Origin of the sequence: Flavobacterium sp. (assembly GCF_017744675.1) — a bacterium.
In the GTDB taxonomy this organism is placed as follows: Bacteria; Bacteroidota; Bacteroidia; order Flavobacteriales; family Flavobacteriaceae; genus Flavobacterium.
Map to the genome: position 1 here is coordinate 293,334 of NZ_JAGIAV010000005.1, position 57,671 is coordinate 351,004.

Consider the following 57,671-nt stretch of genomic DNA (forward strand, 5'->3'; position numbering starts at 1 on the left):
TAAACCAAAAATGGAAAGAATCTGATAGAAAACAATTGGCGATGAAGTGACATCAATATATTGATCGTAAGTAACAATATTTTCGACTGTATTTTTTAATATTGTTTTGCACGGTTCGTCAAATTTTAAAACGGTTTCTTTTAAGATTTTATCTCGCATAAAACTTTCCGGAGTATTTACTAAAAACTCATCGCAAGTTAAATTCTGTTTCGAATTGAAATAATTATCTGTGAATTTGATAAAAATGAATCGCGTACTTTTCTTTATGTCAAAATAATGTTCGTCGTCTGGTGAAATAACAAATAAGTCTCCAGCTTTATAAGGTAAAAGGTTATTATTCAAGTGATGAACGCCGCTTCCTTTCTTTATATAAATGATTTCATAATACGTATGAGTATGCGGAGGAAGATGAAATTTCTCTTCTTCAAATTCATCAAGCACAAGCGTTTTAAACTGATTTAATTTTGGCATAACTTAAATGTACAATTTTATGTCACAAATTTACAACTTTTTTTAAGGATAACGGCGTTAATTTTGCATCGTAGAAATCTATTCCTTTCTACACTAGATCAAAATGAAAAAAAGTCTTATTGCACTCTCTTTAGGAGGGTTAACTATTGGTATTACAGAATTTGTAATGATGGGATTACTTCCAGACATTGCCTCAGATATGAAAGTTTCAATTCCAGTTGCGGGTTATTTAATTTCGTCTTATGCACTTGGAGTTGTTATTGGAGCGCCTTTATTAGTAATCGCAGGAAGAAATTATGCACCTAAAAAAATGCTCTTAATTTTAGCTTTAATGCTAGCAGTTTTTAATGCATTGTCAATTATTGCTCCAAATTATAATGTTTTATTTGCTTCTCGATTTTTATCTGGATTACCGCATGGCGCATTCTTTGGAGTGGGAGCGGTAGTCGCAAGCCGTTTGGCTGATAAAGGAAAGGAAGCGCAGGCAATCTCGATAATGTTTGCTGGCTTAACTATTGCGAACTTGATTGGTGTGCCAATCGGAACTTATATAGGTCACCATTTTATTTGGCGCTATACTTTTGTACTAATTGCTATTGTTGGATTGTTGACTCTTTTGGCAATTTATTTATGGATGCCCAATCTTGAAAAAGGGGAAAGTGTCAATATGAAAACACAACTTCAATTCTTCAAAAAAAGAGAAGCTTGGTTAATTATCGGAATTACTGCAATTGGTTTTGGAGGTTTGTTTGCTTGGATCAGTTATATTGCCCCTTTATTAATTAATGTATCGAAGTTTTCGCCAGAAGATGTTTCTTCAATTTTAATCTTAGCAGGATTAGGAATGGTTGTCGGGAATTTTGTTGGAGGAAAATTAGCTGATAAATATTCGCCAGCACCAACCGTTCTTGCGTTACTATTTGTAATGGTACTTGATTTGCTGATGGTTTACTTTTTCTCTTTCAATCAATATATGTCATTGTTTTTAACATTTTTAACAGGGGCAATTTCTTTCTCAGTTATTGCCCCAATTCAAATGCTGATGATTAAAACAGCTAAAGATGCTGAGATGATTGCTTCAGCAGCGCTTCAAGGAAGTTTTAATATTGGGAATGCTTTGGGAGCGTTTCTAGGAGGATTGCCTTTAGCAGCAGGTTATAATTTTGCTTCGCCAAATCTTATAGGTATTACAATGGCCGTAACTGGAATGGTTATTACCTTCATATTGATGAGGTTACATCAAAAACAATTGGAGTTTCAGCGCATCTAATATATTAAAATTTAGCTTTTATAGGCCCTTAACGTTTGTTAAGGGCTTTTTTTATGCCTTAACACATCTAAACTTATAGTCAAAATTACCTTTTCTTTTCTGCAAAGGTTTCTATTTATAGGTAAAATCATTATAAATTTTGGCTTCCAAATTAAATTTCTGCTCTTTCTTTAGTTTTAATTTAACTTTTTAAGTGTAAAATAAACACCTAATAATTCCGTAATTATTATTCATGTAATCGATTGTTTTTTTTGTAAAAATCAAATCAAATCAACGATTAATAATAATATTTTTAATATTTTAAATCGAATTAAATTATACATGTTGCATAAAAAGGCGGTAAAATTTTTATTATGTAATTTTTTTTAGGATTTTTTTGGGAAATTTTATTTTTGGTTTAAAAAAAATATCTATGTTTGTGTAATCGATTACAACTTTTTTTTTCAATGTTCGAAATCGATTAAGTGAATAAAGTAAAATTAGAAAGGGATAAAGCCTTTTGTTGAGATATAAATAAAATATTGTTAAAATAAAATCGTGAATAATAACTAAAAAATGAATTGAAAGTAACCACAAAAAACCACCTAAACCCAAAAGAAAAAACTTTTAATAACTTAAACAATCAACCATGAACTTTAAAGAACTATTAAACAAAGGAGCAAATTTTTGCTTTAAACTTGTTTTCTTACTGTGCTTATTGATCGGTAGTCAAGTACATGCACAGGGCACAACGATAGAGGGAACCGTGAAGGATGCCGCGGGACTTTCTCTCCCTGGGGTAAACGTCTTAGAAAAAGGAACTAAGAACGGAACTTCTACCGATTTTGACGGGCATTACAAAATAAAGCTAACGAATCCGAAGGCGGTATTGACCTTTTCTTTTATTGGATTTCAAAGCATTAATGTTTCTACAGACGGAAAGACTAAAGTAAATGCAACATTGATTGAAGATGCTAATAACTTAAATGAAGTTGTTGTAATTGGATACGGAACTTCTAAAAAATCTGATTTGACAGGAGCTGTATCTACGATTTCGGGTGCTGATCTAAAAAAAGTACCAGTAGCCAATGTAGCTGAAGCTTTAACTGGTAGAATTGCCGGTGTGCAGGTAACTGCTGCTGAGGGATCTCCAGATGCAGATATTAGAATTAGAGTTCGTGGTGGTGGTTCTCTTACTCAAGATGCTTCACCTTTAATTATTGTGGATGGATTTCCTGTGAACAACATGAATGACATTTCTTCCTCTGATATTGATACCATGACCGTTTTAAAAGATGCGGCTTCAACTGCAATTTACGGATCACGTGGTGCAAATGGGGTTATTCTTATTACAACAAAAAAAGGAAAAGACGGAAAAATTGCTGTGAACTTCAATATGTTTTACGGTATGAAAACGATGGCTAATGAAATAGATGTTTTATCGCCTGAAGATTATACGAAGTGGCAATACGAATATGCTTTGCTTTCTCAAACAGGAACAAAGGTGCCTTCTGATCCAGATTCTTATACTAAGTATTTTGGAAATTGGCAAGATCATGATATGTACAAAGGATTGAAGGGAGATGATTGGCAAAAGCAAATTTTTGGACGTAGAGGTGAAGTTCAAAGCCGTGATTTAGGAATTAGAGGCGGAACAGATAAGCTTAATTATAATTTCAATTATGCTCATTATGATGAAAAAGCTATTATGATAGGTTCAAATTATAAAAGAAATAACCTGGCATTAGCTTTAAAAAGTAAATTAAACGATAAGATTGACATTGGTTTTACTATGCGTTATTCGGATACAGAGATCGATGGCGGTGGTGTAAATGAGCAAAATGAGAAATCTTCATCAGATTCTCGTATGCGTACTATTGTTGGGTATGCACCGCTTCCTGTGCCAGGTTTGACTTCAGACGACGTAACTGGAGATGGATCTGATATATTGATAAATCCTTTTAAATCTGTTTCAGATAACGATCGTCAGCAGTTTCGTAAAAACTTTAATATGCTAGGAAGTTTTGGATGGGAGATTGCAGACAATTTAAAATTGAATGTGGATTTAGGTTTGGATAATTTTAATACTCAAGATTATCGCTTTTACGGACTTACAACTTATTATGTAGCTAATGCGCCAGTAGGTGCTTTACAAAATATGCCTGCAATGATTATGTCTGATACTAAAGACAGACGTTTTAGAAATGCTAATACATTAAATTACGATTTCAAAAAAATAATGGGAGAAGATCATCATTTGACTGCTCTTGTTGGAGAAGAAAATATTACTTATGAGTCAAATACGGTAACTAATACGATTCACGGATATCCTAAGTTTTTTGATTTTGATCAGGCAAAAAAATTAACAACGCAAGGAACTCCTCAATCTGTTGACAACTACTACAGCCCAGATGATAAATTATTATCATTTTTTGGACGTGCAAATTATGACTACAAAAACCGTTACATCCTTTCGGCTACTTTTCGTGCAGATGGTTCTAGTAAATTTTTAGAGCAAAATCGTTGGGGATATTTCCCTGCTTTTGCAGCAGGATGGAAAATCTCCGAGGAGAACTTCTTAAAAAATAAATCTTGGCTAAGTCTTTTAAAAGTGAGAGCAAGTTATGGTGAGGCAGGAAATAATAATATACCTGTTGGTCAGCAAATTCAAATTTTTCAATCTACAGCAACATCATGGATTAATGGAGTTACTAGTGTTTGGGCACCTTCGAAAACGATGCCTAATCCTGATTTGAAATGGGAAACAACAGTAACTCAAAACTTTGGTTTGGATTTCGCATTTTTCAAAAACCGTTTGAGTGGGAATTTTGATATCTATAAAAATATTACGAGTGACTTATTAATTAATTTCCCAGTTGCAGGATCTGGATATGATTTCCAATATCGTAACATGGGAGAAACACAAAATAAAGGTTTTGAGGCTACAATAAATGTTGTTGCTATTGAAAAGGCTAAGTATGGGTTGAACTTTTCATTCAATATGGCAGTAAATAAAAACCGTATTAACTCATTAGGAGTAATGAATGATTTTGGAGCTTCTACCGGTTGGGCTTCTTCACAAATCGGAGATGATTATCTGATAGCTGTTGGTTCTTCATTAGGTACTATGTATGGGTATAAAAATGATGGAAGATATGAAGTTTCAGACTTTGATTATGTTGGAGGGAAATATGTTTTAAAAAGTGGTGTAGTTAATACATCTACTTCTTTAGTGGGAGACGGAAGCGCTCTTAAACCTGGAGATATGAAATTAAAAGATATTAACGGAGATGGCAAAGTAGATGTAAATGATAAAACAGTTATTGGAAATGTTAATCCTAAAAGTTCAGGTGGTTTTATAATCAACGGAAATGCTTACGGATTTGATTTAATGGCAGCTTTTAACTGGAGTATTGGTAATGAAGTGTATAATGCTGATAAAATTGAGTTTTCAACAGCAACAGCTTCAGGAAGATATAAAAACTTAAATTCTACAATGGCCGATGGAAAGAGATGGACAAACTTAGATCCTGCAACGGGTCAATTGGTAACAGATCCTACGGCGTTGGCAGATCTTAATGCTAATACAACAATGTGGTCTCCATATATGAGAAGCGCAATATTTACTGATTGGGCAGTTGAAGATGCATCGTTTTTAAGATTAAATACTTTAACATTAGGATATTCAATGCCTGAGATGTTTACCTCTAAACTTGGAGTTTCTAAATTGAGATTTTATTTGACGGCAAGCAATGTTTTTGTTTGGACAAACTATTCGGGTTCTGATCCGGAAGTTTCAACAAGAAGAAAAAACCCGCTTACTCCAGGGGTCGATTCAAGTCCTTATCCAAGAAGCAGGCAAATGATTTTTGGGATGAATCTTAATTTCTAATTTAAAAGACTACAAAATGAAACATAAAATAATAATAGCAGGATTGATTATTTCGGGTCTATTTAGTTCTTGCCAGCAATTTGAAGATGACTATTTAGATGCGCCTGCACAATCAACATTGGATGCTTCTATAATTTTCTCTACAGCGGGACTTGCAAAAGGAGCTATTGACGGAATAAAAGTGCCATTTGCTGAAACAAACTCTTACAGAGGAAGATTTTTACCTTACTACGGATTGAATACAGATGTAGAATGGTATAATACCTCTCAAACTGCAGGTGATAAAGCAGATTTATGTGTTTACGATGCTAAGCCTACTAATACAGAAATGAACACTACCAATAATGCTTATGCAATGATGTATTCAGGTATTGAGCGTGCAAATGTTTGTATTCAAGGGATACGTCAATATGGAAATCCGTTGCCAGGAACAGAAATGGGACAATTATTAGGAGAAGCTTTAACGTTACGAGCAATTTATTATGCTGACTTACTTAAATCTTGGGGAGATGTTCCAGCTCGTTTTGAGCCGATTACCAGTGCTACTTTATATTTGCCTAAATCAAGCAGAGATATTATTTACAAACAATTAATTGCAGACCTTGGGGAAGCTTCAACATTGGTGGCTTGGCCAAATGAAACGTCTTACACGAGTACAGTAGAGCACGTAAATAAAGCTTTCGTAAAAGCCTTTAGAGCACGTTTGGCTTTGGCTGCAAGCGGTTACCAGCAATATCCTGATGGTGTGCGAAGAAGCAATGATCCAGAACTTTCAGTTGCTAATATGTATGCACTGGCATTAAAAGAATCCCGTGAAGTAATTCAGAGCGGTTCTGCTCGTTTAGAATCTACTTTTGAGGGATTATGGCGAAAGTATAATGAAGAAAATACTGCTGCAGGAGGAGAGTCTCTTTGGGAACTTCCTTTTTCTGATGGACGCGGAAGAATGTTATTCACTTTTGCAGTAAAACATACCGCTGCTTCCGATCAGTTTCAAGCTAACGGAGCTAATCGCGGTGGCGTAGCAGGTCCGTTACCATTTGTTTTCTATGATTATGATCAAGCTGATACACGAAGAAATGTTACTTGTGTGCCTTATAAATATGGTGCTGCGGTTAATGGTATTGCTAAACAAGAATTAGGTTCTCTAGATACTTGGTATTTTGGTAAATATCGTTATGAGTGGATGAAACGTTATGTAACGTCTACAAATGATGATGGAGTTAATAAAATGTACATGCGTTACGCTGAGGTACTTTTAATTGCTGCTGAAACTGCAAACGAATTGGAAGGGCCTAGTGCAGCGGCGCCTTATTTAAAAGAAATCAGAAGAAGATCATTTGCTACAGCTGCTCAGGCTGTAAAAGTTGACGCTTATGTGGATGCATTAACTAGTAAAGAAGCAATGTTTAATGCTCTTGTCGAAGAAAATAAATTTGAGTTTACGGGTGAGATGGAGCGTAAACAAGCACTTATTCGTTGGAATTTGCTTAAAGCAAACTTAGATAAAGCAAAACAAAAAATGGCAGAATTATCTACGCGTAGTGGGCAATATGCCGACGTACCAGCAACTTTATATTATAAATATCAATCGGATAACGTTAGCTTAGATATCTATGGGCTTAATCGCGGAGAAACTGCAAATCCTGGGGCAGCATATTCATCTACTCCATGGACTTGGACAGGAACAGCCGCCGATGCTAAGATAGCCTCTCTTTATAAAGTGGGAGTTAACCCTGATAACAGACAATTTTGGCCAATATGGCAAGTGTTTATTGATGGAAGTAATGGGCAATTAAAAAATGATTACGGTTATTAAAATTTTTCAAAGAATTAATAATAAACAATAAATTATTATGATGAAAACAAAATATATGTTTAAAGGATTAATAACCATATTACTTCTTTCAATTGCAATTTCAAGCTGTGAAAGTTATAATGAAGCGTTATTAGACAATATAGGAAATACAAGAGAATTTTCGCCAATTGGACTTACAGCCAAGATTAGAAATTCAACTACGGTTGAATTGAATTGGACAGTAAAAACAGAAGAAAACCCAGATCATTATGTAGTAGAATTTAGTGCAGATGATCCTAGCTTCTCAACCATTTATAAAACTATAAATGTTTCGGCTTCTGAACTTCCTATTCAAGTAGCACTAGAAGGAGAAACGGTTTATTCTATAAGAGTAAAATCGGTAAGCGCTGCTGGTTTAGAAGATTCTAAATGGTCTGTAACTACTGCAACAACATTATCAGAACAAATAATGTTCCCGGTTCAAGATGCGGATATTGAAGCAACTAAAGTTACATTAAGATGGGTTCCAAATAGCGCAGTAACACAAATTACTGCTATGCCTGGAAATATCGTGCATACTGTTACAGCGGCTGAAAAAACAGCTGGTGTGGCTACTCTAACAGGCTTAACACCTGAAACTGCTTATACAGCAATTTTACTAAATGGGACTAAGAAAACAGGTAATGCAACATTTACGACAGGAATTGATATTGGAACAGGAATACTAGTTAAATTAGGAGATGATGTGCTTCAAAAAATTGCTAGCGCACCTTCTGGATCTGTTTTAGTTTTCATGCCTGGTGATTATACAGCTCAAACAGGAACAATAGCAGTAAATAAAACATTAACATTAAGAGGTTTGAGACCTGGTGATAAACCAAAACTTAAATTTAATTTCACACTTGCAAACAATCCTAGCAATGCAAGCGAAGTAGTTAATTTCTCTTTAATTGATATCGATTTAAGTGGAGCAGGAACAACTGGTGGTGCCATTACAATTGGTACAGCAGCCACTACACAATTGGGAGATGTTTTAATAAGCGGTAGTTATATTCATGATTTCCCATCTCAGTTAATGTACGGAAATGCATCAGCAAAATTAAAATCGTTCACTGTTGATAATAGTATTATTAAAAATGTAAATACTGCTTCCGGTGCTGATTTTATCGATTTCAGAACTGCTTATGTGGCAAGTGTTTCTTTAACAAAAAGTACATTCGACACTTGTTCTTCTCGTGATTTCATACGTTTAGATGCGGCTACAGGCTTGACAGGAACAGGTTTAACAAGTAATGTGGTAATTGATGCTTGCACAATATATGCTCCTACATTACCGGCAGCAAGTAGGATTTTGTATGTACGTTTTGCGACAAATGTATTAGCAGTTCGCAATACTTTATTTGCAGTTGGATCGGCGGTGTATACAAATAATACGGCAACAAGTGCTCCAACCTTCTCGAATAATAATAATTATAATTCGTCAGGCTTGCAGCTTACAGGAAGTAATAATAGACCAGATGCTTCTGCAACTACATTAGATCCTCAATTTACTAATGCATCAAGCGGTGATTTTACAATTAAAAATCAAACATTAATGGATAGAAAAGTTGGAGACCCTCGTTGGATTAAATAAAAAATCGTGGTTGATTAAATAGAGAAAAGCGGGATGTAATTTAGTTTGCAATCCCGCTTTTTAATTTTGATGCTCGCTTCCAATTTTAATTTAGTTGCAGCAGAAACTGAAAGTTAAAAAATCATTGAATGTAGGATCGTTTCAAAACTTTGGTTTTTAGTGCGATTCCATTAAAAAATAAAAGGATTGTAAAAGTTATTCTAATTCGATACAATCGAAAATAGTATTGTTTTGAAGTAGCTCAGCAACATTCAATTCGCTGTCTACTCTTAAAATATTATCACAATCTTCAAGGTCAAAATTCCATTGAGATTCTGGTAATAATTGATTTAGTAATGCAGAGGCCGATTCGAATTTGGTCTGATTATCAACGGAAGTTTTAAAAACATAAATCATAATTTGCATTTTTGAGGAAGCAAATTTCTGAAAAACACTCACATATTTGTTAGGATTCTATAATCAATAATTAGGACTTATCAATCATTTTTCGGTATCGAATAGGAGAAATCCCTTCTGTTTTTTTAAAAAATCGGCTAAAGTACGATTGATCTTCAAAGCCTACTTGTGTTGCAATCTCGCCTACCGATAGAGTAGTTTGAAACAATAAATATTTGGCTTCTAATAATATGTTTTCGTCAATCCATTTTACGGCAGATTTTCCCGTTACGGTTTTGACACATTTATTTAAATGGTTTGGAGTAACATTTAGTAAAGAAGAATAATAATTAACCTGATGTTGGGTTTTTATATGGTCATGAATCAATTCTTTGAACTTTGTCGTAATGGCTTCAGCCGCCGAAATGCTTTTAGAAGTTTTTACAGCATTCTTATTCATTTCATAAAACAGCGTGATCAAATAAGACTGCACAATATTCAAATCGGCAATAGTGGTTTCCGAATATTCCTTTTTCAATCGTTCCAAGATATTGGTAATTGGTGCAATATCTTCTGGTGCTAATTTAATTTTTGGATTTCCTGAAATTTTTAGAAAATCAAAATCATTCAGCAGTTCGCGGCTGCCGTATTTTCGAATCAAAATATCAGGATGAAATTGGCAGACATAACCTTTGTGGATATTGTTGACATTATCAAGCGAAAAAATCTGACCAGACGGAATCATTATCATTTCGTTATCGGTCGTAATAAATTCCTGATAGCCCAATTTCATAGTATGCTTTCCTGAAGAAATAAAAATTAAAGTGTGGCAGGAATGTTTAGAAGGAGGAACAGGATGCTGCATATGCATCATTTCTTCGATTTCGAGACAGAAAAAATGGTCCGAGTTTGACTTGAAAAGCAAATGGATAGGATTGTCTTCTCCTAAAAACTTTTCTCGAAAACCTTTTGGATTATAGGTTTTTATTTTCTCTGCCTGCTTCTTTTTCATTTTAATAATATAATCTAAAATCGAGCAGTTTGCATAGATTGTAATGTTTGGTATAAAGATCTTCGACTACTTCAATTAAATTGTCATTTTCTTGGTACAGACTAAAAAACGCTTTATCAATAGTGCTGCAGCTGGCAATTTTATTATATGTTGAGCCATAGCCAGAAATCGCTCTTGCTCCAGTTATGTCTAGGAAATACTGTGCTTCTTCTTCGTTTAAATCTAAAACTTTCAAATTGGCAAAATGAATAATTTTACCTTTCATTTTCCCTTCAAAAAGCTCGGCAATTTCTTCTATGCTGTAATAATAATCATGAAGGCATATATTATTTTGCTGTCCAGGCATTGCAAGATAAATGATTTCATAATCTTTAAAATTGTGATCTTCATAAAGCAGAATGTTCAAGCTTTCCTCTAAACCTTCAATGGTGTCGCAAGTTTTATGAATGCTAGAAATGCCCTGGTCAATTGCCAATTCTTCCAGACATTTTACCACATTGGTAGCGGTATGATCGTCTATATCGCGAACGCCTTCCAGGCAGAAAATAAATTTTTCATTATCCATGCAGTCTTTCTTTCTGGTTTTAATCTTTTGATGGTTTTAGCAAATGTATTTTTTATAAAATAAAATTCAGCATCAAAAGCAGACTTTAACGTGTTTTTTGGATTTTAAATTTAGGTTGGAGCCACGTAAATTTTTAAGCTTATTTTTGTATACCGAAAATAAATTATGCATGATACAAATTAATCAGACCGCATCTTTTGCAGTTGAAGATATATTATTCTGTTTTGCTCTAGAATCTGAAGCAGCAGAAGTTTTTAAAGGACACAATGTTTTATTTACCGGAATCGGAAAAGTAAATGCCGCTTACGAATTGACGAAAGAAATCCAAAAGAGAAGACCTTCTGTGATTATAAATCTTGGATCGGCGGGAAGCAGCTGTTTTCAAAAAGGCGAAGTAATTTGCTGTACCAAATTTGTACAACGAGATATGGATGTTCGAGGTTTAGGATTTGCTCAATTCGAAACGCCACTCTCTGGTTTGCCTCCAGTTTTAGAATATGGTTTGTTGATGGACAACTTACAAGAAGGAATCTGCGGAACGGGAGATAACTTCGAAATGGAACATTGTTCAGACATGTATAATGTGGTAGATATGGAAGCTTATGCTTTGGCCATGATTGCCATGAAAGAAAATATTCCATTTTTAAGTTTAAAATACATTTCAGACGGAGCCGATGACAATGCCGCCGAAGATTGGACGGTTCAAGTTCACAAAGCAGCAATTGCTTACGGTAAACTCTTAGGTTTGATAGAAGAGACTGAAGCCATTTCTTAATTGAAGTGGCTTTTTGTTATACTTTGCGGTCACGAGCGGGACGCTCGCGCTAGCAGGGGGAGACATTTGCACAGCTTTTAAGTTGAACTTATTATTTACCTTTTTGATTTTCGATCTATTAAATTTTGAAAATATACGGTATAATCAAGTACCACTTTTAGCTTACTATCTTTGTATAAATTAATATAAGTTAGACCTTTAATTTTAACTATTGAATCACCAACTTCTACTTCGTCCCAAAAACTATTTTCTAATGAAACACTGCTATTGTTTGTAAATCTTAGCATTGGAGTACAATGTTGAGATGAATCAATATATTTTTCGATTACAATACCAGAGTATGATTCTTCTTTTCTGTTTTCAAGTGCTCTTTTATAAAAAGCTTCATTTCCTGAAAGATAGTTAGCCAAAAAAATAACCGCAACCAATAGTATTGCTAAAACTAACAACTTTAAAATATTTTCTTTACTTTTTAACATCTTATTTTAAAAATTCTAAATATGTTCTAGTTATTGACCTATGTTAGCACAATCGTTTCGCTCGTGGGTACAAAGAAAATTAAATCTTATGAGTTATAAAGCAAAATTAACTTTAAAGACAAGGTAGGAACATAAATAAAAGAACCATTCTATTATGGCTTTTTTTATATGAAAATTACAATATAAGCATTATAGTCTAAAAACTGATAAGTATTTGATGAGTTATTTCGTAGAAATGGATGAGGTTGATTTAGTACCGCTTTAAAGAAACTTTTTAACTTTATAGAATTCATATTTTACTAACTAAAGACCTTTTTAAACCAAAATGATTTTAACTACTAGAAAGATGATAATGCTGTGTTGTGCTTTTCTTTTAATTGGAAAAACAATAGCACAAGAAATTCCATTAGTGACTAATATTGCAGCTAGAAGCAACATTACGTTAAACGGAAAATGGAGATATATTGTAGATCCTCTCGAAAACGGCTATTACAATTACCGCTTGGAGCCTTTTAAAAACAACGGATTTTTCGAAAATAAAAAATGGAACACCACAGAATTAAGCGAATATAATTTTGCAACCTCAGCAGTTATGGATATTCCGTCAGATTGGAATTCGAAAGATCAAAGATTGTTTTTTTACGAAGGAACAGTTTGGTTTCAGAAAGATTTTAATTATAAAAAAGATACTAAAACCAAAGGGATTCTGCATTTCGCAGCTGTTAATTATGATGCGAAAGTCTATGTAAACGGAAAAATGGCAGGAACACATGTTGGCGGTTACACACCTTTCAATTTTGATGTAACCGATTTATTAGTCGACGGAAATAATTTCGTAGTAGTAAAAGTCGACAATAAACGCCATAAAGACAATGTCCCAACAGTAAACATGGATTGGTGGAATTACGGCGGAATCACCAGAGACGTGACTTTAGCTCAAGTTCCGAGCACGTATATTGAAGATTATCTGGTTCAATTGGATAAAAAAGAAAAAGGTAAAATTTCGGGCTGGATAAAATTGAATAATGAAACGGGAAATCAGTCAGTTTCAGTTTCTATTCCGGAATTAAAAATCAAAAAAAGTGTTACGACTGATGCAAAAGGAATGGCGTATTTCGAAATAAGAGCCAATCCAGTTTTATGGACACCTGAAAAACCAAAATTATATGAGGTGACCATAAGCAAAGCAGATGAAAATATTGTAGATCAAATTGGTTTTAGAACTATTGAAACCAAAGGAAAAGAAATCCTTTTAAACGGAAAAAAAGTCTTTTTGCGTGGAATAAGTATTCATGAAGAAGCACCTTTCAGATCAGGAAGAGCATGGTCTGAGCAAGATGCAATTACTTTACTGACTTGGGCAAAAGAGTTGGGTTGTAATTATGTTCGTTTGGCACATTATCCCCACAACGAAAATATGGTAAGACAAGCCGAAAAAATGGGACTAATGATTTGGTCTGAAGTTCCCGTTTATTGGACGATTTCTTGGACAAATCCAGATACGTATGCCAATGCAGAGCATCAATTGCACGATATGATTTACAGAGATAAAAACCGATGCGGAATTGTAATTTGGTCTATTGCAAACGAAACGCCGCATGGTGATGATCGAGATCTTTTCTTAAGCAAATTGGCAAAATATGCTCGAACGCAAGACAACTCTCGTTTAATTAGTATGGCGATGGAAGTTACTTCAAGCTCCAATAATATTAATACACTTCATGACAATATGAATGAATATGTAGATATAGTGAGTTTCAATCAATATTTGGGTTGGTACAGAGGAACAAATGAATCTTGCAAAGACATGCAATGGGTAATTCCGTATAACAAACCCGTTATTATAAGTGAATTTGGAGGCGAAGCTTTGCAAGGTCTTCACGGCGATAAAAAAGAACGCTGGAACGAAGAATATCAGGAAGAATTATACATTCAAAACACACAGATGTTCAATCGAATTGAAGGTCTGGCCGGAGTTTCTCCTTGGATTTTAGTCGATTTTAGATCACCAAGAAGACAATTGCCAAACATTCAGGATTTCTTTAACCGAAAAGGATTAATTTCAGATCAAGGAATTAAAAAGAAAGCTTTTTATGTCATGAAAGATTGGTACGCGCAGAAAGAGAAAGAATATAAGTAAGTTTTAGATAAAGTGGAAAAACCTTCAGATTCAATTTGAACCTGAAGGTTTTTTTATCAAACTTATTCTAGACTATAGAATTGCTAGTTTGCAGGAGTTCATTGCTTTTCTCCAAATATCTTCGAATGATTATCATTGAAAATGCCAATATACCAAAAACAAGAGTAAGCCAAGGCGTGTATTGAACACCTTTTGTAGCAATAATCCATCCTCCAATTGTTGTTCCTAATGTAATTCCCATATTTCCGAATGAAGTAGCAAGGCTATTGGCAAACTCTAAAGAATTGGGAGCTGATGAAATCATATAAGTCGAAGCATTTAAAAAACTTGGCGAATATAAAAATCCCCATAATGCAATAACGAAAATTACAGCTATGGTATTGGTGCCTGAAAAATGCAAAAATATCGGAATGAGAATAGTGCCAGACAAAAACAATGCGGTCGTATTGGTTATATTTTTATTCAACATTTTTCCAGAAAAACGATTGGCGATAATTCCAACAATGCCAAATAAAAGCAGCATATAACTAACCATTGTATTGTCCATCCCTTTGGCTTTATTAAGATATTCGGCAAAATAACTATAAGTAGAAAACCATGCTGAGATCATGAAAAAATTCATAACCGTGCTTATAATAAATGTAGGTTGCTTCAATATTTTTAACTGACTGCCATAAGATTTTTTCTCTCTTACAGGCATATTCGGAAGGAAAAAATAAACAACAAACAAAGCAATAAGACTAACAATAGATTGAATAACAAATGAATATTCCCAAGACAATTTACTAGCGAGCCAAGTTGCAAACGGAACAGTAGAAACCATTGCAATGGCTACTCCACTAAAAACAATGCTCATTAGTTCGTTTTCATTCTTTTTATCTCCTTTTGAAACGGCTACAGATAAAGCCGTGGCAATATAAACAGGCTGTAAAAATGCAGGCAATATTCGTACTAGCATTAATAGCCAAAAAGGAGGAGAAAATGATGATATAATTCCGGTAAGAAGAAAAATGGAGATTGCTGTTATCATTATTTTTTTACGATCAAAACCCGAAACCAATAAAGTCATAAATGGCCCTGTCAATGCAATGACCAAAGCAAAGGCACTTAGAAGCATTCCAGCTCTGTCAATCGAAATATCGTAGTGTTCTGCTATTTGAGGTAAAATGCCAATAACACCAAACTCGGTAGTGATAACGGCTATAAATCCTAAACATCCTATATAAGCGTATTTTTTCATTTTGTAGAATTGTATGTTTTAAAAAAATCAACCATGTCTTGCATTACAACTTTAGCCTCTGGAATAAATCTGCCCATTTGAAAAAATCCATGCGTAGTTCCTTCGTATAAATTAAGCTTTACTGTTACTTCTTTTGCTTTCAGTTTTTCAGCATATTCAATTGCTTCATCTCTCAAAGGATCATATTCGGCAACGGCTATAAATGTTGGAGGCAATGTCTCTAAATCATCTGCTAGTAAAGGAATAGCATCAGGATTATTTTGATTTTTTATTGCTGGCAGATACCAATTCCAAGCCTGAATACCGCCTTCTAAATTTAATAACGGGCCATTCTGAAATTCATTCCAAGAAGCTGTTTCTAAAGAATTGTCTGTAACCGGGTAAATAAGTAATTGTGTTTTAATTTTTTTACGGAATTTTCTAGTAATTGTAGCTGCTAAAGCACCTCCAGCACTATCTCCAGCAATAGAAATGTTATCTGCATTGATATGAAGTGAAGAAGCATTCTCTATAATCCATTCCACAGCAAATTCACAATCGTTTAGTCCAGAAGGGAAAGGATGTTCGGGGGCAAGTCTATAATCTACTGAAATAATAGTGGCTTGTATAAGATTGGTGAATTGGCGCAATGGCGTATCATGAGAATCAAGACTTCCGGCATTGAACCAGCCTCCGTGAAAATAAATAATGACAGGAAGATTTTCGGCATCATTGGGGCGATAAATTCGTAACCGAATTGAATGTTCCTCTCTTGATATAGTTTGTTCTTCGATTTGAAAAACAGTTTCTTTTTCTCCTGCTAATGGAATAAATTTTTCGTAAAAAAGCCTTCCTGTTTCCCAAGAAGTAAGATTTGTTGGAACTTCAATGTCTTGAATAAAAGCTAATGTCTTATGCACTTGTTCTGATAAATTCATGTTATTTGTTTTAAAATAGGCAACAAACTTATAGTGTAATCATTAATTTTGCGTAGTACGCATCTAAATGTGTGGTACTAACAATTTTGTAAGTAATGGGAAAAAGAAAAGAAAATTCAACTAATATGTTGAACGAAAGTTATATTATGGAGAGCTGCAATCTAACTTATGCGGTATGTAAAATTGGAGGCAGATGGAAACTGCTTATTCTCTGCAAACTTGAAAACGGAAAGTTGAGGTTTAGTGAATTGCGTAATCAAATAAGCGGCATTACTGAACGTATGCTTACGCTCCAGCTTCGTGAGTTAGAAAAAGAAGCATTAGTCAAAAGAACCGTACACCCCGAAGTTCCTCCAAGAGTTGATTATGAGTTAACAGATATTGCGAAGGAATTAGTGCCAATCTGGTGCCAATTAAGCGAATGGGGTGCAAAGCATAAAGAAATAATTCTCGATAAATTGATTAAAGTAGAATCTTAGAGAAACCAAAAGCCTTCAAAGTCCTATTGATTTTGGAGGTTTTTTTGTGTTTTTTATGTAATTTTATTTGAAAAAATACGAAGACTTTAAATGGAAATAGAAATTATCATAAGATTGCTTTTGGCGGCATTTTGGGGAGCTTTAATTGGTGCCGAAAGAGAATATCGGGGAAAAGCTGCCGGGCTTCGCACCACCATAATGATTTCTGTTGGCGCTTGTTTCTTTACCTTAATGTCCGAATGGATTGGCGGACCAGGAAATCCAGACCGAATTGCTTCTAATATTGTCACAGGATTAGGTTTTCTTTGTGCGGGAGTAATCTTTAGATCAGACAGTCATGTAAGCGGTATTACTACTGCAGCCGCAATATGGTCTGTTGCGGCAGTTAGTATGGGAGTAGGAGCGGGGTATTACTTTGCTTCGGCTTGTGCGGCGCTTATGATTCTTTTAATTCTAACGATGCTAACCGTTCTTCAGGATAAAATTGACCTTATCAACGAACATAAAGTGTTGCGAATAACTTTTAAACGTTCCGATAATGGACACGAAAGGTGCAAGGAACTTTTTTCTGCTTATGGTGTAAAATCAAAACTGATGACACAACGCCGTAATCTAGATCATGTTGTTTTAGAATGGCAAATACACGGTTCTAAACATGCTATAGAATCTTTGTATGCGTCGCTTTTGGTAGAACCAATTTTTGAAGAGTTAGTGTTATAAAAATAAAAAATAATGAATTTTAATTTACAACCCATTTTAGAAAATGACCTTTGCATTCTATCTCCTTTAGAAGAAACAGATTTTGATGCCTTGTATCAAGTAGCTTCCGATCCTAAAATTTGGGAACAGCATCCAAACAAAGACCGATGGAAAAAAGAAGTTTTTGAAAAGTTTTTTGAAGGAGCCATAGAAAGCAAAGGTGCTTTTAAAATTATAAACAAAGAAACTGGAGAAGTTGTCGGAAGTACAAGATTTTATGATTACAATCCTGAAGATGATTGTGTTTTTATTGGTTATACTTTTTATGCTGTTTCATGTTGGGGAAAAGGTTTTAATTTAAGCGTAAAAAAGACAATGCTGGATTATCTTTTTGAATATGTTTCTAAAGTTAGATTTCATATTGGCGCAGAAAATATCCGTTCACAAATTGCAATTTCAAGAGTAGGAGCCCAGAAAATAGCCGAAGAAGAAGTGGCTTATTTTGGTGAAAAACCAAAATTGAATTTTGTGTATGAAATCGATAAAGCAGATTGGAAAAGACAAAAGCCTTAAACATCACGTTTAAGGCTTTTGTCTTTTTATGGATAACCATTTTATTTTACTACATAAGGAACCTGATCGGCTTCGCAAAGTCTAAAATAACCGAATGCATAATTATTAATATCACTCGTATTTACAATGTTTCCTCTAATGCTTCCTGGAGGAACAGAAAACGGATTCGAAACAGAAGCTTCCAGAATTAATTTCCAATAATTATAGAAATTTTTAGAAACTCCTCGATGCGTAATTGTTACCGTGTTTCCAGGTTTCATTTTATCTTCATGAGAGTATCTTGTACTGATTTCGTTTCCGTTAAGGAATTCATCATTTGTGATTCCATATTCTGGGTAAATCAAAAATGAACTTTGATAATCGGTTACATAATAATTGACCTCATCTGCTGGATCATTATAATAATAAGTCAGTTCAATGATATCTTTTCCGCTAAAATCAGGAACAATATTTTGCTCAATTTTAGTAATTGGAGTTACAGAAGTCAGTTTTTCAACTGCTGTGAAACTTTGTCCTTCGGCAGTAATAAACAATTTATAATCGGCATTTAGTACTGGAACAAAATTAGTGCATTTATAAACTCCAGCTTCAGTTTCGTTAAAAGTAAAAACATCCCCGCTGCCGTTTTCTATTCGTACTTGCGCGCCCGAAACTTTTGGTGTAGAATTGTTGTAATAAGGAGCTGTTTTACTAATTTTTATAGTTTGCTCTTTTCCATCAGTTCCTTTTTTCCAGATAATTTCAGCATCGATTACCAGTTTGGTTTCGCCAGTTGGCAAATCTAAATTAACGACTTCTTCGCATGAAGCGAAAGAAAAAACAAAAAGAAGACTTATTAATGCCAGTGCTCTGTTCATCATATATTTTTTCAATTTATTCATAGCATTAAAATTTAAAATTATAAGTAACTCCAGGTACAATTCCGAAAATCGAAAGTCTTCTGGTTTCATTTGCGCCTGTGTCTTCATTGGTTGTAAAACTCATAGAAGCAGCATTTTTTCTGTTGTAAACATTGTAAAGGCTAAATACCCAATAGCTCTGCCATCCTTTCTTTTTGTCTGGTTTTGGCGTGTACGTCGCAGCCAGATCAAGATGGTGGAAAAGTGGCAATCTGTTTTCATTTCTCAAAGAATAATTTGGAACATGAATGCCGCCCATTTCGTAATATCCATTAGCATACGTTACCGGCTGGCCAGATTGTAAAGTGAAATTTCCATTAAAAGACCATTTCGGATTCAGCTCGTAACTTCCTACAATGCTTAAATTGTGCAATTTGTCATATCCAGATAAATACCAGTTTCCATTTGCAATTCCCGGTTCTTCTGGAGTTCTTCCTGGTGTTTTCTGTTCAGCTCTTGATAAAGTATACGAAACCCATCCGGTGAAAACTCCTGTATTTTTTCTAAACAACAATTCCATTCCATACGATCTGGCTTTTCCGTTTAGAATCACCTGCTCAATATTGTTGTTAGCCAAAATATCAGCGCCGTCAATATAATCAATACGATTTTGAACATTTTTATAAAATAATTCGGTTTCTAAAGAGTAATCTCCATCTCTGAAATTTCTAAAATAACCCATAGCGTACTGATCCAAAAGCTGAGGTTTTGTAAACGGTCCGCTTGGAGTCCAGATGCTCATTGGCAATGGAGATTGCGTGTTGGATAAAATATGAATGTACTGTGCCATTCTGTTGTAACTCGCTTTTATAGAATTTTCGTCATTAAAAGCATAAGACAAGGCAGCTCTCGGCTCAAAATTATTGAACTTACTGATCGTCTTTCCTTTTCCGTAAGAGATACTCCCGTTTGGAGTTCCTTCTTCGTAAATATTGTACAACGGGTTATACACTACAGCCTGACCATTTTCATAAGTGCTGATCTTTTCGTCTCCTAAACGGTAAAACATACTATAACGTAGTCCGTAACGGAAAGTCAGTTTTTCTGTAATTTGATTTTCAAAATCAACAAAGGCAGAAGCTTCTAAAGCATATTTTTTATCCAGCTGCATGTAATTAAACTGCGAATTTGGAGAAGTTGGCTGTACAACTCCAGGATTGAAATTATAATACAAACCATCGATACCGTAATTGATTTTAAATTTCTCAGACTGCTGGAAATTCCAATTGTATTTCAACCCGTAACTCTGAATGTTGCTGTTCCATTTGAAGGTTTCAATCGGAATTTCTAGATTAAATCTGTAATCACTATAGAAGGTAGATAAATTGCTGTTTAAACGGTCAGAAAATTTGTGTTTCCAGCTTAAAATTCCCATTGTGCTTCCGTAAGTACTCGCAAAACGATCGTTAATATCAAATACATCATTCCCGAAATAACCAGAAAACGAAAGCGTGTTTTTGGCATTAAAACGATAATTCAATTTTGTATTTAAATCATAAAACATAGCCGAATTATTATTATCAGCCAGTTTCATAAATAAATGAGCATAAGAAGCACGACCAGAAAGAATAAAAGAGCCTTTTTCTTTTTGTAGCGGACCTTGAACTAAAAGTCGGCTTGAGATAATTCCGATTCCTCCATTTACTTTATATTCTTCAAAATCTCCCGTTTGTTGCGTAACATCTAGTACCGAAGAAACGCGACCTCCAAATTTTGACGGAATTCCTCCTTTATACAAATCCAAACCATTTACAATATCAGCATTGAAAATAGAAAAGAATCCAAACATATGCGAATCTGCATAAACGGGAGCGCCATCCAGAAGAATTAGATTCTGATCGGCTGCACCACCACGAACGTTAAAACCCGAAGAAGCTTCTCCAGCATTGGTAACTCCAGGAAGCGTCAAAATCGATTTTAAAGGATCTGGTTCGCCCATTGCAACTGGAATTTTCTTGATTTCCTGCATAGAAAGCTTGTTCACACTCATTTGTGTAGTTTTAATGTCAACCGCTTTATTGTTCATTACAATAACTTCTCCCAATTGCTGGCTATCAGCATCGACATTGAAATTGACTTTGGTGTCGTCTGATACAGAAACTCTTTTTTCTTCATTTTTAAATCCAACATAACTCACCTGAACGGTATAGCTTCCGTTTGGAACTTCAATACTGTATTTTCCGTTAGCATCTGTTATAGCGCTTGTTTCCAATTCTTTAATGTAGATATTAGCGCCAATAACCGGTTGTCTTTCGTCATCTAAAACATGCCCAGTCAGCTTACTTTTTTTTTTGATAGGCTTTTGAACTTGAGCTTTCTGTTTCACAAAAATATTGCTGCCTACGATGGAAAATTGCACAGACGAAGTTTGGTTCAATTCTGCGATAAGCTTGCTGATGTCGGTATTTTTGAAAGTGCTTTTTTGAGTAAAATACTTTTTATTAGTATCAATTTGGTCAGTAAAAGCAAATTTAAAATTGGTTTGACTTTCAATCTGTTTAAAGAATTCTTTTAAGGTTACATTTTGATCTACAGTTACGGTAACGCTTTGAGCAGACATACACAAACTGAATAAAAAAAAGCACGCTGAAATTATATGCTTCATGAATTTTTGTATTTTTGAATATTATTAAATGGATAACTTAATGTTATCCTGAACATTAGGAGGATGTGTAGTTTCGCGGCTTGCATCCTTTCTTGTTTTTCATTGAAAAGTGATCTCTTTTAAATCTTCATTTATTTCAAAGTTTAGGTTATACATTTCTGATAATAATTGTAAAATTGTCTTTAAATCTTCTTTTTTATTGATTCGGATCGTAATTTTCTGATCCTGATTTTCTTTCGGAAGACTCACTTTATATCCATACGTTTCTTCGATATAAAGGCTTACAGTAGAAAGTTTTTGGTTGTCAAAATCTATAAATGGGCTGAATTCTGTAACTGAAGCCGTTTGGTTTCCGTAGGTGAATTTTTCTCCAGGTTTCAGTATCCATTTTTGGGTCTTGCCTTTTACATTCATCTGAACGCTTCCTTCAAAAAGTTCTACTGTCACTTCTTCATTTTTAGATTCTTTTACTATAAAAGAAGTTCCTAAAACGGTAGTTGTAGTTTCATCACAGAAAACCTGAAAAGGATGCTGTTTGTCTTTTTTAACTTTAAAATACGCTTCACCACACATTTGGATTTTTCTGTTTAAAGCAAAATCGTTTCCGTAAATAATTTTAGAATTTGGAGCCAATTCTACTCTTGAACTGTCTGGCAAAAAGACAAATTTTATTACCGAGGTTGTATTTTCAATCGTATTCTCGGCAACAACAGCACTTTCAGCCAAAGTTCCATTGTTGAAATAAATTCCAGTTCCGATAAGCGCAAAAAGTAAAACCGAAGCAGCGGCGTAAAGATGCCAAGGCTTAAACCTTCTTTTCTTTTCTGCAAAAGTTTTAGCATGAAATTCTTCCCACGAATTTTCTTTTACATCATCTGAATGTGAATCGGGAGTTTCGTTCCATAATTTTTCAAACTCTTCATCAAAATTTTCCTTGTTCATAATTTTTTAGGTGTTAAAGCTTTTTGCAGTAAAATCCTTGTTTAGTAAAAACACCATAAACCATTTCTTTGATTTCTCTATTCGTTTCGATTCTAAGAATTCTTTCGCGATTTTTGAAATCGAAATTTATAATACAATCTGAAATAACGAACTGTAAAAGAGCCACAAGTAAACTTGCATCTTTTTTTGTTCGAACATTAGTTTTATAAGCTTCAATGTGCATTTTTTAGTCCTTGTTTTTTAGTATAACAAACGAGAACTAAAAAGTTCCTAATGGTTTTCGATTTTTTTTCGAATAAATTTACTGGCGAGATAAATATGATTGGCAATGGTCTTTTCAGAAAGATCCGTTATTTCTGCAATCTCCTTATAGCTAAGGTTTTCCAGTTTGTGTAAAGTGAATATTTTTTGTTGTTGCTCCGGAAGCTGATTTATGAAGTTTTGCAATTTTTCTTGTCGTTCTTCAAAAATTCCTGAATCTGATTCTTCCTGCGGCAGGTCAACTTGAGTAGGATCAAGCTGCACTATTTTGTTTTCTCTATTAACGTGATTGATGATGAGGTTCTTGCAAATAACAAATAGCTGTTTGTCTAACAAAACATCCTCGTTAAGCAGTTCTCTTTTATGGTATAATCTAATGAAAGTTTCTTGAACAAAATCTTCGGGAGTAAATACAGAAGAATTAAATCGTCGAGCAATATTTATTAGTTTATCATAGTAACTGAAGTAAACCTCCTTGAAAGCTGCCTCATTACCTTTTTTTAAACTTAAAATAAATTTTTTATTGTCCATAACGAAAATATCGTGACTAGCTTCCTAGTCTAAACTCATTGGTTTCAATATTATTGTATTCAGAAATTTGAGCAATCTGAAATCGGGAATGTAATAAGTTACAAAGAACCGTAATTAAATTTAAGATTGGACGCTTTTGCTAAAGAAATGTTACAAAAGAAGATTATTTTTATTAAAAACCCCATTGAACATTTTTGTTTAATGGGGTTCTTTTATTGATAATCACAAGTTCTAGCTTTTAAACAAAGAATAATTAATGCTTTTGCGATTGATATTTAATTTTATTTGAATCCTTCGGGAATCATTTCTCTTAAACCTTCACCAAATGGGATATACTCTTTGTTAGGATATTTTTTTATGTCTTCTAAAAATGGAATAATGTGTGAAGCAAAATACATTCCTGCCCATCCATTATCAGTTCCGCTATAACGACCTGGAGAAGTTTGATTGCCACCGTTTGGAGCAGCACCATTAAAGGTCATGTCATATTGTTCTGAAGGATCCCATAATAAATCATAAGTCGCAGCAACTCTCAGTGTTTTATCTGTGCCTAGCCAAGTGTCTTTTGCTGTAAGAGCAAATTTGAAATTTTTTACGCGAACAGCACCCAGGAACTGACTGGCAAAATAAAAGAAATCGGTTCGTTTTCCAGGACCCGTACCTAATAAAGAAGCACTAAGATCAATGCCATCAAATACAATTGAAGATCCATTGTTGTCTTTCCAGATATGAGTTGGAACTGGCGCGCCAATAATTGATGCAATAGTTGGCCACCAATCCATATGAGAAAACATATCAGTATTCAATGAACCAGCTTTAATATGACCTGGCCACCACGCAATAGCCGGAACGCGGAAACCGCCCTCATAGACAGAACCTTTCATACCTCTAAATGGGGTATATCCAGCATCTGGCCATGCATCTAACCATGCACCATTATCAGTTGTCCAGATTATCAAAGTGTTTTGGTCAATTTTTGCATCACGCACCGCTTGTATAATTTGTCCGCTATTATCATCAACTTCCATTAAGGCATCAAGATATTTTCCGCCTCCAGGAGATTTTCCTTTCCAGCGTGGAGAAGGATTATTTGGATTGTGTACTTTTTCGAAACAAACCGTTATAAAAAATGGATTTTTATCTCCCGAATGTTTTTTAATATAATCTACCGTGGCAGTTCTAATATCATCATCAGCTGTGGCTAAATCGTCAAAAGTGAATTTCTGTTTTTCAGCCTTAGCCGCTTGCCCTGCTTTGCCTTCAAAAACACCTAGATTAATCGTATTCCATACTTTCATGAACTCGGGATCATCAGACGGAAAGTTAGGATGTAATTCCTTGTTGTCATACGCATAAACTCCAGCGTAATAAGGTAACATATGAATCATTTCATCATAACCATGAGAGGTAGGATAATTGGCTTGTTTATCTCCTAAATGCCATTTTCCTGTAAACATTGTGCTATATCCAGCTTTTTTGAACATTTCGCTAATGGTAGGAGTTTCTGCACTTAGACCATTAGGATCGCCAGGTGCCAGTACAGAAGAAAGTGCCGTTCTGATCGGGATACGTCCCGTGATAAAAGAGGCACGGCCAGCTGTACAACTCGCTTGTCCATAATAATTTACGAATCGCATACCTTCTGCAGCCATACGATCTAGATTTGGAGTTGGAGCGCCTCGCATAACACCTCCGCCGTAACATCCAAGATCTCCCCAGCCAACATCATCTGTCATAATTACAATTACATTGGGGGCTTTTTTCTGCGCAATGAAAAATTGAGGCAGAAGCAACATTAATAGCAAACTAATTTTAGTAATCAATTTGTTAAAACCATCGGACTGAGAATTTCTGATTTTCATAATTGTAATTATTTATTAAAGATTAAAAATTGATTTTTTTTCACGAAAAAGTGATTTGATTTTTTGAACAGAAAAAATCAAATTCAGGAATTTTTTAATAATAAATAAAAAGAGAATGTTTGTAATAAAAATAGTAAAAATAATCTTTCCGTAGATTATAATTTAATGAAAATAAATGAGTTGTATTTTGTTTAATAATTGTTAGTCTATGATGGTAATTGAATAATATTTTTAAAAAGCAAAACCCTCAAACAAAAAAGTCTAAGGGTTTATTTTTACTGGAACGATGAGATGTTTTTTATGTGATATTTAAATTTAAAGATTTATCTCAAGCATCATCTGAATATCGACTCTATCATAAGCCGAAGAAAGACCTGTTATCTCTTTAAAACCTAGTTTTTTATATAATTTAATGGCTGGTTGCAGTTTGGTGTTGCTTTCCAGATAAATTTTAGAAGCGCCTTTTTCCGTTGCCCATTTTATTGCCGATTCTGCCAATAACAATCCAACGCCTTTTCCTTGTGCTTTCGGACTTACAGCCATTTTGGCTAATTCATAATCGTAATCTTTTCCGTCACTTTTTATTAAAGCACAAACGCCTAAAACCTCATCATTTAAAACCGCGGCAAAAATTTCTCCACCTTTGTTTATAATATAATCTTCAGCGTGATCGAGTGCTTTTACATCATTTGGTTCAACTACAAAATAATTCGAAATCCATTCTATGTTTAAATCCTTAAAGCTTTTTTGATACTTCGGATTATAGGTTGCTATTTCTACTTGATCTTTATTTTTCATAATTCTATTAAATACTGTTTTTTATTATTCTGCCCAATTTTTCCAAATCAGATTCTACGCGTTCGTTCCATTCCAAAGCATAATTCAGACGCATGCAGTTGTTGTACTGATTGTATTGCGAAAAAATTCTCCCAGGCGCAAAATTGACTTTCTGGTTTAGGGCAGTATTGAATAATTCTGTTGTGGATATTCTTTTGTCTAATTCTAACCATAACATAAAACCGCCTTTTGGCTGTGCGATTTTGGTATTGTCTGGAAAATAAGCCTCAACAGCGCGATTCATCTGAAGGTAATTGGCATAAAGTTTATTTCTGAAAGTCCGCAAATGATGATCGTAACGCCCGTGTTCTAAAAAATCGGTAATAACATCCGAATACAATGAAGAATTGCAGACCGTTTGCACCAATTTTTGACGGATTATTTTATCCTTAAATTTTCCTGGAGCAATCCATCCAACGCGATAACCTGGCGCAAGAGTTTTAGAAACCGATCCGAGCCATAAAACCAAACCAGCTTCATCATAAAACTTGCAAGGCTTTGGGCGTTCTGAACCAAAATATAGATTGCCATAAATATCGTCTTCAATCAACGGAACATTATATAACGTAATCAGTTTAACCAATTCCTTCTTATTCTCATCTGGCATTTGAAATCCCATTGGATTATTGAAATTGGTAATAAAGCAGCATGCTTTTATTTCTGGAAGTACTTTTTTCAAAGCTTCTAGATCTAAGCCGTACAAAGGATGAGTCGGAATTTCAACTGCTTTTAATCCCAATTCCTTAATGGCCTGAAGTATTCCGAAATAAGCAGGACTTTCTATTGCCACGCTGTCGCCTGGAGAGGTAACCGCCATAAGCGCATTGTAAATGGCATGCATAGCGCCAGAAGTAATGACAATATCATCTTCGGTAATTTTTCCTTCCATTACAATTGCCCATTTGGCAATAGCACGGCGAAGTTCTTCTGGCCCTTGAACTGGCTCGTAAGCTGTTCCTGCATCATCTCTGTTGCGAACTGCATTAATAATGCCTTTATTTAGTTTTGCAATAGGGAGAAAATTCTTTCCGGGTAATCCCAGTGCAAATTGTGTGACATCTGATTGATTGATGGTTCCGAAAACTTTATCGATAAGCTCTTCGGGCGTATTTCCTGTTTCGTGATTGTTGATGCTGGCAATTGTTGGGAGAGCCATTGTGCGCTGCGAACTTTTGCTTACATAATACCCTGTTTTGGGGCGTGATTCTATAAGCGAACGGCTTTCGAGTTCTAAATACGCTTGCTTGACGGTGTTTAGACTAACATTATACAGTTTTTGAGCGCTCCTGACAGAAGGCAATTTGTCGCCAAGCACCAAGGTTTCATTGTGAATCTGATCTTCAATGATTTTAGCTATTTTTAAATATAATGTCTCACGATTCTTCATTTGCTTTTTTTTAGCGTTTAAAAGTTCAGATAGTGAATAAAATGTTCCGTGCTTTGTTTTAGTTGTGCAACATTATTGAAATTGCCACTTCTTTTTTTGGTTAGAAAATTTTGAATGTATGCATTAAACTTTGCTTTGTCTGAATTGGTCAAACTTCCAGCATCATAAATTTTAAACCCGATTTCGTTGTTTTCATCCAGTATTAAACTGGCAAACGCATTTATTACATTGCTTTTTTCTGAGAGAAGAAAAGGCACTCCAAATAGCATTTTATCTTCGGCTTTTTCACGCATATTTTGAATAAAGATGTTTTGCAAAATCTCCATGTCAAATACATAAACTTCTCTAAATGTTGTTTTTTCCTGTGTTGCTACTTTAGATTCCATGACTTTTTTTAGCAAAATTATCGCTATTCAAGATTTGGGTACAGATACAGAAAAGTCTTTTTTTAAGGATACAGATTAAAATTACTGTTTTTATTCGAATCGGTAAAAACTGTCCATTGACTTTTTACAGTAGGAGGGATTAATTTAGACTTACAGTTGGATTTGAAGTTATTTTATCCATCCTGTTTTTCTTCTCCATTCAAGAGCTTCTTGTTTTCGTTTTTCGAAATCTTCGGGAGGCAATTGATTTTCTTGTATTATTCGTTTTCGAATAATTTCAGTTTGCTCTTCAAGAGAGTTAAGTCCAATAGATTGTCTTCTTTGATTTACCATTTGTAAGTCATCGAATAAATTGGGACTTAAATTTCCTTTTTCATCCCAATCAAATTGGGTTCCGTAAAGTTGTGGATTTCCTTCAAAGACGGCTATTCTATCTATTAAATAGGCAAGATTAATAGGATCTGCTTGATTTTCTTTGACTGCATTTTGCAATTGATCTGCACATCGTTTCATAAAATCTGGAGATCCAATAGAATGCTGTATGATTAGCCAAGCAGCTTCGCTCGCTTCTTTCCCAACTTTATCAATCGTAGGATAACCAATTGTATTTATAATTTCATTTAAAATTATTGCATTTTGCTGATGCAGTTTTTCCATTTCTTCATCATATCCTTCAGAAAGTTTTTTGCTTTCAATAAGCTTGTTTCTCAATTTGAGATCAGCGTTTTTCAACTCAACTATTCTTTCGGAAATGATTTTGTTATCCATTTGATATTGGTTAAAAGAATTAACTGTAAATGGTTTTTAATTTACAAAAGATAGTCTCTGGATGAAATTAATTATTATCCTTTTCCAAATCAGCAGCAGAAATCTGATCTAGGATATTGGTTTGATTGGGCGAAATATAATTTTTGTTTTCAATCGTGGCTTCTTTCTTAAAAAGAAGATCTAAGGCATTATATAGTTTTAATAAAACATCTCTGTCTGCTTTGTCGATTTCTAAAGCAGTATTAAAATTAAAAACATAATTGTTCGAATTACGTACTTCGACTTTTATTGTTTTTGATGTGATCTTAAATTTGACTATATCCATATATTCATAAATTACCTTTGCAAAATAACTATTTTAATGGCAGTTATCGCGGATATTTTTTGATTTTTTAATTACAAAGAATTTTTATTTTCTTCTTTTAATTTTAATAACACATCCATTGCCTTCTGAGCGTCATTTTCATCAACAAATATATGGTCGTGTAAATAAGCGGCAACTACATTACAGCTAATATTGGCATTCCCTAAAGCCTGAGAAAATGCAGCAGTCAAACCTACCGCAGCCAAAGAAGAATGAACTTCTAAAGTAATCCAAGAAGCAACATAAGAAAAGTTTAGATTAAGTTCTTCTGCAAAACGCTTTTCTAGCACTACAGTAATTCCTTCTTGTTCTTTAAACAGGAACAAAATTTTAGAAAAAGGAATCAAGTCTATAGAATCTACTTTTATAAAAACATATTTTCCGTCGTTAAGAATTGGATTAAGATTCTTTAAAATAGTGCTTAAATTTATTTCGCCTTCCATAAAAACTAGTGTTATTTTTATTTAAAAATAATAAAAAACCCTTAAACATTTCTGTTTAAGGGTTTTACTTTCTGAGTAGCGAGGACGGGAGTTGAACCCGTGACCTCAGGGTTATGAATCCTGCGCTCTAACCAACTGAGCTACCTCGCCTGGACTGCTATCATGAATTCCTGATTGCGGGTGCAAAGATATAAATAATATTAAAGCATACAAGCATAAAATGAAGAAAAAAAAATATTTTTAAAAATGCATTGTTTTTGGACATATATTCTTATATTTCGAAAAAAAATAAAGTAGCACATGGAGTCAAAAATACGTTACGAAATCGAGTTTCCGATCAATTCTTCGCCACAATTATTGTATCAATATATATCAACGCCGTCAGGTTTACAAGAATGGTTTGCTGACAATGTCAATTCAAGAGGTGAGTTTTTTACTTTCATTTGGAACGATTCGCAGGAAAAAGCGCGCTTGGCTTCAAAAAAATCGGGTGAAAAAGTAAAATTTAAATGGGTTGACGAAAGCAGTAAAGATACTGAGTACTTTTTTGAGCTTCATATTTTAGTAGATGAATTAACTAAAGATGTATCATTAATGGTAGTCGATTTTGCCGATAAAGAGGAATTAGGCGAAGCTAAACAATTGTGGGAGAATCAAATCTCAGATCTAAAACATCTTATAGGATCTGTTTAGCAAAAGTCTATTTTATAGCTTATATTTGCCCTGAACAAAATTCAGGGTTTTTTTATGATTAATTTTAACGGAAACATAGCGCAAGAAGATACTATATTAACTCAAAATCGCGCTTTTTTATACGGAGACGGTATCTTTGAAACAGTAAAAATTATCAACGGAAAAATCTTGTTTCTTGAGGATCATTATTTTAGACTAATGGCTTCTATGCGAGTAGTCAGAATGATGATTCCGATGAATTTTACAATGGAATATTTTGAAGAGCAGATTCTTAATTTGGTAAATGAACAAGGAATCTCAGCTTCGGCAAGAGCAAGAATTACTGTTTTTAGAAATGATGGCGGTTTATATCTTCCAAAAACTAACGATATTTCATTCCTAATCAACGCAACGCCGCTTGAAAATACTTCTTATAGCATAAATTCTAACGAATATGAAGTAGATCTCTATAAAGACTTCTATGTGACAAAACAATTATTATCGTCTCTTAAAACGACTAATAAGATGATTAATATTACGGGAAGCATTTATGCGCATGAAAATGATCTTGCCAACTGTATTTTGCTGAATGACAGCAAAAATGTAGTAGAAGCACTTCAAGGAAATGTTTTTATGGTAATGGGGAAAAAGCTTATTACACCTCCAGTTTCAGAAGGTGCACTAAACGGAATTATGCGTAAACAAATTTTAGCGCTGGCTAAAAAAATAGAAGGCATAGAAGTGCTAGAAGAAGTAATTTCGCCATTTGATCTTCAAAAAGCTGACGAATTATTTCTGACTAATGTAATCATGGGAATACAGCCGATAACTAAATATCGAAAAAAGGAGTTTACAACAAATCTGGCTCATTTATTAGTGCAGAAACTAAATGAATCCATAACTGAAAATTAATTCAGATATGGATTTTCTGGTGCGTTAGACCATATAAGATAATCACCGCCAAGCTCAATAATCTGCTCTTTCCAAAAATGAGTGGTAGATTTTCCGATAATTTTATTTTTATAACTATTATCGGCAATAATCCAAGAGTTTCCTTGCATCTCATTCTCGAGCTGATTTTCTTCCCAGCCGGTATAACCTAAGAAAAAGCGAATGTTGTTTTTACTAATCGATCCGTTGTTTATTAGGTCTTTGGTGGACTCAAAATCGCCTCCCCAATAAATTCCATTTGAAATTTCCACACTGTTTGGAATTAACTCAGGAATATTGTGAATAAAATAAAGGTTGTCTTGTTCTACAGGGCCTCCGTTATATATCTTAAAGTTAGCATCAATCTCAGGTATTAAGTCATTAATAGTATATTTTAATGGCTTGTTAATTATAAAACCAATTGATCCTTCCTTGTTATGGTCTGCTAATAAAATTACCGATCTGTTAAAAGATAAATCTCCAATTATTGAAGGCTCGGCAATAAGCAGGTGTCCTTTTTTTAATTTTTCTGAAATCATACGGTTACAATTTTTATTAAATTTAGTCATAAAAAAATTAAAATCCCAAATAAAATCGTTAAACCGCATAAAAAAACCTTCCATATGGAAGGTTTTAATTATATTATAAGTTTAGAGAACTTTCTTACTTAGTTCACTGCACCTTCTAATTCAGCACCTGCTTTGAATTTTACCACGTTTTTAGCAGCGATTTTAATAGTTTTTCCTGTTTGAGGGTTTCTACCGTCTCTAGCAGCTCTTGAAGAAACTGACCATGATCCAAAACCTACTAATGAAACTCTTCCACCTTTTTTCAAAGTAGTTCCTACATTACCTAAAAAAGACTCTAAAGCTAATTTCGCCGCAGCTTTTGTAATTCCTGCATCAGCAGCGATAGCATCGATTAATTCTGATTTGTTCATAATAATTAGTTATTAATTGTTGGTTAAAAAAAATTGTTAATACACAAATTTAGTAGGAAATCCGTTGCGTGCAAGTGTTTTCTTTATTTTTAGCAAAAATTGTTAATAACTTGCTTTTTTTGTTCATAAAGAATGTTGTTCATCGATAAAAAACAGGTACAAACCCCTGTTTTACTGACCTTAATACACTTTTGCAACCTCCGAAAAACTCACTCCATTTAATAATTCTGAAGCAAGCATTCTCTTTTTTCCTGGAAATTGTAGACTTAATAACTGAATAAAGCCGTCTTTTATTGCAATCTTGATCTCTTTTTTACTGCTTATTAGCTTTCCAATCTCATAAGAATGTGATTCTGAGACTAGTTTAGCTTCATAAATTTTGATGTTTAATTCTTCATTTTGGTCTTTTAAAAAGCACCAAGAAGCAGGATACGGACTTAGGCCTCGAATTAAGTTATTAATTTCTGCTCCAGATTTAGTCCAGTCAATTTTGCAGTTCTCTTTATTTAATTTGTAAGCCGTTTTAATATCGTCATTATCTTCTTGAATTGTTGTTGTAACCTTTCCGTTTTCAATAACCTTTAAAGTGTCAATTACAGTTGTGCTTCCTAAATGCATTAAACGATCATGCAATTGACCTGCAGTTTCTTCTGGCTCTATATTGATTTCCGAATTTAAAATCATAGCACCAGTATCAATTTTATCATCAATAAAAAAAGTAGTAACCCCAGTTTTAGTTTCTCCATTAATAATGGCCCAGTTAATAGGAGCGGCGCCACGATAATTTGGAAGCAAAGAAGCATGAAGATTGAAAGTTCCTAAACTTGGCATTTCCCAAACTACTTTTGGCAGCATTCTAAAAGCAACTACAATTTGCAAATTGGCGTTTAGCGCTTTTAATTCTGCTAAGAAACTCTCGTCTTTTAAATTGGTAGGCTGTAATAAAGTAAGATTGTTAGCAAGCGCATATTCTTTTACGGCCGAATATTTTATTTTTTGTCCGCGTCCCGCTGGTTTATCAGCTGCAGTGATTACGCCAACAACTTCGTAGTTATTTTTGATAATGGTATCCAAAATGCCAACGGCAAATTCTGGCGTTCCCATAAATATAATTCTCAATTTCTCCATTATGATTTTAAAGTGTATTTATTATTCGCTTGTATAATGATATGATTATTTTCGAGCAATTCCTGAAGAACCGATAAAATGTCTTTGGTGTCCATTTTGATTTGGTTTTCAATTTCTCTCGAAGTCAAAGAAGCGGTTCTGAGTAATGATAAAATCTTATCTGCAATCGAATCGGCTTCGGTTATTTTTCCTTTTAATGTAATGCAGTACGAACAGATGCCGCAGTTTTCTTTTGTTTCTTCGCCAAAATAATCTAAGACCAATCTGTTTTTGCAGGTCTTGTTGTCTTTTATATAATGTAAAACAGATAAAAGCTGATCTTTTTTAACTTCATTCTGTTTTTCTAAATATTTGGAAATTCTATTTATAGTGTGGTCATCTTCGCGAACTTCATTAAACAAAATAGTAGCATCGTTGTTTTTAGACTTGTATTCGATGATTTCTTTTTCTTTCAGTTTTTCCAAAAGTGCCACAATCTGTTCTTCAGAGCGATTGGATTTTTTTGCCAGTAAAGCTAAATTAAGATTAGACTTTACGTCGTAAATGCCAGGATAAGTTCTTAAAATGGCCAACAAAATTTCTTCGTCATTTGGATTCAGGCTCATGTAGCGAATCACTTCTTTAGATTCTATCAAAAATTGAACACTGATTTTTTCTGAGAATTCCTGAGACATTGTGATAATTCCCTGCTGATTCAAAAACTGTAAAGCATTGTATGTTTTAAGAGTAGGGAATTCGTATTTGTTGCAGAAATGATTCAGTTTAAATGAAAAAGATTCGTCAAGACCTTCGCCGTAAGCAATCTGAAAGTAATTGCAAAGTTTATTGTACATCGTTTTTAGAAACTTCTTGTCTGGCAAAATGTTTAAAAACTGCTGTTCTGTCTGAATTGAATCTGAATTATTATATAAAAGAACCGAAAAAGCTTTTGCGCCATTTCGTCCTGCACGTCCAGATTCCTGATAATAATTTTCTAAATTTTCTGGAAGCTGTGTGTGAATAACGGTTTTTACATTGTCTTTGTCAATTCCCATTCCGAAAGCATTTGTAGCCACAATTACTTGTGCCTGCTCGGACATCCACAACTGCATGTTTTTATCTTTTTCTTTAGACGAAAGTCCGCCGTGATAATATGTTGCCGTAAAGCCCAGCGACTGCAATTGCGAAGCCATATTCAAACACGCTTTGCGATTTCGTACATATATAATAGAAGGTTGCGGATTTTTTTTAAGAATCTGTTCGGTGCGGTATAATTTGTCTTCGACTTCAAAAACCATATAAGCGATATTTTTTCGCTCAAACGACTGCTGAAAATGTCTCGGATTTTTTAATTCTAATTGTGTTCTTATGTCTTCAATAACTCTCGGAGTTGCTGTTGCCGTTAGAGCTAAAAATGGAATTTTCGGAAAGAATTTTTTCAGTTCTGAGATTTTAAGATAAGCCGGTCTAAAATCGTGACCCCATTGCGAAACACAATGCGCTTCGTCGATAGCAATTAAATTAATAGGTAAATTTTTAATGCGCTCTAAAATCCAGTCTGATTGCAATCTTTCTGGTGAAAGGTATAAGAATTTGTAGTTTCCGTATTGGCAATTATCCAAAAGATCGATCATTTCTTCAGCGTGAATTCCGCCAGTAAGAGCAATCGCTTTGATGTCTCTTTTCTGCAAATTCATCACTTGATCTTTCATTAAGGCAATCAGTGGAGAAATTACTAGACAGATTCCTTCTTTCATCATCGCAGGAACCTGAAAACAAATTGATTTTCCGCCGCCCGTCGGAAGTACAGCAAAAGTATCCTGTCCTTCAAGAACAGAATCGATAATTTCTTTTTGCAACGGTCTAAAACTGTCGTGTTTCCAGTATTTTAGAAGAATATCCTGCGCTTCGAGCATTGCGTTTGTTTTAAAGTTAAAAATTTAGAAAAACAGTTTCTAGTTTTGCAACTTTAAACCATGCCGCTAAATTTTGTCTAAGATATAAAGAATTCTGTTTTCAACTGTATCTTTTGGAACCTCAATCAGTTCGTAACCGTATTTTTTATACGTTTCCACAAGATGATCTTGAATTTTTACTGCCTGATCAAAATTTTCATAACGCTCAGAATCACTTTGGTAAATTTCTTCCCAAGGCGGTAAAATAAAAGTTTTAGAATATTTGAAATCTTCGCAGGCTTTTGTAAAATGCTCTGGATATTCGTCGCCAATATAATCCATATAAGCTACAACATCAGGAATTCCTCTGTCGATAAAAACGACATTATCAGGTTCTTCAAGAGCGTTTTTGTATTGTTCAATACGTCCTTCCAACAACATTTCGCTAAACAAAAGCGGCTGTTCTAGAAACAGCTGTTCGATGCCTCGTTCTTGTGCTTTCATGGTAACCTGTCTCGAGATTTCAGGATAGCAGCAAAAGCCACGAGCTACCAATTCGTTAATAAGTGTTGATTTTCCAGTACCAGGTCCGCCAAGCAAGACAATAATTTCTTTTTGCACTATTCTAAAAATAAAGCGCAAATTTACCTAAACTTATTTATAATTAAAAAGAATATTTATCAGAAACGAAAGATTTGATATTTTGATAAATAAAAGTTGCTGATTGGGAAGAGGAAATGGTTTTATTTTAGGCAAAAGTGAAAAGTCCCATAGGGACGGCATATTTATAGAAAAATAGACGCAATAAATGTAAAAGCTCCATCGGAGCGACATAATTCAAATAGTTTATTGTCGCTCCGCTAGAGCTTTTGATTGGTGTGAAATTGAATTTTGCTATAGATATTTTGCTCCGCTGGAGCATTTTCTAAAATGGAAAAAATATTCTAAAATAAATTTATTTGAATTGCCGTTGGTTTTAACCAACGGGATTTTTGGAGATTTAGAATTTCGGCTTTAGCCTAAAAAAATATTACTCACAAAACAAATACTTCCCAGAATCCTTTCCTTTTTTATTGGAAGGAATAATCAAATGCGATTGGAATTTTTTGCCATCCAAGACATCATTCATAAAATCTAAAACATATTGCTGTCCTTGGTGGAAAAGATAGCCTGAGAATTCATGGCCGCCACCGCAAAAAGTAATTAATTCAGCATCTTTGTGCAGATCAATCATTTGGTTGTAAACGGCATAAGAACCAAAAAGAATCAGCCAGCCAGAAGCATTTGTTGGGCAAGAGCGGTGCGGACTTGCAGCGTACGGAACGGTATCATCATTATTTCCGTGCGCCATTAACATCGGAATTGCTTTTTCTTTTGTAATTAAATTAATGTCCTGAAGAGCTCCCGAACCCGCAATTAGGCCTTTGTATTTAAAGTTTTCTGGAAGATTGTTTTTGTATAAATTCATCAATTTATAATCCCAAAAAGTGGCATGATAGCTAATTTCTGCACCAGCGCTAATTCCAGAAATAAAGAATTTTGAAGTGTCAAGATTGTATTTTTCGGCATTTTCAACCATGAAGGCAGTTGCTTGCCACATGTCGCTAACGCCAATTTGAATCGCTTTTATTTTTTCGGTTAAAGTCCCCTTACAGCCAAAATCTTTTCCTTTCATATATAAACTGTACGAAATGCTCGCAACGGCGTAACCATTTTTTGCCATGAACAAACCGAAGTCTTTTTCGCTTGTACGCTCTCCGCCAGAAAAACCCCCGCCAAAAGCAAATAGAATCAATGGGGTTTTTTCGTTAGCTTTTTTCTTTGGCAGATATAAATCTAAATCGAGTTTTAAAGTGTCGTTTTGGAAATAGGTTAGAGTTTTAACTTCTTGTGCATTGCTATTGTAAAAAGTGAAAAATGTAAAAAGTAAGAAGATGATTTTTTTCATTGTGAATGTGTTTTAATCTCGCAAAGTCGCGAAGTCGCAGAGTTTTTCAGCCACGAATTCACGAATTTTTATTTTTTTGATTTGCCAAGTTAGCTAAAATTCGTGAAATTGAAATTTCAGAAAAAAGAATAGATAAAAATTCGTGAATTCGTGGCTGAAAAAATACTAGTTTTTTAGAGTCAAAAAATCTAAATTCTAAAATCTGAAATCTGAAATCAAAAACGTATATTTGCGTTTATTTTTAATTACGAATGGAGAACGATAAAGAAAAAGATACAGCCGAATTTTACGAAAGATTGAAATTGGAGCTTGATAACGCAAATACTTGGCCTGCAGAATACTTGTACAAATTTATTGTGCCTTCTCTAGCAGATAATGTAGAGCGTGTTGAAAAAGCTTTCGACAGAATGGGAGCGGTGATTAAAACAACAAAATCGAAAACAGGTAAATTTACCAGTGTTTCGGTTGATGTTACTATGCACAGCTCAGATGATGTGATCAGCAAATACAAAGAAGTTTCTACAATAGAAGGTATAGTTTCATTATAAACTTATGATCGAAAAATATAAAAGAGAAGCCGCTAGCGATGTTGTCTACAATTTAGAATACAATTCTGAAAGACAGCGTTTAATTATTCCAGAATACGGTCGTCATTTACAAAAATTGATTGATCAGGCCACTGCAATCGAAGATGATGAAACGCGCAACAAAGCTGCAAAATATATCATTCAGGTTATGGGAAGTCTGAATCCGCATTTGCGTGATGTGCCAGATTTTCAGCATAAGCTTTGGGATCAGCTTTTTATCATGTCTGATTTTAAACTGAATGTAGAATCGCCATATCCAATTCCGTCTCGCGATGTATTGCAGTTAAAACCAGAAACTTTGCAATATCCGCAGAACTTCCCAAAATACAGATTTTATGGCAATAACATCAAATACATGATTGAAGTTGCTAATAAATGGGAGGAAGGCGAAATGAAAAATGCGCTGATAATGGTAATTGCCAATCACATGAAAAAATCGTTTTTAAGCTGGAACAAAGACACAGTAAAAGATGATGTGATTTTTGAGCATTTATATGAATTATCAGGAGGCAAAATCAATTTACTGCACAGTACTGAAGAATTATTGAACACGACAGATTTAATGCGTACCAACAAACGCATGTCTAACAAAACAGCTTCTGGTGCACAGCCGAAAGTGCAGAATAACAAAAACAATAATAAAGGCGGTCAAAAAAAGAATTTTCAAAAAAACAATAATCAGAAATAAAAAAAGGTGCTAAGATGCTAAGGGACTAAGATGCTGAGTTTTTTACTTAGAATCTTAGGATCTCAGAATCTCAGAACCTCAGAACCTAAAAAAAATCTATGGGAATTTTTAAAATCGAAGGAGGAACTCCTTTAAAAGGAGAAATCACTCCACAAGGAGCAAAGAATGAGGCATTACAAATTTTATGTGCCGTGCTTCTAACAGGAGAGAAAGTGAAAATTAATAACATTCCTGATATTATAGACATCAATAAATTAATCACTTTGTTGGGGAATTTAGGGGTGAAAATTCAACGTAACGAACCAGGTTCGATTACTTTTCAAGCTGATGAAGTTAATGTTGGATATTTAGAAACTGAAGCTTTCAAAAAAGAAGGTGGAGCGCTTCGTGGTTCGATTATGATTGTTGGTCCGCTTTTGGCTCGTTTTGGAAAAGGATATATCCCAAAACCAGGAGGAGATAAAATCGGTCGCCGTAGATTAGATACACACTTTGAAGGTTTTATTAACCTTGGAGCAAAATTCAGATACAACAGAGAAGATCACTTTTACGGAGTAGAATCTCCAGCAGAAGGATTAACAGGAACAGATATGCTTCTTGACGAAGCTTCTGTAACAGGAACTGCAAACATTGTAATGGCTGCGGTTTTAGCAAAAGGAACAACTACAGTTTACAATGCCGCTTGCGAGCCTTATTTGCAACAGTTGTGTAAAATGTTGAACTCTATGGGGGCAAAAATCACTGGAGTTGGTTCGAACTTATTGACTATCGAAGGTGTTGAAAGCCTTGGTGGATGCGAGCATAGAATTTTACCAGATATGATTGAAATTGGTTCTTGGATTGGTCTTGCGGCTATGACAAAAAGCGAAATTACGATCAAAAATGTAAGCTGGGAGAATTTAGGTTTGATTCCGAATACTTTTAGAAAATTAGGTATTACGATTGAAAAACGTAACGATGATATTTATATTCCAGCTCATACAAATGGATATGAAGTGAAAACAGATATCGACGGTTCTATCTTAACTATTGCCGATGCGCCATGGCCAGGATTTACACCTGACTTATTAAGTATCGTTTTGGTTGTAGCAACTCAAGCAAAAGGAGATGTTTTAATTCACCAAAAAATGTTTGAAAGCCGTTTGTTCTTTGTGGATAAACTGATCGATATGGGGGCAAAAATTATGTTATGCGATCCGCACAGAGCTGTGGTTATGGGGCATAATTTCGAATCTCAATTGAAAGCAACTACAATGTCTTCTCCTGATATTCGTGCGGGAATCTCATTATTGATTGCTGCGCTTTCTGCAAAAGGAACTAGTACAATTCAAAATATTGAGCAGATCGATCGTGGATATGAGCGTATCGATGAGCGTTTAAGAGCAATTGGTGCTAAAATCGTAAGAGCATAAAGTTATTAGCCACGAATTCACGAATTAAACGAAAATTAATATCGTGTTTTATTACTCGAATTTTATTTAAAATTCGAGTAATTCAATTTTAAAATTGAATTTGTTTAATTCGTGAATTCGTGGCGAAAAAAAATAGTCATACATGACAAACGAACAAAAAGCTATAAAAGCTACATACTTTAGTATAGCCGGAAATACCTGCTTGGCCCTGATAAAAGGTTTAGCAGGTTTTTTTGGCAATTCATACGCCTTGATTGCAGATGCAATCGAATCAACGACAGATATATTTGCGTCGTTTTTGGTGCTGTTCGGAATTAAATATTCGAATAAGCCCGCAGATGAAAATCATCCTTACGGTCACGGTCGTGCAGAGCCACTTATCACGTTTTTGGTTGTTGGGTTTTTAATTACTTCTGCAACAATTATTGGGTACGAAAGCGTTGCTAATATTGGAACTCCGCATGATTTGCCTAAATCTTGGACGCTTTATGTGTTAGGAGCAATTATTATCTGGAAAGAATATTCTTTTCGCTTAGTAATGAAAAGAAGCAAACAAACTAATAGCACATCTCTTGCAGCCGATGCTTGGCACCATCGTAGTGATGCGATAACCTCTATTGCAGCTTTTATCGGAATTTCGATTGCACTGATTATGGGAAAAGGTTACGAATCTGCAGATGATTGGGCGGCTCTTTTTGCGGCGTTTTTTATTCTATACAACAGCTATAAAATTTTCAGACCTGCTCTTGGCGAAATTATGGATGAAAATCTTCATGAAGATTTGGTAGAAGAAATTCGTGTTATAGCACTAACGGTTCCAGGGATTTTGGGTACTGAAAAATGTTTTATTCGTAAAGCAGGAATGAAATATCATGTTGATCTGCACGCTATTGTTTCGGCAAAAATCTCTGTTAAAGAAGGACATGATTTGGCACATAAACTAAAAGATACGCTAAGAGAAAAAAATCCTGAATTAGGACATGTTTTGATACATGTTGAACCAGATGATTATAGTTAGTTTTAAGTAGCAAAGTAACAAAGTAACAAAGCGACAAAGGTTTCTTTTTATAATTGGTATTTTTTTGTCAGGCTGAGCGAAGTCGAAGCCTCACAAAGAAAGTCAAAATAAAAAATCCGCTTAAATCTGTAAAATCTACGTGAAACCAGACCTTGGATTTAAGCGGATTTTCTTTTAGATAACTTTGTCGCTTTGTTACTTTGTTACTTTGTTACTTTGTCCCTTAGTCTAACACATTCAAAATCTTCAATCCAAAAACAACGCCATTTTGCTGGATGCCGCTTTGATAAGAATGCACGTAATCGATCCTGAATAATTTGAATTTTCCGAAACCTAAATTGTCTAAACCGACTGTAAATTCAGAATACGGTTTTCGGTCAGGAATTGCTAGAGCATGAAATCCGATATTCATAGTTGATTTTAAAAGATTTAGTAACGGAATTTTATTCATGATAAAACCAGTATCATTGTATTCAGTATGCATTTCGAAATAACTGTCGTTGGTACTGTTCGAATAATACGGCATCATATTAAAAACATTCAGATAGCGATCGCTTGTTCCAATATGGGTTTGGTTTCCATTAAAATGTCTGTAATCGATAAACGAAATATTCTCGGCATTAAAGAATTTGCCTCCTCTAAAAACAGTTCCCAAAAGGCCTTTGTTTCCAAGTGATAAATCATATTGAACAGAAGCGCCAATTCTTTCATATTCGTACTTTTTTTCACTTGCCGCAAATGCTTTTTCAAATGCTAGGTAAACGGTTGGATATTTGTCATTTTTGAAATTAAATCTTCCGTCAGGTCTTGAAATGTATTTGTTGCCGAAATTGATTCTCGATGTCACAAGGGCTTTAAACAAATGATGCTGCTCAAAAGCTGGAGTTGTAAAATCATTTGGTGCCAGCGGATTGTTTGATGAGTAAACATCATCTTTCTTGAAAAACGAATAATCGGTTGTGTTAAAAAGTGGTTTGCGCTGTTCATAGCCAATTTTTCCAGTAAGATTTATTCCATTTGCAATATCTTGTCCGTAATTGATCTGAACGAATTCCAAGTTATAAAGCTTCATATAATTGTCTTTAAAAAACAAAGAACTTATGGAGTTGATTAACTTAGAAATAGGTTCGGCACTATTAAATTGGGCTGTTTTTGTACCTCCAGAACCCCAAATTGTAGCGTAATTAATGTTGTTGAATCGATGGCTGAATTCTCCAATGGCACGAAAACGTTCATCCGAAAATCCGTAATTAAACGTGGTGCTTATCGTAGTGCTTTTGCCTTCCTCTTCATTCCATTTTTTAAAAGAAAAACCAGAATCCAAATTAAAGCCTTGAACGGTATTGAAACTTAAAGAGGTCACATTAAGCAAGCCTTTATAATCGAAAGAATATTTCTTGAAGGTGTTTTTATAATCGTAACCCATTAAAATATCCCAAACCTTAAATTTATTATTTTTAGCATCTATAGAATCGGTGTATTTTTTTGATTTTCTAATCGTCTGCAAACTGTCTTTTTTAGCATAATCAGAACTCTCTTCAATGGTTAACGGAATCGGGCGGATTTCATTCCAGAAAGCGTCATCTTTTTTATTGGCATTAAGATCAAAAGCTACGATTTCATTTCCGAAAGTTTTCTTTTCAAACGAAGCAGGAAATTCGTAATTCGAATATACATAATTAAAGTTTCCGGAGAACTTTACACCAAAAATGCCTGCAGTAAACGAAAGTGTCTGTGAATTTTTAGACCATATTTTATTCTGGCTATTGTAGCTAAAATTCTGTTTTAAAGTCATTACTTCGGTAAATTCGTTTTTCATTCTGTAGCCTTTGATATCTAAATCGATGGCATAAATGGCAAAACTGTCGTCTACAATATAAATGTACCCTTCAAAAACAGGTTCTTTATCTCGTTTCGGAATAACTTTAATTTTGTTAATCTGCTGATTGTTGTTGTCGTAAAAAGTACTTTCCAATTTGTATTTGTAATAATTGAAAGCATTGTCGGCAATAGGAGAGATGAGTTTTACATCAAAATCTAAGGTATTGTCATAAAAGTCATAAGTCGACAATGCTGCCGTGTTGTAACTGTAGCCGCGATTATTGCCAGAAACTTTAGAGGCAATAATTTTTTCTTTTAGTTTGTCTGGCTTTTCGAAAGTAACTTTAGAAATAGTTTCTGATAAATATAAAATCCCGGTTCCGGTAGAATCCAAATTAGAGGCCATATCATCTCCCAATTCTACTTTTTTGCCCAAAATTTTCTTAGGAAGATCTTTTACTTTAAACATTCCTTTCGAATAAAAATCGGCGGTATATCTTCCCGTTTTATCTGAGTTTTCTTTTTTATGGGCTATTGCGCTTTTTATAATAGCATTTGCAGGATTGTTTTTAGGATCGATAATAACTTCGTTTAAAGCAAAACTTTCTTCTTGAAGCTTAACGTCTAAAATAACAGTTTTCGTTGCTGCGAGAACGGTTATTTTTTGAGTCTTATATCCTAAATATTGAAAAATAATTTTGTTTCCTCCAATTTCTTTTACATTCAGCTGATATTTCCCTTGTTCATTTGTAGTGGTTCCTGCATAAGTGTTTTCTTCAAAAACGGATACAAAAGGAAGCGGATTTCCTTTGTCATCTGTTACAGTTCCTCTAATTTGGGCAAAATTAGAAAGCGAAAAAAATAGAAAGGCAAATAAAATAAAGTTTCTCATGTAGTGTGGCTTATCTTACAAAAATATAATAAGTTAAATCTGAGCTTATTAATAATTTGTTAAATTCTAAAAGACAAAAATGAGATCGTGTGTTAGGTTGAGCGAAGTCGAAGCCTTTTACTTTACCAAACTTTCAACTTCGCCTAACAGAATTGTTTTATAAAAAAGACTGGATCGCCAATTCGTAACTTTTTAGGCCAAATCCTAAAATAACGCCCTTTGCATTTCCAGATAAATAAGATTGATGTCTAAAGCTTTCGCGTGCATAAGTATTGGAAATATGAACTTCGATTACAGGAGTAGTAACAGCTTTCATAGCGTCGCCTAAACCAATAGAAGTATGGGTGTAAGCACCAGCATTCAGGATAATTCCGTCAAAAGTAAAACCGCATTCTTGAATTTTGCCAATCAGTTCGCCTTCAATATTGCTTTGATAATACGAAAGTTCTACGTTTGGAAATTTTTGTTTCAACGTTTCAAAATAATCTTCAAAGGTTTGGCTTCCGTAAACTTCAGGTTCTCTTTTTCCTAAAAGATTCAAATTCGGTCCGTTGATAATGCAGATTTTCATAAAGTAATTTAGTTTTTAATTAGGATGTGATGCATTTTACATTTCACAATAAACATTTCACAAATAAGTGTAAAAATAAAAAAAACCGCACTAATAAATAGAGCGGTTTTTGTAAAAGTATGTGATATTCTTTTAGAACATGTAACCAGCTGAAAGTTGGAACACAGAGTTTTTGAAATCAGCTTTATCTGAAATTTCTGTTAAACCAATACCGTAACGAGCTTGAACAAAAAGACCTCCAACCACTTTTAATCCTAAACCTGCGTTAAGAGAAAAGTCAAATGTTTTTGGATCTGCAACATCAAATTCTTTTTTATTGCTAACAAGGAATGATGCCTGTGGACCAAGTTCTAAGCTAAGAGATTTAGTCATATAAAATTTTGCCATCACAGGGATAGCGATATAACCCATTTCGTTTTTGAATTCTGAAACAGCATTTTTGTATTCTGCTCCTTGTGTAGTATACAAAAGCTCTGGCTGAATAGAGAATTTTTCTAATAATTTAAGTTCTGCTACAAGACCCGCGTGGTAGCTCGTAATTCCTTCTTTGTCAACAGAAATTCCATCAAAATCGGAACCTCCTGTTTGATTTGCAAAGTTAACCCCTGCTTTTACCCCGATTTGTACAAATTGTGCGTGTACTGCTGCCGATGTTGCAAGAAACATAACAGCTATTAAAAGTATTTTTTTCATAAAAAAGGTTTTTAAAAATTTGGTATTTTAAAATGTTATTCAAAGTTCAAAACTACATATTTAGCTTTTTATTGCCTTATGTTTTAGATTAAATAATTAATAAAATTCCCACTGAGAAGTGAAATTTTGATTTTGAAAGCCTTTAAAAATCTTTTACTCCGCTGAAAATCAGTTTCTTTTTTAATATTTTTTTTCTGTCTTATTTTAATACTTTTTAAGCTTATTGCGAAGTGTTTTTTGTAGGTCTAATCTTAGTTTTGATTATTATTAATCAGATAAAAAAAATGAAATTATGAAAAAAATTGTTTTAGTTGCGATTGCAGTATTGACATTTGGATGGGCAAATGCTCAGGAAGGAAAATTTAAAGTTGGTGTTCATGCAGGACTACCTATGGGAGATGCTAAAGATGCATTTTCTGTTAACCTTGGTGCAGATGTGGCATACATGTTTAAGATAAATGATAAATTTAGTGCTGGTGCTACTACAGGTTATACTACTTATTTGGGTAAAGATTACACTTACTCTTTTATGGGCTATTCTGTAACTGAAAAAGGCGAGACGGCTGGTTTTATTCCAGTAGCGGGAACAGCTCAATATTCGCTTATTGATTCACTTTTTGTTGGAGCAGATCTAGGATATGCTATTAAAGCAGGTGGAGATATAGATGGAGGATTTTTATATCAGCCAAAATTTGGTTATCAAAATGAAAAAATTGAGGTATATGCTGCCTACAAAGGAATTTCAAATAATGGAACTATTTCATCTCTAAATCTTGGAGTTAATTATAAATTCTAGATAATTTCTTTAGTTAATTCAAAAAAGCCTTCTTGTCATTCAAGGAGGTTTTTTTTGTTGCTGAAAATCTTATTTATATTAGCTTAATTCAAAATTAACAATTAACAGGTTAGTTACTATTTTATTTGTTAAATTCCTAATGTTGATTTATGAAGAATATTTTTATATTTGACCTAATTAATTTAACCCAAAACATATCAGAATGAAAAAAATTATTTTATCTGCCATTGCAATTATGGCTTTTGCATTCACAAATGCTCAGTCAACAAGATTTGGAGTAAAAGGAGGTCTTAATATTTCCAATATTGTTGGAGGAGATGTAAACAATAATAGTTCATTAGTTGGATTTCATATCGGTGGATTGGCTGAAATTCACGTAGTCGAGAAGTTTTATATTCAGCCAGAGCTTTTATTCTCTACTCAAGGAGCTAAATTTGATGGTCCTGCTTCAGATGTAAAATTAAATTATTTAAACATTCCTGTATTAGCGAAATACTACATTGTTGACAAAAAATTTAATGTAGAAGCTGGTCCACAACTTGGTATTTTATTATCAGCTAAAGCAAATGGTAATGATTTTAAAGATTATACTAGATCAACAGATTTAGGATTTAATTTAGGAGCTGGATATAGTTTTACTGAGAACTTATCAGTTGGTCTTCGTTACACAATTGGTTTATCTCCAATCACTGATAAAAATATTGATAATTCTAGTGATTATTATGATAGCGCAAAAAATAGCAATTTACAGCTTTCTTTAGCGTATATATTCTAATCAGAATTTCGAAATATTTTAAAAACCTTCCTCATAAAGGAAGGTTTTTTTATGCGTATGTTAATTCTTTATTTATGAATTAAAAAAGTAAATTTTTAGTAAGTATATTTTTATATTTGACTAATTAATTTAACCGAACAAAAAAATGTAAAGAATGAAAAAAAGTATTTTATCTGCTCTATTACTTATGGTATTTGGTTTTGCGAATGCTCAAGCAACTGGGAGTAGATTTGGAATTAAAGGTGGCGTTAATTTTCCAACTAGTTCTAGTGATTTTCATGAAAATGAAACTTTAATAGGATATCAGGTTGGTATTTTTTCGGAAATTAAACCGGAAGAAAAATATGGCATTCAGCCTGAACTTCTATATTCAACTCACGGAGTGAAAAATAAATTTGTACAGGATGGTATTGCGTACAATAATGATATTAAATTAAGCTATTTGAATTTGCCTATTTTGGCTAAATATTTTGTTATTGATGGATTAACCGTTCAGGCAGGTCCGCAAATTGGGTTTTTAATGCATGCTGAAGAAAATGGTGTAAATATTACAGATCATGTTAAAACTATCGATTTTGGTTTGGACTTTGGTATTGGCTATAATTTTCTGGAGGTTTGTTCAGTAGATCTTCGTTATAGCTTAGGTTTGTCAAATGCGGTGGATTTTCATGTTGGAGATAATAATTATAAAATTAAAAACAACGTATTTTCTTTGGCTTTTGGATGTAAATTATAAATTCAATATTAAATATTGAAAAACCTTTCTCCCTTGAGAAAGTTTTTTTATCTCGTTGTATGAGATATTTTTTATGTCTAAAAATGTTTACTTTGTATGTATGAATTGGAGCAGGTATATAAAAGATTATCAGTCGTACTTGAGGATTGAGCGAGGTTTATCTAAAAATACAATCGAAAACTATGGTTTTGATATTGAGCGGTTATGTCTCTTTTTAGAAACCAATCAAATAGATGTTTCGCCAATAAAAATCTCCGATGAAATATTACAGCAGTTTATTTATACCGTTGCAAAAGAGCTAAATCCAAGGTCGCAGGCGAGAATTATTTCTGGGCTTAAAAGCTTTTTTAATTATTTGGTTTTTGAAGATTATAGAAATGATAATCCTTTAGAATTAATAGAAGCGCCTAAAACTGGGCGTAAATTGCCCGATACTTTATCGCTACAAGAAATAGATGCTTTAATAGAAACAATTGATTTAAGCACCAACGAGGGCGAACGCAATAGAGCGATGCTCGAGACTTTGTATGGCTGCGGATTGCGTGTTTCGGAGTTGATTTCGCTAAAAATTTCGGATCTTTTTTTTGATGAAGGTTTTATTAAAATAACGGGTAAAGGCAATAAAGAGAGATTTGTTCCGATAGGATCTTTAACGCAAAAATATATTGATATTTATAGAAATGCTGTTCGTTCTAATTTAAACATTAAAAAAGGAGCAGAAGACACGTTGTTTTTAAATAGAAGAGGCAATCAGTTAACACGTGCGATGGTTTTTACTATTATAAAAGATCTTGCACAAAAAATGGGATTGAAGAAAAACATAAGTCCGCATACGTTACGGCATTCTTTTGCGACGCATCTCCTTGAAAATGGCGCCGACTTAAGATCTATTCAATTAATGCTTGGGCATGAATCTATTACAACAACAGAAATTTATGTGCATTTGGACCGCAGTTTTTTAAAAGAAGTGATGCATAGTTTTCATCCTAGGAAATAATTTTTGTAGTATTACGCGTATATTATTCTGAAAATTTATATATTGTATTAAGTTTTTGTTTTAATAGAAATAAAAAGCAAAAAAGCATCGTGATTTATTTTGCCTTTTTTTGAATAAGTTCTGAATATCTTATTTACATAAAAAAGTAGTGTATGGTTTTTGATTTATATGGAAATGACGATTGTTTGGAGGTAAATAAATTTTACAAAAAATTATTTGCCGAAATGCCCGACCTACTTTTTCAGTTTGTTGTTGATGTAGATAATAATTACACTTTCCCTCTCGTAAGTAAATCGGCAGATGAAATATTTGAACTTTCCTCATCGGATTTTACTAATGACATTAAGTTTATAGTTTACGATCGAATCCTGCCACAGGATCGGGACCTTTTTTTTCAGTCTTTAGTCAAAGCTAGAAAAGAGATAAAACCTTGGGAAATTGAATTTAGGGCAACTCTTCCTAAAAAAGGAATTCGCTGGTTTAAGATTTCTTCCAAAACAGAGTCTTCAGAAAATGGAGATGTAGTTTTTTATGGGCATGTCTCAGATATTACAGAACTAAAAGATAAGGAAGAAAAGCTTAGAATTTCTGAGGAACGTTTTCAATTTGCACTTGATGCTTCAACTGCTGGAATTTGGGACTGGGATATGGTGACCAATCGGGTTTTTTATTCTTCTTTGTCTCTTAAAATTCTAGAACTCGATTCTGCTGATATTTTTGACGAGCCAGAGCGTTGGGATAAAATTGTGCATCCTGATGATCTTCCGAAATATTACTCTGATATCCACGATCATTTTGATAATAAGATTCCGTTTTACGAAAATTACCATCGCGTGATGACATCTAGCGGCAATTATAAATGGATTTTAGACCGCGGAAAAGTTATTAAACGAGATGAAAACGGAAGGCCTTTACGTGTTATCGGAACGCATACTGATGTTTCGGCTCAAAAAGAGAAAGAGTTGGAGCTTATGAAAACTATGAAGCTCTACAGTGATCAGAATAGTCGCCTCTTAAACTTTTCTCATATTGTTTCGCACAATTTAAATACGCAGGCCGGAAATATAAAATCGATTTTAGACCTTATTGATGCTGATGTTAACAAACAGACGGTGACAGAGATGCTAGAATATTTGCGTGCTGTTTCGAATGATCTGAATGAGACCATTTCAAATCTTACTCAAATTGTAAAAACGCAAAGTAATCTTAATATTGCGGTAGTGCCTCTTAAACTTTGTGAGTATATAGAAAAGACTATTTCGACAATCAAAGGTTATGATAAACAGCGCAAAGTGACTATTATAAACAATGTTCCGAAGTATCTGACCATTAATTTTAATCCGGCCTATATGGAAAGTGTTTTGTTGAATTTTACAACAAATGCGATCAAATATGCGCATCCAGATCGCGATCCTGTAATTACTTTCGATTTTGCGATAGAACCAGAAGGTTATAAATCGCTTAAGATTACAGATAATGGTCTCGGAATCGATTTGAAGGTTTATGGAGATTTGCTATTCGGAATGTATAAAACCTTTCATAAGCATCAAGAGGCGCGGGGTATAGGATTGTACATTACACGCAATCAAATTGAAGCGATGAAAGGAACTGTTGAAGTAGAAAGTGAAGTAGGGGTAGGAACAAGCTTTAAAATTGTTTTTAATGACATGTAAAACTCAAAATGCGATATAAAACAAAAGGCTGTCAATTGACAGCCTTTTGTTTTATATATCCTATAGATTATTTAGCAATATTTACAGCTCTTGTCTCTCTAATAACGGTAACTTTTACCTGTCCTGGATAAGTCATCTCCGTTTGAATTTTTTGAGAAATTTCGAAAGATAAGTTTGCTGCATTATCATCAGAAACTTTTTCGCTTTCTACAATTACACGAAGTTCTCTACCAGCTTGAATTGCATAAGCATTTTTAACTCCGCTAAATCCATAAGCTACATCTTCAAGATCTTTCAAACGCTGGATGTAAGAATCTAAAACCTGACGTCTAGCTCCAGGTCTAGCTCCAGAAATGGCATCGCAAACTTGGATAATCGGTGATAATAAAGATTTCATTTCAATCTCGTCGTGGTGTGCTCCAATCGCGTTGCAAACTTCTTCTTTCTCACCATATTTCTCAGCCCATTGCATACCTAAAAGCGCGTGTGGCAAATCGCTTTCTGTATCTGGCACTTTTCCGATATCGTGTAATAAACCTGCTCTTTTTGCCAGTTTTACGTTTAGTCCTAATTCTGCAGCCATAATACCGCAAAGTTTAGAAACCTCTCTTGAGTGCTGTAATAAGTTTTGTCCGTAAGAAGAACGGTATTTCATTCTACCGACAACTTTAATTAATTCAGGGTGTAAACCGTGAATTCCTAAGTCGATTACAGTACGTTTTCCAACTTCAATAATTTCGTCGTCGATTTGTTTGGCTGTTTTAGCAACAACTTCTTCAATTCTCGCTGGGTGAATACGTCCATCAGTTACTAATTTGTGTAAAGACAAACGAGCAATTTCTCTACGAACAGGATCGAAACAAGAAAGAATGATTGCTTCTGGCGTATCGTCTACAATGATTTCAACTCCAGTCGCAGCTTCAAGTGCTCTAATGTTACGTCCCTCACGGCCAATAATACGTCCTTTTACATCGTCAGATTCGATATTGAAAACAGAAACGCAGTTTTCTACTGCTTCTTCTGTTCCAACTCTTTGAATCGTGTTGATGATGATTTTTTTAGCTTCTTGCTGTGCTGTCAATTTTGCCTCTTCAATAGTTTCTTGAATGTGAGACATTGCCTTTGTTTTAGCTTCTGCTTTTAAGCCTTCTACCAATTGCTCTTTTGCTTCTTCAGCAGAAAGTCCAGAGATTACTTCTAATTGCTGTAACTGGCTTTTGTGAAGCTTGTCCACTTCAGCTTGTTTTTTGTCTAAAAGCTCAATTTTATTATGATATTCAGCTGTTTTAGCTTCAAAATCTTCGTTTATTTTTTTAGCTTTAGAAAGTTCGTTAGAAACTTGAGATTCTTTATCGCGCACACGTTTTTCTACTTCAGCTACTTTTTTGTCGCGTGCTAGAATAACTTGCTCGTGCTCTGATTTAAGTTCGATAAAACGCTCTTTTGCTTGAAGGATTTTATCTTTTTTAATATTTTCTGCTTCTAAATTAGCGTCTTTTAAGATCGAAGCAGCTTCTTTTTTAGCGTTTTTAATTAGGTTTGAAATATTACTTTTCTCGATAATTTTAGCTATTGCAAATCCTGCTGCAATACCTACAATACCAATAATGATCGTTATGATGTCCATGTTTATTAGGGTTTATATATAAAAAAAAGCCTACATTAATTGCTTGTATAAACTCGTAAAGACAAGTTTTGAGCTAACTCACTGTTCAAGTTTCCCAGCCAAATGGAGGGCATACTATAGTAGCGACGATTTGCTCATTCTAAATTGTTAGTGTTGAGTTTACCAATTGTGAACTAATGTAGGCAGTATCTTAGTTTCTGTAAAGAACGTTTATTTTTCGAGATATTGATCTAAAAGCGTATTTAATCTTTTGATTCTTTCGATAGTCTCTTCTCCATCGATTGCGTTATCAATCTGTTTTTGTTCTACTTGCGATGCAAATTGTAATGCGCACATAGCTAGAACATCTTGTTTGTCACGAACTGCGTAATTTTCTTCGAACTGCTTAATCATGGCATCAATTTTTTTAGAAGCACTTCTAAGTCCTTCTTCCTGAGCGGGTTCAACCGTAAGTGGGTAAACGCGGTCGGCAATTGATATTTTAATTCTAAGCTTTCCGTCCATGCTGTTAATCTGATAGTTGTGCTATACAGTAATCAATTTCGCGAATTAATGAATTTATTTTAAGCTTTGTCTCTCTCTTGTTATTGTCGCTGCCGAGCAACGAATTGGCTATCTTAAGTGTTTCATTTTGCTTCTTCAAAGCTTCTATTTCCTCAGATTGTTTCTGGATAATTTGCGCAGCTTTGGCTAGTTCTAATCGTAATACTTGATTGTTTTGCTCCAAACCTTTTGATTTCTCAAAAAGCTTTTCGACTTTATATTCAAGAGTATCAATTATTTCTGCAATTACACTCATTATACATCCTATTCATTACTTAATCATACAAAGTTAGTATTCCTTTTTATTAATGCAATTTTTTATCGATTTTTTTACATTAAAAATACCCAAATAAATGAAATTCAAGTTATTGTGTTTTTGTGGCCAATATCCTCGGTTTTACCCTGTTAATTTTTTATCTTAGCAAAAATGTTGCTTATGAGATTTTCTGTCCTTACCCTTTTGATTTGTAATTTTATATTTGCTCAAACGCAATATCCTAAAGACTATTTCCGTCCACCGCTCGATATTCCAATGCAGCTTTCCGGCAATTTTGGAGAACTAAGACCCAACCATTTTCATGCTGGTTTCGATTTGAAAACCAATCAGAGAGAGGGGTTAAGTGTGCATGCTGTTGCTGATGGATATGTTTCTAGAATTAAAATTTCGACTTTCGGAAACGGAAAATGCATTTATATTACACATCCAAATGGCTATACTTCTGTTTACGGACATTTACAGACGCCCATAGGTGCAATTTTGGATTATGTAAAAAAAACACATTATAAAGAAAAAGCTTATGAGATCGAAATGTTTCCAAAACCTGGTGAACTTCCGGTTGCAAAAGGAGACATTATTGGGCTTTCTGGAAACACTGGTTCTTCTGAAGGTCCGCATCTTCATTTTGAAATAAGAGATACCAAAACAGAATTTGTGATCAACCCAATTTTCTTTGGCTTTGACCAAAATTTAAAAGACACCAAAAAACCTACTTTATCTAGTTTGTATGTTTATCCTTTGGGGAACGCAACGGTAAATCAGTCAAAACAGCCTTTGTTGGTTAGTATGGCGCTTCAAAAAGACGGGACTTATTTGGCTTCAAAAATTAAAGCTAACGGAAAAATTGGTTTCGGAATCAATGCTGTAGATACTGATGATGTTTCGCATAACAAAAATGGGGTATTTAATGTTTCGACTTTTTTAAACGGAAATCAGAATTATAATTATCAGTTTAATACCTATTCTTTTGATGAAATGCGTTACATCAATGCTTTTATAGATTATTCTCGATATAAAAAAACAGGACAGCGCGTGCAGAAGCTTTTTATGAAAACACCTTTTGCTTTAAGTATCATCAAAACAGATTCTCTGCGAGGTATTATAAAAACAGAACCTAATTTGGCTTCAAATTATAAAATCGAAGTCTCAGATTATTTTGGAAACATGAATTCGATTACAGTTCCAATTGAGTTTGATTCTATCACGCCAGTTGTAGAAGCAGAACCGGTTAACGGAAAGTATTTTATCAAATATAATAGAGATGCCAATTTTGAGAAAGATAATATGTCGGTTTTCTTTCCAGCTGGAACTTTCTATGATGATTTTAATATGGATTTTGATGTTAGAAACAATAAAGTTTTTATTCATGACGATACCGTTCCTGTGCATTCTAATTTTACTATTACAATCAAAGATGATACTTATCCCGAATCTTTAAGGGACAAACTTTATATTGGTAAAGGAACAAGCTATAACGGAACGATTAGAAAAGGAGATGTTTTTACGGCCAAAGCAAAAATATTAGGAGCATACGGTTTGGTTCTGGATACTGTTGCGCCTGTTATAAAAATTGCAAAGCCTGTTGAAGGAAAATGGATTAGCGATCAAAAGAAAATTGATTTTACGATAAGTGATGCTTTGTCGGGAATTAAATCGTATAACGGATATTTGAACGGAAACTGGGTTTTGTTTGAATACGAAAATAAAGCCAGAAGAATTACACATACTTTCGATGACCAATATTTGGCAGAAGGAGAAAACGTTTTAAAAATTGAGGTAGTTGATAATGTAGGAAATACTACTATCTTTGAAACACGTTTTTTTAGAAGTCAACAAAAATAAAACCCAAAATCTTTGAGTCAAAATAGGTTTACATTCGCTTTTCTTTTTTTATTTATTAGCTGTATTGCATTGGCGCAAAATGCCCGTATTAAAGGGCTGATTTTGGATGCAGAAAAAAATCCAGTTTCGGGTGTGAATGTTTCTTCGCAGGGAACTTTTGCACAGTCTGACTCTAATGGTTTTTACGAAATTGTAATTCCATCCAACAAAAAAGTTTCTTTGATCTTTACTCACGTTTCTTTAAAAATGATGAGTTTGACGGTTAGTTTGAAAACAAATGAAGTTTTTGTTTTTAATCCGATTATGAGTAATTCTGAGGAACAAATGGGCGAAGTCTTTGTTTCTTCTGGAAATAGAAAACGAGTTCAGGGAATTACATCTGTTGATACCGAGACGATAAAGAAAATTCCGGGTGCAAATGCTGGAATCGAAAACATTCTAAAGACACTTCCTGGCGTAAATTCAAATAACGAATTAAGCACACAATATATGGTGCGAGGCGGAAATTATGACGAAAACCTTGTTTATGTAAATGAAGTAGAAGTGTATCGTCCGTTTTTAATTCGTTCAGGACAGCAGGAAGGTTTGAGTTTTACAAATACAGATTTGGTTCAAAACGTTGAATTTTCTGCAGGAGGATTTCAAGCCAAGTTTGGAGATAAATTGTCTTCTGTTTTAGATATCACCTATCGCAAGCCTAAAGAATTTGGAGCTGCTTTTGAAGCCAGTTTTCTAGGCGGAAGCGCTGCAGTCGATCTGGTTTCTAAAAACAAAAAATGGTCTGCCGTTACAGGAGTCCGTTATCGAAACAATAGTCTTTTAGTAAATAGCCAAGACACAGAAACCAATTACAAACCGACTTTTGCCGATATTCAAACGAATATTAATTATGATATTTCTGAAAAATGGCAGATGAGTTTTTTAGGAAATATTTCTGAGAATAAATATTCGTATGAGCCTTTGGTGCGCCAAACCAATTTTGGAACAGCAGATCAGCCGATGGCACTTTCGGTTTATTATGACGGACAAGAAAAAGACCAATATGACACTTATTTCGGAGCTTTAAAAACCACCTACAAGGCTTCGCCTACACTTACTCTAAAATTAATTGGTTCTTTATTTCATACCACAGAAAAAGAGCATTTTGATATTTTAGCTCAATATCGATTAGGAAATGTAAATGCTGAAGATTCCGAAGATGTCTCTTCAGTCGATTTTACTCGCGGAATTGGTTCTCAACTGAATCATGCAAGAAATGATTTGGATGCTTTAATTGCAAACATTGAATTGAAAGGAATTAAAAACTGGAAAGAAAGCCAGTTGGAATTTGGTGTAAAATATACCAGAGAATCTATACGAGATCGAGTAGTGGAGTGGGAGGTAATCGATTCTGCTGGGTTTTCTATCAATCCGCCTTTGGTAATTCTGCCTAAAAACAACCAGCCATATTCGCCTTATACAGGTCTGCTTTTGCCGTACCAAAATATCCGTGCAACCAATTTTAATACCATAAATAGATTTTCTGGTTATGCGCAATGGAACAAACAATCGGAAATTGGTTCAAGCCAAATCTGGTATCATTTAGGAGCGCGTTTTCAAGGATGGAATGTTGCGGGAGCGGCAGAAGAAGGAAAAACGCAATTTGTGGTGAGTCCGCGAGTGCAATTTGCCATAAAACCAGATTGGGATCGCGATATGGTTTTTAGAATTTCTGGAGGATTGTATCATCAGCCGCCGTTTTATCGTGAATTGAGAGATTTAGAAGGAGTTGTAAATCCGAATGTAAAAGCTCAGGAAGCAATTCATGTGGTTTTGGGTAACGATTATAATTTTAAAATGTGGAATCGTCCTTTTAAATGGGTAACGGAGCTGTATTATAAATCGCTTTCAGATGTAAATGTGTATTCGATAGATAATGTCCGAATTCGTTATGTGGCCAATAATAATGCAAAAGCGTACGCTCAAGGTTTAGATTTTAGATTAAATGGCGAATTTGTTCCTGGAACCGAATCTTGGGTAAGTTTTGGCTACATGAAAACTGAAGAAAATTACGAGAACAAAGGCTATATTGCTCGTCCGACAGATCAGCGTTTAAAATTTGCGATGCTGTTTCAGGATTATATGCCGAATATTCCAAGCGTGAAAGTATATTTAAATTTGGTTTATAATACTGGTTTGCCAGGCGGTGCGCCAGCCTATTCAGATCCGTATTTGTATCAAAACAGGCTAAAAGATTATAGAAGAGCCGATATTGGTTTTGCAAAAGTTTTTGTTGATAGCAGTACACAAAACACAAAAACAGGCTGGCTTAAAAACTTTAAAGAACTGTCTCTGGGACTAGAAATTTTCAATCTCTTTAATAATCAAAACGCCATTACAAATACTTGGGTTCGTGATGTGTATTCAAAAAATCAATATGCGATTCCAAATTATATGACTTCAAGGGTTTTTAACGTTAAGTTAAATGCAAGGCTTTAGTCTGCTTTGCGTTTGGTTATAAAATTCAATAAAAACAAAAAATACAATCAAAAATAGTATATTTGATAATCGTATATAATCATTGTAGATGAAAAAGTATTTTAAATATATCGCCCTAATACTTATCGGAACAGTAATCAGTTGCCGAGAAGAAGTTCAAAAACCAAAAGTAAGCTACGGCGCTTCAAATAAAGTAAGCATTACCAAAACAGATACCACTCAAATTGAAATTGCCGATTTGCCAATTCAAATGGAAGGAACCAATTATTTGATTCATCCAGTTGGAGATTTAAGGGTTTTGGAAAGAGGATCTAAAGCAAGATTTGGTACTTCGAGCGTAAATGACGTGAGTTTTACAATTTCTAATTTAGGTGAATATGAAATTACAGGGTATCTGCAGAATTTAAAATTCCAAAAAGTAGATTCAGATTCTATCCGACCTTTATCTGATAAACCAATTTTGATTTTAACAGCTACCTATTTGAAAACGGTTGCCGATAAAACGCATAATAATGTGATGGTTTACACGCTAACAGATTCAGATACTAATAAAGACGGAAAAATTGATACCAGTGATATCAAAACATTATACTTAAGCGATATTAGCGGAGAAAACTTCACCAAAGTTTCGGCTGATTTGCAAGAATTGGTAGATTGGAGTTTAATTGAATCTAAAAACCGTCTGTATTTTAGAACAATCGAAGACACCAACCAAAATGGCCAGTTTGATAAAAACGATGTACTGCATTACAATTATATAGATTTGGCTTCTAAAAAATGGGAAGTGAAGTCTTATAAGCCTATTTAAAGGTTCTGAGATTCTAAGATACTAAGTTGCTAAGATTCTAAGATCTTGATGTGATTAAAAAAAATAAAAAAACCGCGTAGAATTTTATTTCTACGCGGTTTTTGTTTAAGTCACAATAAGAAAAACTCAGCACCTTAGAATCTTAGCATCTTAGAACCTTAGATAAGAATATCACTTTCCAGATCTGATTTTTCGATTTCAAAACCAAAGCCTAGACGCTCTACTAATTCTATGACTAGTTTTTTGTACCAGTTTTCAGATTTTGGATGAATGTATATTTTTTCAATCAGCTGATTGATGTCTACATTGATTTTTAATCCGTCATTTAATTTGATGTCGCTTTTTGAAGTGTCGCTCAGTATA

At 34.1% G+C, this 57,671-nt stretch carries 54 protein-coding genes and 1 tRNA gene (2 of these 55 cut by a window edge); 23 read left to right on the plus strand and 32 right to left on the minus strand.

Features of this window, described 5'->3' with window-relative positions; genetic code table 11:
• Positions 1–471, minus strand: partial view of an AraC family transcriptional regulator gene (locus J7574_RS18330; protein ID WP_290971990.1) — the 5' portion only. The gene continues 363 nt to the left of window position 1, outside the view; only the first 471 of its 834 coding nucleotides appear in the window; its start codon is at positions 469–471; its stop codon lies beyond the left edge, outside the window.
• Positions 472–574: 103 nt separating this feature from the next.
• On the opposite strand from J7574_RS18330, the gene J7574_RS18335 reads away from it, so the two are divergent.
• The 4 genes from J7574_RS18335 (at position 575) to J7574_RS18350 (ending at position 9,043) form a co-directional block, all read left to right on the plus strand.
• Positions 575–1,741, plus strand: a complete 1,167-nt coding sequence (locus tag J7574_RS18335; protein ID WP_290971992.1) for an MFS transporter — start codon at positions 575–577, stop codon at positions 1,739–1,741.
• Positions 1,742–2,369: 628 nt separating this feature from the next.
• Positions 2,370–5,612 carry a TonB-dependent receptor gene (locus J7574_RS18340; RefSeq protein ID WP_290971994.1) on the plus strand — a complete coding sequence of 1,081 codons (3,243 nt, stop codon included), beginning with the start codon at positions 2,370–2,372 and terminating at the stop codon, positions 5,610–5,612.
• 16 nt (positions 5,613–5,628) lie between these two features.
• Positions 5,629–7,431: a RagB/SusD family nutrient uptake outer membrane protein gene (locus J7574_RS18345; protein WP_290971997.1), complete on the plus strand. Its 1,803-nt coding sequence runs from the start codon at positions 5,629–5,631 to the stop codon at positions 7,429–7,431.
• 37 nt (positions 7,432–7,468) lie between these two features.
• On the plus strand, positions 7,469–9,043 hold the full coding sequence (locus J7574_RS18350) for a DUF5123 domain-containing protein (protein ID WP_290971999.1): 1,575 nt from the start codon (positions 7,469–7,471) through the stop codon (positions 9,041–9,043).
• A 195-nt stretch (positions 9,044–9,238) separates the two neighbouring features.
• Here J7574_RS18350 and J7574_RS18355 read toward each other — a convergent pair whose 3' ends face one another.
• The 3 genes from J7574_RS18355 to J7574_RS18365 all read right to left on the minus strand — a co-directional run bounded on the left by J7574_RS18355 (position 9,239) and on the right by J7574_RS18365 (position 10,995).
• Positions 9,239–9,439 (minus strand): hypothetical protein, encoded by a 201-nt coding sequence (locus J7574_RS18355; protein WP_290972004.1) that lies wholly within the window; start codon positions 9,437–9,439, stop codon positions 9,239–9,241.
• Between the two features lie 70 nt (positions 9,440–9,509).
• A complete protein-coding gene (locus J7574_RS18360; RefSeq protein WP_290972006.1) occupies positions 9,510–10,430 on the minus strand; it encodes a helix-turn-helix domain-containing protein in 921 nt (306 codons plus the stop codon).
• Between the two features lies 1 nt (position 10,431).
• Positions 10,432–10,995, minus strand: coding sequence for a DUF6642 family protein (locus tag J7574_RS18365; protein ID WP_290972008.1), 564 nt, complete (start codon positions 10,993–10,995; stop codon positions 10,432–10,434).
• 169 nt (positions 10,996–11,164) lie between these two features.
• Here J7574_RS18365 and J7574_RS18370 point away from each other — a divergent pair, with 169 nt between their 5' ends.
• On the plus strand, positions 11,165–11,770 hold the full coding sequence (locus J7574_RS18370; RefSeq protein WP_290972011.1) for a nucleosidase: 606 nt from the start codon (positions 11,165–11,167) through the stop codon (positions 11,768–11,770).
• 95 nt (positions 11,771–11,865) lie between these two features.
• Here J7574_RS18370 and J7574_RS18375 read toward each other — a convergent pair whose 3' ends face one another.
• Positions 11,866–12,249: a hypothetical protein gene (locus J7574_RS18375; RefSeq protein WP_290972014.1), complete on the minus strand. Its 384-nt coding sequence runs from the start codon at positions 12,247–12,249 to the stop codon at positions 11,866–11,868.
• Positions 12,250–12,574: 325 nt separating this feature from the next.
• Here J7574_RS18375 and J7574_RS18380 point away from each other — a divergent pair, with 325 nt between their 5' ends.
• Positions 12,575–14,389, plus strand: coding sequence for a glycoside hydrolase family 2 protein (locus tag J7574_RS18380; protein WP_290972017.1), 1,815 nt, complete (start codon positions 12,575–12,577; stop codon positions 14,387–14,389).
• 67 nt (positions 14,390–14,456) lie between these two features.
• On the opposite strand, the gene J7574_RS18385 is transcribed toward J7574_RS18380, so the two are convergent.
• Both J7574_RS18385 and J7574_RS18390 read right to left on the minus strand, forming a co-directional pair.
• Positions 14,457–15,629 (minus strand): MFS transporter, encoded by a 1,173-nt coding sequence (locus tag J7574_RS18385; protein ID WP_290972020.1) that lies wholly within the window; start codon positions 15,627–15,629, stop codon positions 14,457–14,459.
• Positions 15,626–16,546, minus strand: a complete 921-nt coding sequence (locus J7574_RS18390) for an alpha/beta hydrolase (protein ID WP_290972023.1) — start codon at positions 16,544–16,546, stop codon at positions 15,626–15,628. Before J7574_RS18390 ends, J7574_RS18385 begins: the two co-directional genes overlap by 4 nt.
• A 95-nt stretch (positions 16,547–16,641) precedes the next feature.
• Here J7574_RS18390 and J7574_RS18395 point away from each other — a divergent pair, with 95 nt between their 5' ends.
• From J7574_RS18395 to J7574_RS18405, 3 genes are all read left to right on the plus strand, one after another.
• Complete coding sequence (locus J7574_RS18395; protein WP_290972026.1) at positions 16,642–17,025, plus strand: helix-turn-helix domain-containing protein; 384 nt, start codon at positions 16,642–16,644, stop codon at positions 17,023–17,025.
• A gap of 90 nt (positions 17,026–17,115) precedes the next feature.
• The gene (locus J7574_RS18400) at positions 17,116–17,745 is read left to right on the plus strand and encodes an MgtC/SapB family protein (protein ID WP_290972029.1); all 630 of its coding nucleotides are present in this window, start codon (positions 17,116–17,118) and stop codon (positions 17,743–17,745) included.
• A 12-nt stretch (positions 17,746–17,757) separates the two neighbouring features.
• Positions 17,758–18,297 (plus strand): GNAT family N-acetyltransferase, encoded by a 540-nt coding sequence (locus J7574_RS18405; RefSeq protein WP_290972032.1) that lies wholly within the window; start codon positions 17,758–17,760, stop codon positions 18,295–18,297.
• Positions 18,298–18,338: 41 nt separating this feature from the next.
• On the opposite strand, the gene J7574_RS18410 is transcribed toward J7574_RS18405, so the two are convergent.
• From J7574_RS18410 to J7574_RS18465, 12 genes are all read right to left on the minus strand, one after another.
• The gene (locus J7574_RS18410) at positions 18,339–19,178 is read right to left on the minus strand and encodes a DUF4249 domain-containing protein (RefSeq protein ID WP_290972035.1); all 840 of its coding nucleotides are present in this window, start codon (positions 19,176–19,178) and stop codon (positions 18,339–18,341) included.
• Between the two features lie 4 nt (positions 19,179–19,182).
• Positions 19,183–21,801, minus strand: coding sequence for a TonB-dependent receptor (locus J7574_RS18415; protein ID WP_290972038.1), 2,619 nt, complete (start codon positions 21,799–21,801; stop codon positions 19,183–19,185).
• 99 nt (positions 21,802–21,900) lie between these two features.
• The gene (locus J7574_RS18420; RefSeq protein WP_290972041.1) at positions 21,901–22,743 is read right to left on the minus strand and encodes a FecR family protein; all 843 of its coding nucleotides are present in this window, start codon (positions 22,741–22,743) and stop codon (positions 21,901–21,903) included.
• Positions 22,744–23,013: 270 nt separating this feature from the next.
• A complete protein-coding gene (locus tag J7574_RS18425; RefSeq protein WP_290972044.1) occupies positions 23,014–23,535 on the minus strand; it encodes a sigma-70 family RNA polymerase sigma factor in 522 nt (173 codons plus the stop codon).
• Between the two features lie 281 nt (positions 23,536–23,816).
• Positions 23,817–25,397 (minus strand): arylsulfatase, encoded by a 1,581-nt coding sequence (locus tag J7574_RS18430; protein ID WP_290972047.1) that lies wholly within the window; start codon positions 25,395–25,397, stop codon positions 23,817–23,819.
• A gap of 315 nt (positions 25,398–25,712) precedes the next feature.
• Positions 25,713–26,195 (minus strand): GNAT family N-acetyltransferase, encoded by a 483-nt coding sequence (locus tag J7574_RS18435; protein WP_290972049.1) that lies wholly within the window; start codon positions 26,193–26,195, stop codon positions 25,713–25,715.
• A 7-nt stretch (positions 26,196–26,202) separates the two neighbouring features.
• Entirely contained in the window at positions 26,203–27,621 is a 1,419-nt protein-coding gene (locus J7574_RS18440; RefSeq protein WP_290972051.1) for a PLP-dependent aminotransferase family protein, read from the minus strand.
• A 17-nt stretch (positions 27,622–27,638) separates the two neighbouring features.
• The gene (locus J7574_RS18445) at positions 27,639–28,007 is read right to left on the minus strand and encodes a hypothetical protein (RefSeq protein ID WP_290972054.1); all 369 of its coding nucleotides are present in this window, start codon (positions 28,005–28,007) and stop codon (positions 27,639–27,641) included.
• Positions 28,008–28,175: 168 nt separating this feature from the next.
• A complete protein-coding gene (locus tag J7574_RS18450; RefSeq protein ID WP_290972057.1) occupies positions 28,176–28,775 on the minus strand; it encodes a DUF6624 domain-containing protein in 600 nt (199 codons plus the stop codon).
• Between the two features lie 67 nt (positions 28,776–28,842).
• Positions 28,843–29,100 (minus strand): hypothetical protein, encoded by a 258-nt coding sequence (locus J7574_RS18455; RefSeq protein WP_290972060.1) that lies wholly within the window; start codon positions 29,098–29,100, stop codon positions 28,843–28,845.
• A gap of 71 nt (positions 29,101–29,171) precedes the next feature.
• Positions 29,172–29,582, minus strand: coding sequence for an ACT domain-containing protein (locus J7574_RS18460; RefSeq protein WP_290972063.1), 411 nt, complete (start codon positions 29,580–29,582; stop codon positions 29,172–29,174).
• A 76-nt stretch (positions 29,583–29,658) separates the two neighbouring features.
• Positions 29,659–29,732: transfer RNA gene (locus tag J7574_RS18465), tRNA-Met, on the minus strand.
• 150 nt (positions 29,733–29,882) lie between these two features.
• Here J7574_RS18465 and J7574_RS18470 point away from each other — a divergent pair.
• Together J7574_RS18470 and J7574_RS18475 are read left to right on the plus strand one after the other, a co-directional pair.
• Positions 29,883–30,275, plus strand: coding sequence for an START-like domain-containing protein (locus J7574_RS18470; protein ID WP_290972065.1), 393 nt, complete (start codon positions 29,883–29,885; stop codon positions 30,273–30,275).
• A 54-nt stretch (positions 30,276–30,329) separates the two neighbouring features.
• A complete protein-coding gene (locus tag J7574_RS18475; RefSeq protein WP_290972067.1) occupies positions 30,330–31,166 on the plus strand; it encodes an aminotransferase class IV in 837 nt (278 codons plus the stop codon).
• Here the strand turns inward: J7574_RS18475 and J7574_RS18480 are convergent.
• The 6 genes from J7574_RS18480 to J7574_RS18505 form a co-directional block, all read right to left on the minus strand.
• Positions 31,163–31,723: a YqgE/AlgH family protein gene (locus tag J7574_RS18480; RefSeq protein ID WP_290972070.1), complete on the minus strand. Its 561-nt coding sequence runs from the start codon at positions 31,721–31,723 to the stop codon at positions 31,163–31,165. The genes J7574_RS18475 and J7574_RS18480 overlap by 4 nt on opposite strands.
• Before the next feature lie 128 nt (positions 31,724–31,851).
• Entirely contained in the window at positions 31,852–32,124 is a 273-nt protein-coding gene (locus J7574_RS18485; RefSeq protein WP_008464760.1) for an HU family DNA-binding protein, read from the minus strand.
• A 180-nt stretch (positions 32,125–32,304) separates the two neighbouring features.
• Entirely contained in the window at positions 32,305–33,252 is a 948-nt protein-coding gene (gene fmt / locus J7574_RS18490) for a methionyl-tRNA formyltransferase (protein ID WP_290972073.1), read from the minus strand.
• Positions 33,252–35,147: an ATP-dependent DNA helicase RecQ gene (locus J7574_RS18495; RefSeq protein WP_290972076.1), complete on the minus strand. Its 1,896-nt coding sequence runs from the start codon at positions 35,145–35,147 to the stop codon at positions 33,252–33,254. The genes fmt and J7574_RS18495 overlap by 1 nt, the downstream gene beginning before the upstream one ends.
• Before the next feature lie 66 nt (positions 35,148–35,213).
• The gene (locus J7574_RS18500; RefSeq protein WP_290972080.1) at positions 35,214–35,747 is read right to left on the minus strand and encodes an ATP-binding protein; all 534 of its coding nucleotides are present in this window, start codon (positions 35,745–35,747) and stop codon (positions 35,214–35,216) included.
• A 409-nt stretch (positions 35,748–36,156) separates the two neighbouring features.
• Positions 36,157–37,074 carry a carboxylesterase family protein gene (locus J7574_RS18505; RefSeq protein ID WP_290972082.1) on the minus strand — a complete coding sequence of 306 codons (918 nt, stop codon included), beginning with the start codon at positions 37,072–37,074 and terminating at the stop codon, positions 36,157–36,159.
• Between the two features lie 251 nt (positions 37,075–37,325).
• On the opposite strand from J7574_RS18505, the gene J7574_RS18510 reads away from it, so the two are divergent.
• The 4 genes from J7574_RS18510 to J7574_RS18525 all read left to right on the plus strand — a co-directional run bounded on the left by J7574_RS18510 (position 37,326) and on the right by J7574_RS18525 (position 40,779).
• Entirely contained in the window at positions 37,326–37,622 is a 297-nt protein-coding gene (locus J7574_RS18510; protein ID WP_290972084.1) for a DUF493 family protein, read from the plus strand.
• 4 nt (positions 37,623–37,626) lie between these two features.
• Positions 37,627–38,349 (plus strand): DUF4290 domain-containing protein, encoded by a 723-nt coding sequence (locus tag J7574_RS18515; protein WP_290972087.1) that lies wholly within the window; start codon positions 37,627–37,629, stop codon positions 38,347–38,349.
• 98 nt (positions 38,350–38,447) lie between these two features.
• Complete coding sequence (gene murA / locus J7574_RS18520) at positions 38,448–39,761, plus strand: UDP-N-acetylglucosamine 1-carboxyvinyltransferase (protein ID WP_290972090.1); 1,314 nt, start codon at positions 38,448–38,450, stop codon at positions 39,759–39,761.
• 142 nt (positions 39,762–39,903) lie between these two features.
• Positions 39,904–40,779 (plus strand): cation diffusion facilitator family transporter, encoded by an 876-nt coding sequence (locus tag J7574_RS18525; protein WP_290972093.1) that lies wholly within the window; start codon positions 39,904–39,906, stop codon positions 40,777–40,779.
• 223 nt (positions 40,780–41,002) lie between these two features.
• Here the strand turns inward: J7574_RS18525 and J7574_RS18530 are convergent, their stop codons facing one another.
• The 3 genes from J7574_RS18530 to J7574_RS18540 form a co-directional block, all read right to left on the minus strand.
• A complete protein-coding gene (locus J7574_RS18530) occupies positions 41,003–43,492 on the minus strand; it encodes a DUF5686 and carboxypeptidase regulatory-like domain-containing protein (RefSeq protein ID WP_290972096.1) in 2,490 nt (829 codons plus the stop codon).
• 157 nt (positions 43,493–43,649) lie between these two features.
• Positions 43,650–44,063 carry a type II 3-dehydroquinate dehydratase gene (gene aroQ / locus J7574_RS18535; RefSeq protein WP_125722683.1) on the minus strand — a complete coding sequence of 138 codons (414 nt, stop codon included), beginning with the start codon at positions 44,061–44,063 and terminating at the stop codon, positions 43,650–43,652.
• A gap of 132 nt (positions 44,064–44,195) precedes the next feature.
• Positions 44,196–44,756, minus strand: a complete 561-nt coding sequence (locus J7574_RS18540; protein ID WP_290972102.1) for a porin family protein — start codon at positions 44,754–44,756, stop codon at positions 44,196–44,198.
• A 292-nt stretch (positions 44,757–45,048) separates the two neighbouring features.
• Between J7574_RS18540 and J7574_RS18545 the strand changes: the two genes are divergently transcribed.
• The 5 genes from J7574_RS18545 (at position 45,049) to J7574_RS18565 (ending at position 49,733) form a co-directional block, all read left to right on the plus strand.
• Positions 45,049–45,552, plus strand: a complete 504-nt coding sequence (locus tag J7574_RS18545) for a hypothetical protein (protein ID WP_290972105.1) — start codon at positions 45,049–45,051, stop codon at positions 45,550–45,552.
• A gap of 202 nt (positions 45,553–45,754) precedes the next feature.
• Positions 45,755–46,327: a porin family protein gene (locus tag J7574_RS18550; RefSeq protein WP_290972108.1), complete on the plus strand. Its 573-nt coding sequence runs from the start codon at positions 45,755–45,757 to the stop codon at positions 46,325–46,327.
• 154 nt (positions 46,328–46,481) lie between these two features.
• Positions 46,482–47,063 (plus strand): porin family protein, encoded by a 582-nt coding sequence (locus tag J7574_RS18555; protein ID WP_290972111.1) that lies wholly within the window; start codon positions 46,482–46,484, stop codon positions 47,061–47,063.
• A gap of 100 nt (positions 47,064–47,163) precedes the next feature.
• Entirely contained in the window at positions 47,164–48,060 is an 897-nt protein-coding gene (gene xerD / locus J7574_RS18560) for a site-specific tyrosine recombinase XerD (RefSeq protein WP_290972113.1), read from the plus strand.
• 152 nt (positions 48,061–48,212) lie between these two features.
• Positions 48,213–49,733, plus strand: a complete 1,521-nt coding sequence (locus J7574_RS18565) for a PAS domain-containing protein (protein WP_290972115.1) — start codon at positions 48,213–48,215, stop codon at positions 49,731–49,733.
• Between the two features lie 67 nt (positions 49,734–49,800).
• On the opposite strand, the gene rny is transcribed toward J7574_RS18565, so the two are convergent.
• The 3 genes from rny to J7574_RS18580 form a co-directional block, all read right to left on the minus strand.
• The gene (rny, locus tag J7574_RS18570; RefSeq protein ID WP_290972117.1) at positions 49,801–51,360 is read right to left on the minus strand and encodes a ribonuclease Y; all 1,560 of its coding nucleotides are present in this window, start codon (positions 51,358–51,360) and stop codon (positions 49,801–49,803) included.
• 210 nt (positions 51,361–51,570) lie between these two features.
• The gene (locus J7574_RS18575) at positions 51,571–51,864 is read right to left on the minus strand and encodes a cell division protein ZapA (RefSeq protein WP_202006050.1); all 294 of its coding nucleotides are present in this window, start codon (positions 51,862–51,864) and stop codon (positions 51,571–51,573) included.
• Between the two features lie 4 nt (positions 51,865–51,868).
• Positions 51,869–52,159: a hypothetical protein gene (locus J7574_RS18580; protein WP_290972120.1), complete on the minus strand. Its 291-nt coding sequence runs from the start codon at positions 52,157–52,159 to the stop codon at positions 51,869–51,871.
• 180 nt (positions 52,160–52,339) lie between these two features.
• Between J7574_RS18580 and J7574_RS18585 the strand changes: the two genes are divergently transcribed.
• The 3 genes from J7574_RS18585 (at position 52,340) to J7574_RS18595 (ending at position 57,308) form a co-directional block, all read left to right on the plus strand.
• Positions 52,340–54,022, plus strand: a complete 1,683-nt coding sequence (locus J7574_RS18585) for a M23 family metallopeptidase (RefSeq protein ID WP_290972123.1) — start codon at positions 52,340–52,342, stop codon at positions 54,020–54,022.
• 12 nt (positions 54,023–54,034) lie between these two features.
• Positions 54,035–56,500 carry a carboxypeptidase-like regulatory domain-containing protein gene (locus J7574_RS18590; RefSeq protein WP_290972125.1) on the plus strand — a complete coding sequence of 822 codons (2,466 nt, stop codon included), beginning with the start codon at positions 54,035–54,037 and terminating at the stop codon, positions 56,498–56,500.
• Between the two features lie 88 nt (positions 56,501–56,588).
• Entirely contained in the window at positions 56,589–57,308 is a 720-nt protein-coding gene (locus J7574_RS18595) for a hypothetical protein (RefSeq protein WP_290972127.1), read from the plus strand.
• A gap of 158 nt (positions 57,309–57,466) precedes the next feature.
• Here the strand turns inward: J7574_RS18595 and J7574_RS18600 are convergent, their stop codons facing one another.
• Positions 57,467–57,671, minus strand: partial view of a hypothetical protein gene (locus J7574_RS18600; protein ID WP_290972129.1) — the end only. The gene runs 497 nt beyond the window's last position; 205 of the gene's 702 nt are visible here — the last part of the coding sequence; its start codon lies off the right edge, out of view; its stop codon occupies positions 57,467–57,469.

What these genes read in the sequence shown, in the direction of transcription:
- J7574_RS18335 (WP_290971992.1), top strand. Translation starts at nt 575, where the DNA reads ATGAAAAAAAGTCTTATTGCACTCTCTTTAGGAGGGTTAACTATTGGT.
- J7574_RS18340 (WP_290971994.1), top strand. Translation starts at nt 2,370, where the DNA reads ATGAACTTTAAAGAACTATTAAACAAAGGAGCAAATTTTTGCTTTAAA.
- J7574_RS18345 (WP_290971997.1), top strand. Translation starts at nt 5,629, where the DNA reads ATGAAACATAAAATAATAATAGCAGGATTGATTATTTCGGGTCTATTT.
- J7574_RS18350 (WP_290971999.1), top strand. Translation starts at nt 7,469, where the DNA reads ATGATGAAAACAAAATATATGTTTAAAGGATTAATAACCATATTACTT.
- J7574_RS18355 (WP_290972004.1), bottom strand. Translation starts at nt 9,439, where the DNA reads ATGATTTATGTTTTTAAAACTTCCGTTGATAATCAGACCAAATTCGAA.
- J7574_RS18360 (WP_290972006.1), bottom strand. Translation starts at nt 10,430, where the DNA reads ATGAAAAAGAAGCAGGCAGAGAAAATAAAAACCTATAATCCAAAAGGT.
- J7574_RS18365 (WP_290972008.1), bottom strand. Translation starts at nt 10,995, where the DNA reads ATGGATAATGAAAAATTTATTTTCTGCCTGGAAGGCGTTCGCGATATA.
- J7574_RS18370 (WP_290972011.1), top strand. Translation starts at nt 11,165, where the DNA reads ATGATACAAATTAATCAGACCGCATCTTTTGCAGTTGAAGATATATTA.
- J7574_RS18375 (WP_290972014.1), bottom strand. Translation starts at nt 12,249, where the DNA reads ATGTTAAAAAGTAAAGAAAATATTTTAAAGTTGTTAGTTTTAGCAATA.
- J7574_RS18380 (WP_290972017.1), top strand. Translation starts at nt 12,575, where the DNA reads ATGATTTTAACTACTAGAAAGATGATAATGCTGTGTTGTGCTTTTCTT.
- J7574_RS18385 (WP_290972020.1), bottom strand. Translation starts at nt 15,629, where the DNA reads ATGAAAAAATACGCTTATATAGGATGTTTAGGATTTATAGCCGTTATC.
- J7574_RS18390 (WP_290972023.1), bottom strand. Translation starts at nt 16,546, where the DNA reads ATGAATTTATCAGAACAAGTGCATAAGACATTAGCTTTTATTCAAGAC.
- J7574_RS18395 (WP_290972026.1), top strand. Translation starts at nt 16,642, where the DNA reads ATGGGAAAAAGAAAAGAAAATTCAACTAATATGTTGAACGAAAGTTAT.
- J7574_RS18400 (WP_290972029.1), top strand. Translation starts at nt 17,116, where the DNA reads ATGGAAATAGAAATTATCATAAGATTGCTTTTGGCGGCATTTTGGGGA.
- J7574_RS18405 (WP_290972032.1), top strand. Translation starts at nt 17,758, where the DNA reads ATGAATTTTAATTTACAACCCATTTTAGAAAATGACCTTTGCATTCTA.
- J7574_RS18410 (WP_290972035.1), bottom strand. Translation starts at nt 19,178, where the DNA reads ATGAATAAATTGAAAAAATATATGATGAACAGAGCACTGGCATTAATA.
- J7574_RS18415 (WP_290972038.1), bottom strand. Translation starts at nt 21,801, where the DNA reads ATGAAGCATATAATTTCAGCGTGCTTTTTTTTATTCAGTTTGTGTATG.
- J7574_RS18420 (WP_290972041.1), bottom strand. Translation starts at nt 22,743, where the DNA reads ATGAACAAGGAAAATTTTGATGAAGAGTTTGAAAAATTATGGAACGAA.
- J7574_RS18425 (WP_290972044.1), bottom strand. Translation starts at nt 23,535, where the DNA reads ATGGACAATAAAAAATTTATTTTAAGTTTAAAAAAAGGTAATGAGGCA.
- J7574_RS18430 (WP_290972047.1), bottom strand. Translation starts at nt 25,397, where the DNA reads ATGAAAATCAGAAATTCTCAGTCCGATGGTTTTAACAAATTGATTACT.
- J7574_RS18435 (WP_290972049.1), bottom strand. Translation starts at nt 26,195, where the DNA reads ATGAAAAATAAAGATCAAGTAGAAATAGCAACCTATAATCCGAAGTAT.
- J7574_RS18440 (WP_290972051.1), bottom strand. Translation starts at nt 27,621, where the DNA reads ATGAAGAATCGTGAGACATTATATTTAAAAATAGCTAAAATCATTGAA.
- J7574_RS18445 (WP_290972054.1), bottom strand. Translation starts at nt 28,007, where the DNA reads ATGGAATCTAAAGTAGCAACACAGGAAAAAACAACATTTAGAGAAGTT.
- J7574_RS18450 (WP_290972057.1), bottom strand. Translation starts at nt 28,775, where the DNA reads ATGGATAACAAAATCATTTCCGAAAGAATAGTTGAGTTGAAAAACGCT.
- J7574_RS18455 (WP_290972060.1), bottom strand. Translation starts at nt 29,100, where the DNA reads ATGGATATAGTCAAATTTAAGATCACATCAAAAACAATAAAAGTCGAA.
- J7574_RS18460 (WP_290972063.1), bottom strand. Translation starts at nt 29,582, where the DNA reads ATGGAAGGCGAAATAAATTTAAGCACTATTTTAAAGAATCTTAATCCA.
- J7574_RS18470 (WP_290972065.1), top strand. Translation starts at nt 29,883, where the DNA reads ATGGAGTCAAAAATACGTTACGAAATCGAGTTTCCGATCAATTCTTCG.
- J7574_RS18475 (WP_290972067.1), top strand. Translation starts at nt 30,330, where the DNA reads ATGATTAATTTTAACGGAAACATAGCGCAAGAAGATACTATATTAACT.
- J7574_RS18480 (WP_290972070.1), bottom strand. Translation starts at nt 31,723, where the DNA reads ATGATTTCAGAAAAATTAAAAAAAGGACACCTGCTTATTGCCGAGCCT.
- J7574_RS18485 (WP_008464760.1), bottom strand. Translation starts at nt 32,124, where the DNA reads ATGAACAAATCAGAATTAATCGATGCTATCGCTGCTGATGCAGGAATT.
- fmt (WP_290972073.1), bottom strand. Translation starts at nt 33,252, where the DNA reads ATGGAGAAATTGAGAATTATATTTATGGGAACGCCAGAATTTGCCGTT.
- J7574_RS18495 (WP_290972076.1), bottom strand. Translation starts at nt 35,147, where the DNA reads ATGCTCGAAGCGCAGGATATTCTTCTAAAATACTGGAAACACGACAGT.
- J7574_RS18505 (WP_290972082.1), bottom strand. Translation starts at nt 37,074, where the DNA reads ATGAAAAAAATCATCTTCTTACTTTTTACATTTTTCACTTTTTACAAT.
- J7574_RS18510 (WP_290972084.1), top strand. Translation starts at nt 37,326, where the DNA reads ATGGAGAACGATAAAGAAAAAGATACAGCCGAATTTTACGAAAGATTG.
- J7574_RS18515 (WP_290972087.1), top strand. Translation starts at nt 37,627, where the DNA reads ATGATCGAAAAATATAAAAGAGAAGCCGCTAGCGATGTTGTCTACAAT.
- murA (WP_290972090.1), top strand. Translation starts at nt 38,448, where the DNA reads ATGGGAATTTTTAAAATCGAAGGAGGAACTCCTTTAAAAGGAGAAATC.
- J7574_RS18525 (WP_290972093.1), top strand. Translation starts at nt 39,904, where the DNA reads ATGACAAACGAACAAAAAGCTATAAAAGCTACATACTTTAGTATAGCC.
- J7574_RS18530 (WP_290972096.1), bottom strand. Translation starts at nt 43,492, where the DNA reads ATGAGAAACTTTATTTTATTTGCCTTTCTATTTTTTTCGCTTTCTAAT.
- aroQ (WP_125722683.1), bottom strand. Translation starts at nt 44,063, where the DNA reads ATGAAAATCTGCATTATCAACGGACCGAATTTGAATCTTTTAGGAAAA.
- J7574_RS18540 (WP_290972102.1), bottom strand. Translation starts at nt 44,756, where the DNA reads ATGAAAAAAATACTTTTAATAGCTGTTATGTTTCTTGCAACATCGGCA.
- J7574_RS18545 (WP_290972105.1), top strand. Translation starts at nt 45,049, where the DNA reads ATGAAAAAAATTGTTTTAGTTGCGATTGCAGTATTGACATTTGGATGG.
- J7574_RS18550 (WP_290972108.1), top strand. Translation starts at nt 45,755, where the DNA reads ATGAAAAAAATTATTTTATCTGCCATTGCAATTATGGCTTTTGCATTC.
- J7574_RS18555 (WP_290972111.1), top strand. Translation starts at nt 46,482, where the DNA reads ATGAAAAAAAGTATTTTATCTGCTCTATTACTTATGGTATTTGGTTTT.
- xerD (WP_290972113.1), top strand. Translation starts at nt 47,164, where the DNA reads ATGAATTGGAGCAGGTATATAAAAGATTATCAGTCGTACTTGAGGATT.
- J7574_RS18565 (WP_290972115.1), top strand. Translation starts at nt 48,213, where the DNA reads ATGGTTTTTGATTTATATGGAAATGACGATTGTTTGGAGGTAAATAAA.
- rny (WP_290972117.1), bottom strand. Translation starts at nt 51,360, where the DNA reads ATGGACATCATAACGATCATTATTGGTATTGTAGGTATTGCAGCAGGA.
- J7574_RS18575 (WP_202006050.1), bottom strand. Translation starts at nt 51,864, where the DNA reads ATGGACGGAAAGCTTAGAATTAAAATATCAATTGCCGACCGCGTTTAC.
- J7574_RS18580 (WP_290972120.1), bottom strand. Translation starts at nt 52,159, where the DNA reads ATGAGTGTAATTGCAGAAATAATTGATACTCTTGAATATAAAGTCGAA.
- J7574_RS18585 (WP_290972123.1), top strand. Translation starts at nt 52,340, where the DNA reads ATGAGATTTTCTGTCCTTACCCTTTTGATTTGTAATTTTATATTTGCT.
- J7574_RS18595 (WP_290972127.1), top strand. Translation starts at nt 56,589, where the DNA reads ATGAAAAAGTATTTTAAATATATCGCCCTAATACTTATCGGAACAGTA.